51 protein-coding genes and 3 pseudogenes are annotated in these 57,671 nt (G+C 58.5%); 35 read left to right on the top strand and 19 right to left on the bottom strand.

Annotation, left to right across the window (positions count from 1 at the left end):
• The first annotated feature begins 120 nt into the window (after positions 1-120).
• Positions 121-1,539, top strand: a complete 1,419-nt coding sequence (locus AC07N8_RS24235) for a DUF1254 domain-containing protein (RefSeq protein WP_493146041.1) — start codon at positions 121-123, stop codon at positions 1,537-1,539.
• A 297-nt stretch (positions 1,540-1,836) separates the two neighbouring features.
• Here the strand turns inward: AC07N8_RS24235 and AC07N8_RS24230 are convergent, their stop codons facing one another.
• Positions 1,837-2,262, bottom strand: a complete 426-nt coding sequence (locus tag AC07N8_RS24230; RefSeq protein WP_493146039.1) for an ester cyclase — start codon at positions 2,260-2,262, stop codon at positions 1,837-1,839.
• A 237-nt stretch (positions 2,263-2,499) separates the two neighbouring features.
• Between AC07N8_RS24230 and AC07N8_RS24225 the strand changes: the two genes are divergently transcribed.
• Positions 2,500-3,441: a LysR family transcriptional regulator gene (locus AC07N8_RS24225; RefSeq protein WP_493146037.1), complete on the top strand. Its 942-nt coding sequence runs from the start codon at positions 2,500-2,502 to the stop codon at positions 3,439-3,441.
• A gap of 189 nt (positions 3,442-3,630) precedes the next feature.
• Here AC07N8_RS24225 and AC07N8_RS24220 read toward each other — a convergent pair whose 3' ends face one another.
• On the bottom strand, positions 3,631-4,734 hold the full coding sequence (locus tag AC07N8_RS24220; protein WP_493146035.1) for a tetratricopeptide repeat protein: 1,104 nt from the start codon (positions 4,732-4,734) through the stop codon (positions 3,631-3,633).
• 79 nt (positions 4,735-4,813) lie between these two features.
• On the opposite strand from AC07N8_RS24220, the gene alaE reads away from it, so the two are divergent.
• The gene (gene alaE / locus AC07N8_RS24215; RefSeq protein ID WP_493146033.1) at positions 4,814-5,275 is read left to right on the top strand and encodes an L-alanine exporter AlaE; all 462 of its coding nucleotides are present in this window, start codon (positions 4,814-4,816) and stop codon (positions 5,273-5,275) included.
• 22 nt (positions 5,276-5,297) lie between these two features.
• Here alaE and AC07N8_RS24210 read toward each other — a convergent pair whose 3' ends face one another.
• Entirely contained in the window at positions 5,298-6,116 is an 819-nt protein-coding gene (locus tag AC07N8_RS24210; RefSeq protein ID WP_493146031.1) for an alpha/beta fold hydrolase, read from the bottom strand.
• 220 nt (positions 6,117-6,336) lie between these two features.
• Here AC07N8_RS24210 and AC07N8_RS24205 point away from each other — a divergent pair, with 220 nt between their 5' ends.
• Positions 6,337-6,891: a YdeI/OmpD-associated family protein gene (locus tag AC07N8_RS24205; RefSeq protein WP_483843988.1), complete on the top strand. Its 555-nt coding sequence runs from the start codon at positions 6,337-6,339 to the stop codon at positions 6,889-6,891.
• 142 nt (positions 6,892-7,033) lie between these two features.
• Entirely contained in the window at positions 7,034-8,173 is a 1,140-nt protein-coding gene (locus AC07N8_RS24200) for an aminotransferase class V-fold PLP-dependent enzyme (RefSeq protein ID WP_493146029.1), read from the top strand.
• A gap of 53 nt (positions 8,174-8,226) precedes the next feature.
• Here AC07N8_RS24200 and AC07N8_RS24195 read toward each other — a convergent pair whose 3' ends face one another.
• On the bottom strand, positions 8,227-9,360 hold the full coding sequence (locus AC07N8_RS24195; RefSeq protein ID WP_493146098.1) for an MFS transporter: 1,134 nt from the start codon (positions 9,358-9,360) through the stop codon (positions 8,227-8,229).
• Positions 9,361-9,555: 195 nt separating this feature from the next.
• Between AC07N8_RS24195 and AC07N8_RS24190 the strand changes: the two genes are divergently transcribed.
• The 6 genes from AC07N8_RS24190 to exaC all read left to right on the top strand — a co-directional run bounded on the left by AC07N8_RS24190 (position 9,556) and on the right by exaC (position 16,594).
• Positions 9,556-10,449: a LysR family transcriptional regulator gene (locus AC07N8_RS24190; protein WP_493146027.1), complete on the top strand. Its 894-nt coding sequence runs from the start codon at positions 9,556-9,558 to the stop codon at positions 10,447-10,449.
• Positions 10,450-10,645: 196 nt separating this feature from the next.
• A complete protein-coding gene (gene psrA, locus AC07N8_RS24185; protein ID WP_483843985.1) occupies positions 10,646-11,737 on the top strand; it encodes an iron-containing alcohol dehydrogenase PsrA in 1,092 nt (363 codons plus the stop codon).
• Between the two features lie 126 nt (positions 11,738-11,863).
• Positions 11,864-13,159, top strand: a complete 1,296-nt coding sequence (locus tag AC07N8_RS24180; protein ID WP_493146024.1) for an MFS transporter — start codon at positions 11,864-11,866, stop codon at positions 13,157-13,159.
• 54 nt (positions 13,160-13,213) lie between these two features.
• Positions 13,214-14,086: a LysR substrate-binding domain-containing protein gene (locus AC07N8_RS24175; protein WP_483843983.1), complete on the top strand. Its 873-nt coding sequence runs from the start codon at positions 13,214-13,216 to the stop codon at positions 14,084-14,086.
• An 86-nt stretch (positions 14,087-14,172) separates the two neighbouring features.
• Complete coding sequence (gene phnX, locus AC07N8_RS24170) at positions 14,173-15,000, top strand: phosphonoacetaldehyde hydrolase (protein ID WP_483843982.1); 828 nt, start codon at positions 14,173-14,175, stop codon at positions 14,998-15,000.
• 73 nt (positions 15,001-15,073) lie between these two features.
• A complete protein-coding gene (gene exaC / locus AC07N8_RS24165; protein ID WP_493146022.1) occupies positions 15,074-16,594 on the top strand; it encodes an acetaldehyde dehydrogenase ExaC in 1,521 nt (506 codons plus the stop codon).
• 139 nt (positions 16,595-16,733) lie between these two features.
• On the opposite strand, the gene AC07N8_RS24160 is transcribed toward exaC, so the two are convergent.
• Positions 16,734-17,321 (bottom strand): TetR/AcrR family transcriptional regulator, encoded by a 588-nt coding sequence (locus AC07N8_RS24160; protein ID WP_493146020.1) that lies wholly within the window; start codon positions 17,319-17,321, stop codon positions 16,734-16,736.
• 149 nt (positions 17,322-17,470) lie between these two features.
• On the opposite strand from AC07N8_RS24160, the gene AC07N8_RS24155 reads away from it, so the two are divergent.
• The 4 genes from AC07N8_RS24155 (at position 17,471) to AC07N8_RS24140 (ending at position 21,432) form a co-directional block, all read left to right on the top strand.
• The gene (locus AC07N8_RS24155; RefSeq protein ID WP_483843743.1) at positions 17,471-18,571 is read left to right on the top strand and encodes an alkene reductase; all 1,101 of its coding nucleotides are present in this window, start codon (positions 17,471-17,473) and stop codon (positions 18,569-18,571) included.
• A gap of 54 nt (positions 18,572-18,625) precedes the next feature.
• Positions 18,626-19,414 (top strand): SDR family NAD(P)-dependent oxidoreductase, encoded by a 789-nt coding sequence (locus AC07N8_RS24150; RefSeq protein ID WP_483843742.1) that lies wholly within the window; start codon positions 18,626-18,628, stop codon positions 19,412-19,414.
• 84 nt (positions 19,415-19,498) lie between these two features.
• Entirely contained in the window at positions 19,499-20,368 is an 870-nt protein-coding gene (locus AC07N8_RS24145; RefSeq protein ID WP_493146017.1) for an alpha/beta fold hydrolase, read from the top strand.
• A 65-nt stretch (positions 20,369-20,433) separates the two neighbouring features.
• The gene (locus AC07N8_RS24140) at positions 20,434-21,432 is read left to right on the top strand and encodes an NADP-dependent oxidoreductase (protein ID WP_493146016.1); all 999 of its coding nucleotides are present in this window, start codon (positions 20,434-20,436) and stop codon (positions 21,430-21,432) included.
• Between the two features lie 92 nt (positions 21,433-21,524).
• Here AC07N8_RS24140 and AC07N8_RS24135 read toward each other — a convergent pair.
• A pseudogene (locus tag AC07N8_RS24135) lies at positions 21,525-21,725 on the bottom strand (hypothetical protein); the annotation flags it as partial.
• 16 nt (positions 21,726-21,741) lie between these two features.
• On the opposite strand from AC07N8_RS24135, the gene AC07N8_RS24130 reads away from it, so the two are divergent.
• On the top strand, positions 21,742-22,104 hold the full coding sequence (locus tag AC07N8_RS24130; protein WP_056744504.1) for a winged helix-turn-helix transcriptional regulator: 363 nt from the start codon (positions 21,742-21,744) through the stop codon (positions 22,102-22,104).
• Here the strand turns inward: AC07N8_RS24130 and AC07N8_RS24125 are convergent.
• The gene (locus tag AC07N8_RS24125) at positions 22,101-22,622 is read right to left on the bottom strand and encodes a hypothetical protein (RefSeq protein WP_493146015.1); all 522 of its coding nucleotides are present in this window, start codon (positions 22,620-22,622) and stop codon (positions 22,101-22,103) included. The two genes, AC07N8_RS24130 and AC07N8_RS24125, sit on opposite strands and share 4 nt — an antisense overlap.
• 124 nt (positions 22,623-22,746) lie before the next feature.
• Between AC07N8_RS24125 and AC07N8_RS24120 the strand changes: the two genes are divergently transcribed.
• Positions 22,747-23,649: an AraC family transcriptional regulator gene (locus AC07N8_RS24120; RefSeq protein ID WP_493146014.1), complete on the top strand. Its 903-nt coding sequence runs from the start codon at positions 22,747-22,749 to the stop codon at positions 23,647-23,649.
• 36 nt (positions 23,650-23,685) lie between these two features.
• Here the strand turns inward: AC07N8_RS24120 and AC07N8_RS24115 are convergent, their stop codons facing one another.
• The 5 genes from AC07N8_RS24115 to AC07N8_RS24095 form a co-directional block, all read right to left on the bottom strand.
• Complete coding sequence (locus AC07N8_RS24115) at positions 23,686-25,545, bottom strand: ABC transporter ATP-binding protein (RefSeq protein ID WP_483843737.1); 1,860 nt, start codon at positions 25,543-25,545, stop codon at positions 23,686-23,688.
• 120 nt (positions 25,546-25,665) lie between these two features.
• Entirely contained in the window at positions 25,666-26,907 is a 1,242-nt protein-coding gene (locus AC07N8_RS24110; RefSeq protein ID WP_483843736.1) for a thiolase family protein, read from the bottom strand.
• Positions 26,904-28,787, bottom strand: coding sequence for a feruloyl-CoA synthase (locus tag AC07N8_RS24105; protein WP_483843735.1), 1,884 nt, complete (start codon positions 28,785-28,787; stop codon positions 26,904-26,906). Before AC07N8_RS24105 ends, AC07N8_RS24110 begins: the two co-directional genes overlap by 4 nt.
• Positions 28,788-28,876: 89 nt before the next feature.
• On the bottom strand, positions 28,877-30,325 hold the full coding sequence (locus AC07N8_RS24100) for an aldehyde dehydrogenase (RefSeq protein WP_483843734.1): 1,449 nt from the start codon (positions 30,323-30,325) through the stop codon (positions 28,877-28,879).
• Between the two features lie 83 nt (positions 30,326-30,408).
• A complete protein-coding gene (locus AC07N8_RS24095; RefSeq protein WP_483843733.1) occupies positions 30,409-31,239 on the bottom strand; it encodes a p-hydroxycinnamoyl CoA hydratase/lyase in 831 nt (276 codons plus the stop codon).
• Positions 31,240-31,453: 214 nt separating this feature from the next.
• Between AC07N8_RS24095 and AC07N8_RS24090 the strand changes: the two genes are divergently transcribed.
• Entirely contained in the window at positions 31,454-31,942 is a 489-nt protein-coding gene (locus AC07N8_RS24090; RefSeq protein WP_483843732.1) for a MarR family transcriptional regulator, read from the top strand.
• A gap of 38 nt (positions 31,943-31,980) precedes the next feature.
• On the opposite strand, the gene AC07N8_RS24085 is transcribed toward AC07N8_RS24090, so the two are convergent.
• The gene (locus tag AC07N8_RS24085) at positions 31,981-33,288 is read right to left on the bottom strand and encodes an OprD family porin (protein ID WP_483843748.1); all 1,308 of its coding nucleotides are present in this window, start codon (positions 33,286-33,288) and stop codon (positions 31,981-31,983) included.
• Between the two features lie 344 nt (positions 33,289-33,632).
• On the opposite strand from AC07N8_RS24085, the gene mhpT reads away from it, so the two are divergent.
• Both mhpT and AC07N8_RS24075 read left to right on the top strand, forming a co-directional pair.
• Complete coding sequence (mhpT, locus tag AC07N8_RS24080; RefSeq protein ID WP_493146013.1) at positions 33,633-34,850, top strand: 3-(3-hydroxy-phenyl)propionate transporter MhpT; 1,218 nt, start codon at positions 33,633-33,635, stop codon at positions 34,848-34,850.
• 55 nt (positions 34,851-34,905) lie between these two features.
• Positions 34,906-35,004: pseudogene (locus AC07N8_RS24075) on the top strand (hypothetical protein); the annotation flags it as partial.
• Here the strand turns inward: AC07N8_RS24075 and AC07N8_RS24070 are convergent.
• Positions 34,987-36,378, bottom strand: a complete 1,392-nt coding sequence (locus tag AC07N8_RS24070; RefSeq protein WP_493146012.1) for an MFS transporter — start codon at positions 36,376-36,378, stop codon at positions 34,987-34,989. The pseudogene AC07N8_RS24075 and the gene AC07N8_RS24070 overlap by 18 nt on opposite strands.
• A gap of 3 nt (positions 36,379-36,381) precedes the next feature.
• A complete protein-coding gene (locus AC07N8_RS24065; protein WP_483843729.1) occupies positions 36,382-37,266 on the bottom strand; it encodes a LysR family transcriptional regulator in 885 nt (294 codons plus the stop codon).
• A gap of 163 nt (positions 37,267-37,429) precedes the next feature.
• Here AC07N8_RS24065 and AC07N8_RS24060 point away from each other — a divergent pair, with 163 nt between their 5' ends.
• From AC07N8_RS24060 to AC07N8_RS24030, 7 genes are all read left to right on the top strand, one after another.
• Complete coding sequence (locus AC07N8_RS24060; protein ID WP_493146011.1) at positions 37,430-38,785, top strand: MFS transporter; 1,356 nt, start codon at positions 37,430-37,432, stop codon at positions 38,783-38,785.
• A gap of 15 nt (positions 38,786-38,800) precedes the next feature.
• Positions 38,801-39,256 (top strand): type II 3-dehydroquinate dehydratase, encoded by a 456-nt coding sequence (locus AC07N8_RS24055; protein WP_483843727.1) that lies wholly within the window; start codon positions 38,801-38,803, stop codon positions 39,254-39,256.
• A 132-nt stretch (positions 39,257-39,388) separates the two neighbouring features.
• Positions 39,389-40,684, top strand: a complete 1,296-nt coding sequence (locus tag AC07N8_RS24050) for an OprD family porin (protein WP_483843726.1) — start codon at positions 39,389-39,391, stop codon at positions 40,682-40,684.
• A gap of 234 nt (positions 40,685-40,918) precedes the next feature.
• Positions 40,919-41,953, top strand: coding sequence for a sensor domain-containing diguanylate cyclase (locus AC07N8_RS24045; protein ID WP_493146010.1), 1,035 nt, complete (start codon positions 40,919-40,921; stop codon positions 41,951-41,953).
• A 369-nt stretch (positions 41,954-42,322) separates the two neighbouring features.
• A complete protein-coding gene (locus AC07N8_RS24040; RefSeq protein WP_493146096.1) occupies positions 42,323-43,195 on the top strand; it encodes a TauD/TfdA dioxygenase family protein in 873 nt (290 codons plus the stop codon).
• Positions 43,196-43,300: 105 nt separating this feature from the next.
• Positions 43,301-43,780 carry a 2,4'-dihydroxyacetophenone dioxygenase family protein gene (locus tag AC07N8_RS24035; RefSeq protein ID WP_483843724.1) on the top strand — a complete coding sequence of 160 codons (480 nt, stop codon included), beginning with the start codon at positions 43,301-43,303 and terminating at the stop codon, positions 43,778-43,780.
• A 99-nt stretch (positions 43,781-43,879) separates the two neighbouring features.
• Positions 43,880-44,233 carry an AMP-binding enzyme gene (locus AC07N8_RS24030; RefSeq protein WP_493146009.1) on the top strand — a complete coding sequence of 118 codons (354 nt, stop codon included), beginning with the start codon at positions 43,880-43,882 and terminating at the stop codon, positions 44,231-44,233.
• An 80-nt stretch (positions 44,234-44,313) separates the two neighbouring features.
• On the opposite strand, the gene AC07N8_RS24025 is transcribed toward AC07N8_RS24030, so the two are convergent.
• Complete coding sequence (locus AC07N8_RS24025; RefSeq protein ID WP_493146008.1) at positions 44,314-45,357, bottom strand: alpha/beta hydrolase; 1,044 nt, start codon at positions 45,355-45,357, stop codon at positions 44,314-44,316.
• A 361-nt stretch (positions 45,358-45,718) separates the two neighbouring features.
• Here AC07N8_RS24025 and AC07N8_RS24020 point away from each other — a divergent pair, with 361 nt between their 5' ends.
• From AC07N8_RS24020 to AC07N8_RS24010, 3 genes and pseudogenes are all read left to right on the top strand, one after another.
• Positions 45,719-46,729 carry an AraC family transcriptional regulator gene (locus tag AC07N8_RS24020; protein WP_483843721.1) on the top strand — a complete coding sequence of 337 codons (1,011 nt, stop codon included), beginning with the start codon at positions 45,719-45,721 and terminating at the stop codon, positions 46,727-46,729.
• Between the two features lie 150 nt (positions 46,730-46,879).
• Positions 46,880-47,923 carry an AraC family transcriptional regulator gene (locus AC07N8_RS24015; protein WP_493146007.1) on the top strand — a complete coding sequence of 348 codons (1,044 nt, stop codon included), beginning with the start codon at positions 46,880-46,882 and terminating at the stop codon, positions 47,921-47,923.
• Between the two features lie 61 nt (positions 47,924-47,984).
• Positions 47,985-48,626 (top strand): annotated as a pseudogene (locus tag AC07N8_RS24010) (TauD/TfdA dioxygenase family protein); the annotation flags it as partial.
• An 81-nt stretch (positions 48,627-48,707) separates the two neighbouring features.
• Here AC07N8_RS24010 and AC07N8_RS24005 read toward each other — a convergent pair.
• Both AC07N8_RS24005 and AC07N8_RS24000 read right to left on the bottom strand, forming a co-directional pair.
• The gene (locus AC07N8_RS24005) at positions 48,708-49,529 is read right to left on the bottom strand and encodes a transporter (protein WP_493146006.1); all 822 of its coding nucleotides are present in this window, start codon (positions 49,527-49,529) and stop codon (positions 48,708-48,710) included.
• Between the two features lie 83 nt (positions 49,530-49,612).
• Positions 49,613-50,524, bottom strand: a complete 912-nt coding sequence (locus AC07N8_RS24000; protein ID WP_493146005.1) for a LysR family transcriptional regulator — start codon at positions 50,522-50,524, stop codon at positions 49,613-49,615.
• A gap of 160 nt (positions 50,525-50,684) precedes the next feature.
• On the opposite strand from AC07N8_RS24000, the gene AC07N8_RS23995 reads away from it, so the two are divergent.
• Complete coding sequence (locus AC07N8_RS23995; RefSeq protein WP_493146004.1) at positions 50,685-51,089, top strand: (R)-mandelonitrile lyase; 405 nt, start codon at positions 50,685-50,687, stop codon at positions 51,087-51,089.
• 42 nt (positions 51,090-51,131) lie between these two features.
• Here AC07N8_RS23995 and AC07N8_RS23990 read toward each other — a convergent pair whose 3' ends face one another.
• Complete coding sequence (locus AC07N8_RS23990; protein ID WP_493146003.1) at positions 51,132-53,168, bottom strand: alkyl/aryl-sulfatase; 2,037 nt, start codon at positions 53,166-53,168, stop codon at positions 51,132-51,134.
• A gap of 167 nt (positions 53,169-53,335) precedes the next feature.
• Here AC07N8_RS23990 and AC07N8_RS23985 point away from each other — a divergent pair, with 167 nt between their 5' ends.
• The 4 genes from AC07N8_RS23985 to AC07N8_RS23970 all read left to right on the top strand — a co-directional run bounded on the left by AC07N8_RS23985 (position 53,336) and on the right by AC07N8_RS23970 (position 57,420).
• The gene (locus AC07N8_RS23985; RefSeq protein WP_493146002.1) at positions 53,336-54,313 is read left to right on the top strand and encodes a LysR family transcriptional regulator; all 978 of its coding nucleotides are present in this window, start codon (positions 53,336-53,338) and stop codon (positions 54,311-54,313) included.
• 126 nt (positions 54,314-54,439) lie between these two features.
• Positions 54,440-54,889, top strand: a complete 450-nt coding sequence (locus tag AC07N8_RS23980; protein ID WP_493146001.1) for a hypothetical protein — start codon at positions 54,440-54,442, stop codon at positions 54,887-54,889.
• Positions 54,890-55,196: 307 nt separating this feature from the next.
• Positions 55,197-56,855: an arylsulfatase gene (locus AC07N8_RS23975; protein WP_483843713.1), complete on the top strand. Its 1,659-nt coding sequence runs from the start codon at positions 55,197-55,199 to the stop codon at positions 56,853-56,855.
• 211 nt (positions 56,856-57,066) lie between these two features.
• A complete protein-coding gene (locus AC07N8_RS23970; protein ID WP_493146000.1) occupies positions 57,067-57,420 on the top strand; it encodes a hypothetical protein in 354 nt (117 codons plus the stop codon).
• The last annotated feature ends 251 nt before the right edge of the window (positions 57,421-57,671 follow it).

Genomic DNA, 57,671 nt, shown 5'->3' with positions numbered 1-57,671 from the left:
ACAGGAAGACAAGAAGCGCGGTGTGTCATCAGGTCGTGAACAGCGCGAACCTTCATATCGCCTTTTTAATGGTTAGTTGATCAATTCACTATCCGATTCAAGGAATGGAGAAGCAGGTTTATGAAAAACCCACTACCGAGAACCGTTGGCTGTGCGATGTTATTGCTCGCCTCCTTTACAGCCACCCTCACCCACGCCACGGACATCACTCCCGCCGAAACGAAAGCCATCGCCGAGGAAGGCTACATTTACGGTCTGCCCATCGTGATGAACTACGCGATCATGTACGACTACGCGGTGGACAAGAACTCCAGCCAGTTCAAGGCGCCGTTCAACCAGATCCATAGCCTGCATCACGTTGCGACCTACCAGGACACGGCCATCATCTCGCCGAACAGCGACACGCCCTATTCCATGATGTTCATGGACGTGCGTAGCGAGCCAGTTGTGCTCTCGGTGCCCGTAGTAGAGAAACCGCGGTATTACTCGGTGCAGCTCGTCGACGGCAATACTTACAACTTCGGTTACATCGGCAACCGTACCACCGGCAATGAAGCCGGCGATTACATGGTGGTCGGCCCCGACTGGAAAGGCGCGACTCCACCGGGCATCAAGAAGGTGTTTCATTCCCGCACGCAACTGCCCTTCGCGATTTATCGAACCCAGCTGTTCAACCCAGCTGATATGTCGAACGTCGAAAAGATTCAATCCGGCTACAAGGCACAACCACTTTCCACCTATCTCAAGCAACCCGCACCACCTGCCGCGCCGCCGATTGATTTCCCGAAGATCGACAAAGACCTGGTAAAGACTGACTTCTTCAAATACCTGGGCTTTGCCTTGCAGTTCGATCCCGCCGCGCCAGATGAAGTGGCGGTCCGCGAGAAACTTGCCCGAATCGGCGTAGGGAAGGATTTTAACTTCCAGGCGCTATCGACCGAGCAGAAGGCCGCCATCGCACAGGGCATGCAGGCCGGGCATGCAAAGGTCGAGGACGGGATCAAGAATCTCGGCACAAAAATCAACGGCTGGAACATTGCCGGTGCCGGTGGCAACAGTGCCTTTTACAACGGCGACTGGCTGAAGCGCGCTGCCGTCGCTCAAGCGGGCATCTACGCCAACGATGCCGATGAAGCCACCTATCCGATTACCAGTACCTTACCCAATGGCGAGCGACTCGACGGCAGCAAGCACAACTACACGATCACCTTTCCTGCCGGGCAACTCCCACCAGTCAATGCCTTCTGGTCGGTGACGATGTACGACGGCAAGTCGCAACTGCTGATCAAGAATCCGATCAATCGCTACCTCATCAACGCGCCGATGCTACCCGACATGAAGAAGAACGCTGATGGCTCGCTGACGTTGTACATCCAGAAGGATTCACCCGGCGCAGACAAGGAAAGCAACTGGCTGCCTGCACCGAATGGTCTGATCTACATGGTGATGCGCCTGTATTGGCCGAAGACGGAAACACCTTCCATCCTGCCTCCTGGCAAAGGGACGTGGAGTCCACCGAAGATCGTCAAAGTTACATGACCTGCTAACAACCGTATCCAGCGGGTGGCCTTGGTGAGCCGCCGCTGGTCGGGGCATCAGATTGTTACAGCCGATCAAAGAATGGCCAATAACCGCGCTAGAAATTAGTCATAGCTAAGCTTTAAATCGCGTCAACTTCGCCCAAGGTTTCTTAAGTCCGCAACCGTCTGTTTTGGGTCGTTTTCAGCCGGTCGCCACAGGCAGCAAACGGCGAGAAAGGGCGAGAAACGGCCTATGACCACCGTAGAGAATAATTTCACCACGGTGGATTTAGCTCCCTTGAGAATTAATTAAGTGTTACTCGTAACTGATGATTCCGAGTTGCTTTGCCATGAACAGTTCGTTCCTCTCAACAATCTCCTCGATCACTTTACCCTCTTTGTTGAAGCGGAAATACGTCAGGGCTGTCCAGGTCAAGTTCTTGCCTTCTACGTTAAAGCCGTGCCATGTATTCGAGCCAGTAGCACAGTGTGTCAACGCGACTACAACAACGTCACCCGTGACAACTTCCTTGCTGAACGTAGTTTCAATAGTCTTATATCGTTCGAGAACATTTTCGCTCAAGGCTCGCTTGAAGTTTTCCAAACCACCTATCGGAGCATCGCAGTCCGGCCGATGCACAACCACATTAGCATCGAAATACTCGGAAACTCGCTCTACATCCTTGCCATCCACACAATATTTAAAATAGTTTTTCACCGTATCCAGATTTTTTACGCCCATACGAAACTTACTCCTCTCACATTGATAACAAGCAACGAATTCAAAAGCTTTTATAAAAGGCCGCACCACTTAAAAAGTCGTATCCCAGAGGCGTTATATCAATTCGAACGAGATATCTTGCACACTGCTCAAGTGTTTAACCGGAACGACCCAGCGCGTAGGGAACATTCTAGGCGGGGTTATGGTATTCGTAAATCTAGAATATATTAGACGTGATATCGACTTTTGGAATACCACATGAGTTTGGAACGGTTGGAAAAATGGGCGACAGTCAGGCATTTCCGCTTGGCCATTGCATTGTTTGAATATGGCAGCGTTTTGCACGCTGCACGCTCGCTGAACCTCTCACAGCCCACGGCGAGCAAGCTACTACAAGATCTGGAAGAGGCTGTTGGAGCTCCGCTCTACACTCGGAATCGTAGGGGGGTTACGCCTACAGAGCTTGGTCGGGACTTTGTACAGCGCAGTCAGATGATCCTTGCCCAACTGGATCATGTATCCCAAGCAATCGACGCTCTTGGAAAAGGGCATGCCGGGCGTGTTGCCATAGGAAGCGTGTTAACAGGGTCAAGTTATCTTGTGCCGGCAGCCATCGCACGACTCTGGGCAAGCCGACCAAGCATCCGCATCAAAATCGTCGATGGTGTAAGCACAGAGCTGGTACCTCGGCTTATCTCAGGCGAATTGGACTTCTTGATTGGGAGACTTTCCGATGTCAGCTCAAGCGTCGTTGTCGCTCAGGAGGCACTCTTTAGCGAAAACGCCATCATCGTTGCGCGCCGTGACCACCCTCTTGCTCAGCAACCTGGTATTAAACTGGAAGAGCTCGCGCGCGAAGCATGGATTCTGCCGCCAATAGAAACTACTTTACGGAAGCAGTTCGATAATATCTTTCATCGAAAGGAGATTTGCCCACCACATGCAACTATAGAAACAGCATCATTTTTTAATATACTTTGGTTATTAAAACAGACTGATCTTCTTGGAATATTACCTCAATCAGTTATTTGTGACCCAGCACACAGCAAGGAGCTAGTTCGCCTCCCGGCGTTCGAACCTCTAATTCTGGAGCAAATCGGTGTTTCCCGATTAGCCGACGCTACGTTGTCACCTGCCGCTTCCGCTTTATTGGACGCACTAAGAGAGGTTATGCACAGCTCCCCAAAAACGGGGGAATAGCTTCTTTAAGGGAAGGAGCTCTATCTTTGCAATAGCCCATTGTATGGATAGATAGCCTTGAGAATAGGAAGCAATCGGCCGAAAGCAGATGCCTGTAACTCTTTCTCCACCGAAACACAGGCATTTGCGCGATCACTGTTTGTATATGTCCACCAGTAGGCTAGCGCTTGGCTGCGCGGCCGTCGCTTCTTACTGTTCGCTTACCAGATCACCTTGCAGTCCCCTGAGACCCGCCGGGCTTGAGTAGAGGCTTTCAAAAGCCAATGTCTCAGCCAGTTGCTGTGGCGAAAGCGTTTTCTCTTCCTTCTCAAGCTGAATGCGCATGGGGTCTGCAATATCGCTCGGCAGCGTCTGTTTGAGCGCCACACGCAATAATCCGCAAGCCTTGAGCTTGTTACGCTGGATGCCCTGCCCATTATCGAGATGAACGGCGAGGGAAATCAGCGCCACAGCGTTTCCTTGAGTGGCCGCCTGCAACAACCAGCGATTCGCCAATGGATAGTTCACTGGTACATCACCGCCACTGCTGTAGAGGTAGCCGAGGACGTACTGGGCGTTGACCCGGCCCTGATCGGCAGCGCGCGTATACCAATGCAATGCGGCGGGTAGATCTTTTGGGGTACCAGTGCCATGTAAAGTGGCCGCTCCCAACAGTTCGAATGCAAGGCTATCGCCGGCATTGGCCGCCTGGGTGAGCAATTTCACAGCGTGTTGAGGGTCTGCTGGGACCCCTTTACCAAAGAAATAGAGAGTACCGAGTAGCGTCAGAGCCTCGGCATCGCCTTGAGCGACTGCCTTGCTAGCCCAGTTGAAAGCCTGCTGGTCGTTTGCCTCAACGCCGTTACCTTGGTAATAAAGGGTAGCGAGCTGTCGTTGAGCTTTGGCATGACCTTGCTCTGCAGCCTTGCTGAACCATGTCGCAGCGTGGGCAAAGTCCCTCGGCATATCCAGGCCCGCAATACTTGCAACACCCATATAGTATTGGGCGTCTGCGTTCCCGTGATCGGCCGACTCAATTATCCACTGAAGACCCTTTGGTCGATCAACGTCGATACCTCGACCGTAGTATTGAATGATGCCGAGCTTGTACTGCGCGACACGGTCGCCTTTTTCTGCTGCGCGTAAGTACCAGTCTGCGGCTTTGCCGGAGTTGCGGCCAACTATCAGGCCCTCCTCATAGACTGAGGCGATCAAGACAGTGAGGCTATAAGGGCTTCGCCACAACGTGACAACGAAGGAAACAAGCAGAAATGCCACGAGGCTGAGGAATAGAGCAAACAAAGACCGGCGCAATTTCGAGTCCGTTCATGAAAGGAGAGCTGGAAGTGTATCGATGCCCGCTTTTTGTTCAAACCATGAAAGGAGATGTGATGTGCTTCAGCGCCTGCAACAGCCAATGCGTCGGACTGCGTTTTTTGCGGACACAACGGCGCTGATCCTGTTTTTCACGACCACCGGCATCATCAACGAACGTTTCATTGCCGGCATGACGTGGGATCAGGTTCTTCATGCTCGCCTTCTGGGAGCAGCCCTGATGATTCCAGTCGCGAGACCTTACGGCCTATGGCGGGATTGGTTAATGAGACGAGCCAGTGAGCGCCCGATTTCCAGGTTGCTATGGGACAGTATTGCCCTCGTCAGTTTCCAGGTGCCCATCTACGCAGCGATCATTGCCTTCAGTGGTGCATCGGGAGGCGGCCTGGTGCGCGGCACTCTCGGTGCGGCCTTGATAATGCTCTTTCTGGGACGACCTTATGGAGTGTTCCTTAACGGGGTAAGGAAGCTGTTTGGTTTGCCTCCGGGTGGCGATAAGCCAATGTCGCTGAACAGCTGAGTGATCGCAATCGGCTGTGGATTCAACCGGTCGATGCAACAGATTGGCTAAATCGTTCGGCGGGCTCTTCATCTCCATGTTGCTGACAGAGGAACTCGCGTATCGCTTCGGCGGTTCGCCTGGCGCTGGTCACCACGAAAAAATGCCCCTCGCCCGGCAGGACGTGAAGTTCGGCACGGCGAATGGTGCGGCGCAGGATATGCGCGTTGTACAGCCGCACCAGCGTGTCGCGTTCACCGGTGAGGATCAGCGTGCGCTGGCGTAGTCGTGACAGCCGCAGCAAGCTCGTCCAGCCGACCAGTGCGGTGAGCTGGTGGTAATAGGTTCGCGGGTTGGCCGTCAGCATGCCGTTTACCACACCGAAGCGCAGCAGCGTCTGTATCGAATTGCGCGAGCCTTCTTGCTTCCCCGGTTTGGCACTTTTGCGCCTGCCAAAAAAATCCAGGATGTCGCCGGGCTTCACCAGCATGGCCGGGCCGGCCGAGGTCGCCGCGAGGATCAGCCGGCGCACCATGCCCGGGTAACGCAGGACGAATTCTTGCGCCAATGCGCCGCCCCAACTCACGCCGAACACATCGACCTGCTCGATTCCCAATTGCTTGAGCATCTCGGCGATCAGGTCGGCATGGCGCGGCAGACGCATCGGCCAGCGGGGCATTTGCGATTTGCCGACCCCGGGCACGTCCAACGTAATGGTCTTGTAGCCCACCAGTTCATTGCGCAGGGGATCGAAGGTACGGATCAAACCACCCAGGCCGTTGAGTAATAGCAGCGGTGAGCCGTGGCCGCGGATTGAAACGTTCAGCTGCAAGTCTTTAATGGTTAATTTGCGCGTTGTCATGGTTTCCACCTTCGCCTACCCGCTGTTAAGACCGCGTCTGACGTTGGCGGTGCAAAAAAGCGTGACATCCGCAGCCGCTGGACAGACTAGTGGCTAATAGGTAGCGTCGACTTTCTTCACTGAACTGTTACCGCGGTTGGGCTCGGCGTCATCAATTGCGTTTAAAACCGGCAGTGATGTCGGCAGAGAATAGTCCGGCTTATTAGTTGGAGGAGTTGCAATGACAACAGTCGATGTGAAACCCCGATTCGAAGCAAAGCTTCTTCGTCCAGCAAAGCCTGGTGATGACACGTCGTGGGCGTTTGTAGTACTGCCAAGAGAAGCAAGTGAACAGCTTCCGAGGCGAGGAAGGACGACAGTTGAAGGCACCATCAATGGGCACCACTTCCAGGCAACCCTTGAGCCGGATGGTCAGCTGAGCCATTGGCTGCAGGTCAGTAGAGCGTTACTCGAAGCCGCAGGCGCAACCGCTGGGGACATCGTTACACTAGAGCTAGCCCCGGTGAAAAAGGAACCCGAGCCTGACATCCCCGCAGATTTTCAGGAGGCACTGGCAGCTACTCCTGAAGCTCGAAAAGTCTGGAACACTACGACGACCATCGCACGCGTGGACTGGATACACTGGATTACTTCAGCCAAGCAACTCAAGACGCGCGCAAAACGAATTGGTGATGCCTGCGATATGCTTGCGTCCGGCAAGAAGCACGTTTGCTGTTTCGACCCGTCCGGCTACTACAGTAAAGCGTTCCGTGCGCCCGAGGCGGATAGTTTTTAAATGGGGCATTACGTGGAATACGCGCCCCTGATGCTGCCGTCCGCTCGACAGAAGCCGCCATTCAATCCCGAGCAATCTTGTCATTTGCCAAGGCTTAAGGCAGGGTCGATACCACTGAGATTTCTGCCAAAGGAGTCACCTTATGTCAAAGCTATATCCCAGTATCGATCCTGAGGGGCTGGTCGAGTATTCAGTGGTCTACACCGACCGCTCGCTCAACCACATGTCGCAGTCATTTCAAGACGTGATGAAGAACATTTCCAGGACCCTGAAACAGGTCTACAACGCCCAGGCGGTTGCGGTGGTCCCGGGCAGCGGCACATTCGGCATGGAAGCGGTGGCGCGACAGTTTGCCACCGACCAGCAATGCCTGGTGATACGCAACGGCTGGTTCAGTTATCGCTGGAGCCAGATCCTTGAGATGGGCAACATCCCGGCGGCCACCACAGTGCTCAAAGCCCGACCGGTCGAAACGGGTCGCCAGGCGGCCTACGCCCCACCTCCTCTGGACGAAGTGCTGGCAGCCATTGCGGCGCAGAAGCCGCAGATTGTCTTCGCCCCCCACGTTGAAACCTCATCCGGGATTATCCTGCCCGACGACTACCTGCGGGCCGTCGGCGACGCCGTGCATGCGGTAGGTGGCCTGTTCGTGCTGGACTGCATCGCCTCAGGCACGCTGTGGGTTGATATGCACAAATGCGCTGTCGACCTGCTGATCAGCGCACCGCAGAAAGGCTGGAGCGCCTCCCCTTGCTGCGCCCTGGTGATGTTCAGTGCTTTGGCCCTCGAGCGCATCGAACAGACGCAGAGCAGCAGCTTCGCCTGCGACCTGAAAAAGTGGCTGCAGATCATGCAGGCCTACGAACAGGGCGGCCATGCCTACCATGCGACCATGCCCAGCGATTCCCTCGCGCGGTTCAACGAAGTGATGAAAGAGACGCAGGCCTACGGTTTCGACAAGGTCCGCTGGGAACAACAGGCGCTGGGCGATCGGGTGCGCGCAATGTTGACCGGCAAAGGCATCAAAAGCGTAGCCGCAGCCGGCTTTCAGGCCCCTGGCGTAGTGGTGAGCTACACCGATGATGCCGACATCAAGAGCGGCAAGAAATTTGCCAACCACGGCCTGCAGATCGCCGCCGGAGTGCCGTTGCAATGCGACGAGCCGGCCGACTTCCAGACCTTCCGCATCGGTCTGTTCGGACTCGAAAAGCTGCACAATATCGAGCGCACCGTCAGCACTCTGGAGCAGGCACTGGACGAGGTGATGCCCGAATCGCCGTGAGCATTCGTCAGCGTTGGGCGTTGTGGTGGGTGCGCTGCGCTATCAACGCTGAATTACCAGGCATCTTGACGCCGCAGCGATATTCGCGATGTGAAAAAGGCCGTCACTGCGGCGAGCACCAGCAAGATAGCGCTTGCGAGAAAGGTCATGCGATAGCCGCTCCCGTCGAACAACAGCCCGCCGAGGGTAGAGCCCAGCGCAATGGACAGCTGAATGACCGCCACCATCAGGCCGCCACCGGCTTCGGCATCCTTGGGTAACGCCCTGGCCAACCACGACCACCACCCCACAGGTGCAGCCGTCGCGATCAGGCCCCACAGCCCAAGTAATACAAAAGCAGCCACGACTCCACCGCCGAGGACAATCAAGGACAGCGCAATGGCGGCCATCAAGAGAGGAATGCTGACCAGGACGCGGTACATGCCGGTTTTCAGAAAAGTGCCGATCAGGAGGGTCCCTACAAAACCCGCCACGCCGATGACCAGCAGGATCATCGACAACAGGGAGACATCTACACCCGTGACGCTTTCCAGAAACGGGCGCAGATAGGTGAACAATACAAACTGCCCCATGAAGAAAATGCCCACACTCAACATGCCGAAACGGACCAATCGGCTCTTGAACAACCGAAAGACATTGCCCGCTCCCGCTTTGCGCGGCGCCGCCATGGCTGGCAGGCTGATCCACTGCCAGATCAACGCGATGATCGCTACCGGAATCAGGCAGAAAAAAGCCCCCCGCCAACCGATGACACTCCCCAGATAGCTTCCCAGTGGCGCGGCCACTACGGTTGCCAAAGCATTACCGCCGTTGAAGATTGCCAGAGCCTTGGGCACGCTACGGGACGGTACCAGGCGCATGGCCATTGCCGCCGACATCGACCAGAACCCACCGATCACCACGCCGATCAGCGCACGCCCCATCATGTACACCGTATAGTTTGGCGCCAGACCGACCACCAGCCCTGACACGCACATAATCCCGGTCAGTAGCAGCAACAGCGTCTTGCGGTCCATTGCGCCTGCAAGCCTGGAAATCGACAGGCTTGTCAGCACCGCGAAGGCGCCGGAGATGGCGATCCCATACCCGGCCAGTCCTTCACTGATGTTCAGATCCGATGCTATCGGCGTAAGCAAACTGACGGGCATGAACTCTGAGGCGATCAGCGCGAATACGCACAGCGTCATCGCAAAGATGCCACTCCAGTAAGCCGGGAGCTCCCCAGTCCCCGATGTGCCGAGGGCATCACCTGCCGGGATGTCGAATACAGGTGTCTCGCTCATCATCAGTACTCCGCTCCAGATAGGTGACAGAGCTTGACGGATTCGAGTTACCTTGATTAGTAGGTGTAATCTTCATGTAGTTTTGAGAAAAACTCAGCAATGGCCCATACCAAAGTCAACGATCTCCAGGCTTTTCTAGCAGTGGCGCGCGATCAAAGCTTTACCAAAGCCGCCGCCAAACTGGGCATTACGCCTTCTGCGCTGAGCCATACCATCCGCGCGCTTGAACAAAGACTGGGGATACGACTGCTGGCCCGCACGACACGCAATGTGTCGCCGACAGAGGCTGGAGAACGATTGATGCGCTCGATCGCCCCGCTTTTTGATCAGATCGCCGTCGAGATTGAAGCCTTGAGCGAATTACGAGACACGCCCAGTGGCACGATTCGTATTTCCTGCACTGACGATCAGATTGAATTGTGCATTCGGCCGATGCTTGCAGGCTTCTTGAAGAATTACCCGGATATCACCCTGGAGTTCTACGTCGACTATGGATTCACTAACGTGGTCGAGGAACGCTTCGATGCCGGCATTCGCCTGGGCGAATCGATCAGCAAGGACATGATCGCGGTTCGCATCGGACCGGACTGGCGGTTGGCGGTGGTGGGCTCTCCAGCCTATTTCGAACGCAACCCGGCACCCACAACCCCCTATGAGCTGACCGGGCATGACTGCGTGAATATCCGACACAGGCCATCAGGGGCGATTTACGCCTGGGAGTTTGAGCGAGATGGCCAGGCGTTTACGGTCAAGGCAGAGGGGCAACTTGTTTTCAACAGCATCATGCATGTGCTCAATGCTGCCGTTGATGGCATTGGTCTGGCCTACGTACCAGAGGAATTGGTCGCACCGTATCTGGCCGACGGCCGACTCCAAGAAGTCCTGGCCGACTGGTGCCCCAAGTTTCAGGGTTACCACTTGTATTACCCCAACAGACGCCAGACGTCTCCCGCCTTTTCTGCATTGGTGGAAGCGCTGAAATATAGAAGCTGACTCACTGCGCCTCCCCCTCTTTCGCATTCGCTTGCCCTGATCGTTCCTCCAGTCTCACCGAACCCCGTCCAGCAAAAAGCCGATGTTGAGTCAGTATCGGTTCAGCCGATTGAAGCCTGCGAATTATCGATTTGAGCTGTTATTGAAGGCGCCTGAGTATGGGGTCACTTCCAACAACAAAAACAAAGGACCCGCCATGATTGCCCGATTCCACAATCCAGTTGATACACGTTTCGGCTGGGGCAGCCTGCATGAGCTCGCCAACATTACTGAAAACCAGAAAGTCGCCCTTGTGACCTTTCCCGAGGCGCGTGGGCTGGGCTTGGTTGATCGCATTCAAGACCTGCTGGGCGACCGTCTGGTGTATGTGATCGAGGATGTTCAGCCTAATCCCGATGTGGCCCAGCTACGTGATACCTATGAGCGATTCTGGCAGCAGGCCGGCGAATGTCACGCGGTCATTGCAGTCGGTGGCGGCAGTGCCATCGATACCGCCAAGGCGCTGATTGTGGGTACTGAATCGGGGCACTTTGATGAATTGCTCGCGCTGCTGGCAACCGCAAAGCCCTTCGTCCCGGCGCGCAGCAAAATACTGATCGCGGCGCCCACCACGGCGGGCACCGGGAGCGAGGTGACGCCTTGGGCGACGATCTGGGATTCGGCCAGCCACAAAAAGTATTCGCTGCACCTGGAATGCACCTGGCCCAAGGTTGCCATTGTCGATCCAGAGTTGATGCTGACGGTTCCGGGAAGCGTCACGGTCTCTACGGGCCTGGACGCTCTGTCGCATGCATTGGAATCGGTCTGGAACATCAACGCCAACCCGGTTTCGGACACCTTCGCCATCTCCGCCATTGCCGACATCCTGGAATGCCTGCCGCTACTGCGTCGGGATCTCTCCAACAAGGAACTGCGTTCGCGCATGGCGTTGGCCGCGCTCAAGGCCGGGTTGGCGTTTTCCAACACCAAAACCGCCCTCGCCCATTCCATCTCCTACGAAATGACCCTGCGCTACGGCCTGCCGCACGGGATTGCCTGCTCCTTTACGTTGCCGCTGGTACTGGGCCTTGCCTGGGGCCACGACGCAGCGCGTGACCGAACCCTTCAACGAATATTCGGCAACGACCTGGACAAAGCCCAAAGTCAACTGCGTGAATTCCTGCATAGCCTGGACGTGAAAACAGAGTTTTCCGACTACGGTGTAACGGCGTCACAAGCCGAGCAAATGATCAGTTTCGCCATGCAGGGCGCGCGGGGCAAAAACTTCATCGGCTCTCAAGCTGCCTAGAGCCTGCCAGCCCAACCAAGCACTGTCAGCGGCATGACGAGCCGCGACGATTTCCTGCTGCACCCATAAAAGAGTGCACCCGCCGACACACCATCGGTGGGACCGAACAATAATAAGGAAAAGATCATGAATCGTGCCCAAACCATGCCTGCTCTGGCCGTCCACACCGCGTCGTTTCGAGTCGCTCAATGGCGCATGCTGCTGGCGGCGATGTTCTGTTATCTGTTTTTCTACACCGGCCGACAGACGTTCGGTTTCGCCATTCCGGGGATCCAGGCCGAGTTCGGCTTTACCAAGGAACACCTTGGATGGGCATCGGCCGCAATGCTCTGGGCTTATGCCATCGGCCAGGCAATCAACGGTAATCTCGCCGATAAATTTGGTGGCCGCCGCATCATGACCGCCGGTGCCGTATTGTCCTGCGCCGCCAACTGGGTGACCAGTTTCGCAGGCAATTTTGCCGCGCTGATCCTGCCTTGGGGCATCAACGGTTATTTCCAGGCCTTGGGCTGGGCGCCGGGCAGTCGGCTGATCTCCAATTGGTGGAGTGCCGGCGAGCGCGGCAAGGTCTATGGCTTGTACGTGTTCGCCGCCGGTTGCGCCTCCGTACTGTCTTACGTGACCTCGATCGTTGTGCTTGAGGTGATGCATCTGGAGTGGCGCTGGATCTTCAGGTTACCCGTGTTGTTGATGCTGGCAGGCGGCATCATCTTCTACCTGGTGGCGCGCGAACGTCCACAGGACCTGGGCTTCGAGCCACTCGCCGATACCGGGGTCGCCAACGCCGATGACAAAAATCACGAAGTGGCCCATGGCGAAGTCGAAACCTCTGCACAACGCTACAAAGCCGTCCTGAAAAACTTTCGTTTGATCATCGCCGCGGTGTCCCTGGGTTTCCAGAACGCTGCTCGCTATGGCCTGATCGTCTGGGTACCGGTGCACTTTCTGGGGGCCAACTGGAAGAGCGGCGACAGTATGGTCGATCCGAAGTGGATCACCGTTGCCCTGCCAGTGGGCATGGCCATTGGCGCGCTCAGTAATGGCTGGATTTCGGACAAATTGTTCGGGTCCAAACGCTACCTGGCGATCATGCTCTACATGTTCCTCGGTGCAGGCACCAGCTTGTGGATGTGGACCCTTGCACCTCACAGCGCGACCGGTCTCGTGGCGTTGTTCCTTTGCGGGTTCTTCGTGTACGGCCCTGCTTCCAGCTTTTGGGCGCTGTGCCCGGACCTGGTCGGAGCAAAGCGTGCTGGCACGGCAACCGGTGTGATGAACTTCTCGTCCTATTTGTTTGCGGGCCTGGCGGAACCCTTGATCGGCAGTATGCTCGACAGTACCGGCAATACGTCGTTGATCTTCATCGTGGTCACTGCCGCGTGCCTTTGCAGCGCTGTGGTTGCGCTGTTCATCAGGCGTTGAATACAAGGTTCAGAGACTTGAATCAAAGGTTACGGCTCAGGAACAGGATCTTTTATGTACCAGTACCACAAGTGGTTACGTTCTTTTCATGCGGTAGCGAAGACCGGCAGTTTCACCCTTGCTGCCGAGTACCTGAGCGTCGGCCAACCGACGGTCAGCGAGCAGGTCAACGCGCTGGAAAAGAAGTTTTCCGTGGAACTGTTCCACCGTCGTGGCCGCTATATCGAAATGAGTTCGGCGGGACACAAGCTCTATGCGATCACCCAGGGCCTGTTCGGCCAAGAGGATGAAGCCGTGCAACTTTTACAAAGTTTCAAGCAACGCAAGTCCGGTATGTTGCGCCTGGGTGCAGTTTCTCCGCCCATCGCAATGAACCTGACGTACGAATTGATGCAACAACATCCGGACATCGAACTGGAGACCTCGTTTTCTCCTGAAAAGGAAACGCTGGACCGGCTCTTCAACTTCGACATCGACGTGGCAATTCTGGCGTTGTCCGAATTCGACCAGCGTTTTGATACGCAGCTTTACCGGCGCTATCCGATCATTGCCGTCGTGCGTGACGACCATCCCTGGGCCAGTCAGGAAGAAGTGCACGTTGAGCAGATCAGCAGTGAACGGTGGGTGCTTCGGGAAAAAAGCTCACGCACTCGTCAGTTGGTGGAAGAAAGCTGCAAGCGCCTCGACGTCTCGCTGAACTGTGTCATGCAGTTGAACAGTCGCGAAGCCATCGTCCACGCCATCGCCAAAGGCATCGGCATTGGTTTTGTGTCTGCCGTCGAGTACACCGAAACCCCAGGTACAAAACCGATCACGTTTGTTAATCACCCGTTTTCCATCGACTACCACCTGTGCTGCCTCGGTATTCGCAGAAACCGGCCGATGATCGCGGAGTTGTTCGACTCAAGCCCGACACCCGCTATTTAACTCTGTAACGCACTTCAACAATCGATAAGCCTACTTCTCACTGATGAGAGGGACGGCCTCCCCCTACCCAAAAGTGGAGATTCACCATGCATTACAAACAACCTGCTCAACTGCAAGCCGTGGTCCTGGACTGGGCCGGCACCGTCGTTGATTTTGGCTCATTCGCCCCTACACAAATTTTCGTCGAGGCTTTCGCCGAGTTTGGCGTGGCGGTCTCTCTGGAGGAAGCGCGCGGTCCCATGGGCATGGGTAAGTGGGACCACATCCGCACATTATGCAACCAGCCACAGATCGCAGAGCGTTACCGAGCGGTGTTTGATCGCTTGCCGACCGATGAGGACGTCACAGCGCTTTATGAGCGTTTCATGCCGCTACAAATCGAGAAGATCGCTCTGCATTCGGCGCTGATTCCTGGCGCCTTGAACGCCATCGATGCGCTGCGCGGCCAGGGTTTGAAAATTGGGTCCTGCTCAGGCTACCCGGCCATAGTCATGGCAAAAGTGATGGAGCTGGCGCGCAACAATGGCTACGTTGCCGACCACGTGGTAGCGACCGACGAAGTGCCCAATGGCCGCCCACATCCAGCCCAGGCTTTGGCTAACGTGATCGCGTTGGGGATCAGCGATGTAGCCGCTTGCGTGAAGGTCGATGACACCTGGCCGGGCATCCTCGAAGGCCGTAGTGCCGGCATGTGGACAGTCGCGTTGACGTGCTCCGGCAACGCCCTGGGCTTGACCTACGATCAGTACAAAGCGTTGCCCTCCGACAAACTGGCAGAAGAACGCACCCGCATCATCAAGATGTTTGAAGGCTCTCGCCCGCACTACCTGATCGACACCATCGTCGAGTTGCCGGCCGTCATCGAAGACATCAATGCCCGCCTGGCACGCGGTGAAACACCTCAAGGTTGCTGACTCCACCCGGCGACTGAAGTGACCGTGGTTGCCCCCGGACGGCCCCCACCCAAAACAACAAGAGAGACTCGTCATGATCTACACCCCTCCTGGCACCCCCGGTGCCCTCGTATCCTTCAAGCACCGCTACGGTAACTACATCGGCGGCGAGTTCGTCGCGCCTGTCAAAGGCCAGTACTTCACCACGACTTCGCCCGTGAATGGCCAACCGATTGCCGAATTCCCGCGCTCCACTGCCGAAGACATCGACAAGGCCCTGGACGCTGCCCACGCCGCCGCCGATGCCTGGGGCGCCACGTCCGCCCAAGCTCGTTCGCTGGTGCTGCTGAAAATTGCCGACCGCATCGAGCAGAACCTGGAACTGCTGGCAATCACCGAATCCTGGGACAACGGCAAAGCCGTTCGCGAAACCCTCAACGCCGACATCCCGCTGGCTGCCGACCACTTCCGCTACTTCGCCGGTTGCATCCGGGCGCAGGAAGGCAGCGCCGCCGAGATCGACGGCAATACCGTGGCGTATCACATCCACGAACCACTGGGCGTGGTCGGGCAGATCATCCCGTGGAACTTCCCGATCCTGATGGCCGCCTGGAAACTCGCCCCGGCATTGGCCGCCGGCAACTGTGTGGTGCTCAAGCCTGCCGAGCAGACCCCGCTGGGCATTACCGTGCTGATGGAGCTGATCGGCGACCTGCTGCCACCGGGCGTATTGAACATCGTGCAAGGCTTCGGCAAAGAAGCCGGCGAAGCGCTGGCCACCAGCAAACGCATCGCCAAAATCGCTTTCACCGGCTCGACCCCGGTCGGCTCGCACATCATGAAATGTGCCGCCGAAAACATCATTCCGTCCACCGTGGAGCTGGGTGGCAAGTCGCCGAACATCTTCTTCGAAGACATCATGCAAGCCGAACCGTCCTTCATCGAGAAAGCCGCCGAAGGCTTGGTGCTGGCGTTCTTCAACCAGGGCGAAGTCTGCACCTGCCCGTCCCGCGCCCTGGTGCAAGAGTCGATCTACGACGACTTCATGAAAGTCGTGATGAAAAAAGTCCTGTCGATCAAACGTGGCGACCCGCTGGACACCGACACCATGGTCGGCGCCCAGGCGTCCGAGCAGCAATTCGACAAAATTCTTTCGTACCTGGAAATCGCCAAAGGCGAAGGCGCCGAGCTGCTGACTGGCGGCAAGATAGAAAAACTCGAGGGCAACCTGGCGACCGGGTATTACATCCAGCCGACCCTGCTCAAGGGCACCAATAAAATGCGCGTGTTCCAGGAAGAAATCTTTGGCCCGGTGGTGAGCATCACCACCTTCAAGGACGAAGCCGAAGCCCTGGCCATCGCCAACGACACCGAGTTCGGCCTCGGCGCCGGCCTCTGGACCCGCGACATCAACCGCGCCTATCGCATGGGCCGCGCCATCAAGGCCGGTCGTGTATGGACCAACTGCTACCACTTGTACCCGGCGCATGCCGCGTTCGGTGGTTACAAAAAGTCCGGCGTCGGCCGTGAAACCCACAAGATGATGCTTGATCACTATCAGCAGACCAAAAACCTGCTGGTGAGCTACGACATCAATCCGTTGGGCTTCTTCTAATGCTCGGGTAGTGAGCGACTAGTCAGAAACCAAGACGTGCCCTGTTGGATGAAAACACAGGGCACGTCAATGGATTCAAGCACTGAGGGGCAGTCGCTGCGATATTTTTCAGGGCTATTACTGTTGAGTGCCTGCCGGTCTACCCCGCGTCCACTTCATTGACCGGCAACGAAGCAAACATTTCAACGCGGCACACCTCAAGGATTTCATCCGCCAGTGCCGAATCATCCGGACAGGCACGCGACAAAATTATCGCACCGACCGCACGAGACAGGAGGTCGATCATTTTCTTTCTCCCCTCACCCGAAGCGGCATCCGGCTTCGTCGGGTATTTATTCCCCAGTGTTTGCAGGGTGTGCTCGATCCCTTCGGCAAACGTCGCTTTCACATCAACCGATTGACGCGCCGCGTCGCCACATAACGCGGCCATGGTGCAACCGTTGCCGCGTCCATCGCGATGTTCCCTGGTCACATAGACGTCGATAAAGCCCGGAACATCGAGCGATTCAGCCCCTTCCAGCGATTTGGAAAGGCTGCTGGCCGAGGCTTCGGCCATCAGGTCGGCCTTCGAACCGAAATGCTTGTAGAAACCTCCGTGGGTGAAACCGGCAGCCGCCATGAGGTCCGATATTCCAACGCCGTCGAAGCCGCGCTCACGGAACACCTCAGAGGCCGTCTCAACGATGTGCTCCCGATTGGCCTGCGCCTGGGCCTTGGTCACTCTCACGTGCAATACCTCATGTCGACTGGGAAATCATGCGCCCAATGATACATAGATGTTGATCACAATCAAAACCGTTGACAGTTTAGATTTCGATCATCATCCTAATTGCACGCACCACCGACCTCCATCAACAGGCACGGAAGACATACCAGATGACCGACCAGAATCTGTTCACCCCTTACACGCTTGGCGCTCTCACGCTGTCGAACCGTGTCGTCCTCGCGCCACTGACGCGCAACCGCGCAGGCGAAGGCTTTGTGCCAAGCGAGTTCGCAGCCACCTATTACAGCCAACGCGCCAGCGCAGGCTTGCTGATCAGCGAGGCCACGCAGATTTCCCGACAGGGCCAGGGCTATCAGGACACCCCCGGGATCTACACCCAGACGCAGATAGATGGCTGGCGCACAGTGACCGATGCCGTCCACGCCGAGGGCGGAAAAATCTTCCTGCAACTGTGGCATGTCGGTCGGGTGTCGCACGTTGATCTGCAAGAAAACGGCGCCGCTCCCGTGGCCCCTTCTGCGCTGCGCGCCGCCACCAAAGTATTCGTCAACAACCGCTTTGAAGACGTCTGCGAGCCACGCGCGCTGGAGATCAGTGAACTGCCGGGAATCGTCGCCGATTTCCGCCAGGCCGCGGCAAACGCTGTCGCCGCCGGGTTCGACGGTGTGGAGATTCACGGTGCGAATGGCTATTTGCTGGATCAATTCCTCAAGGACAGCGCCAACGTGCGCACTGATGCTTACGGCGGCTCGATTGAAAACCGTGCGCGTCTGTTGCTCGAGGTGACGGCAGCCGTCGTCAATGAAATCGGTGCGGATCGCACCGGTGTGCGCCTGTCGCCTGTGTCACCGGCCAATGGCGTTTCCAGCAGTGATCCGCAGGCGCAATTCGATTACGTCGTCGATCAACTCAACGCCCTCGGCGTCGTTTATCTGCACGTGGTGGAAGGTGCAACCGGTGGCCCGCGCGACGTGGCGCCATTCGATTTCGGCGCGCTGCGCCAGCGCTTCAAGAACACCTACATCGCCAACAATGGCTACGACCTGGACCTGGCGACTTCGCGGCTCGCCGAAGACCAGGCCGATCTGATTGCGTTCGGTCGCCCGTTCATTGGCAACCCGGATCTGGTGGAGCGCCTCCAGAGCGGTGCGCCGTTGTCCGCCTTCAATCCCGCCACCCTCTATGGCGGCGGCTCGGCAGGCTACATCGACTACCCGACGTTGGCTGAATCGAGCGCCACAGCACGCTGAGCAATCAATGAACGCGCTTTCTGTTTCCACACATCCTGAAAGAGAGATGAACCCATGAGCACTCGCCCTACCGTTCTCATCACCGGCGCCTCCACTGGCATCGGCGCCGTCTACGCCGAACGCTTCGCGCAACGCGGCCACGATCTCGTCTTGGTTGCCCGAGACCAGGCACGCCTGGACGCACTTGCAGCCCGGTTGCGCAGTGAACACGACGTCGCCGTCGAGGTGATTCCGGCGGACCTGACCCAACTCAGCGATCTGACAACGGTTGAAGCACGCCTGCGCGACGACGCCCGTATCGGCATCCTCGTCAATAACGCTGGCGCTGCGCTGTCCGGCAACTTCATCGACCAAAGCACCGACCGTGTTGCGCAATTGGTCGCCCTCAACACCACGGCGCTGGTGCGGCTCGCCAGCGCCATCGCCCCACGCCTGGCCAAAGCAGGCGACGGTGCGATCATCAACATCGGTTCGGTGGTGGGTCTGGCGCCGGAGTTCGGCATGTCGGTCTACGGTGCGACCAAGGCGTTTGTGCTGTTCCTTTCCCAAGGCCTGAGCCTGGAACTTTCGCCTCAGGGCGTCTACGTGCAGGCCGTGCTGCCGGCGGCAACCCGCACAGAGATCTGGGATCGCTCCGGCATCGACATCAACACCCTGAACGAAATCATGGAAGTGGGCGATCTGGTGGATGCCGCACTGGTCGGTTTTGATCGGCGTGAGCCTGTGACGATCCCGCCGCTGCACGAAGCTGAACGCTGGGATGACCTTCAGACCGCACGTCAGGGCCTGCTGGGACAGATCCGCCAGTCGGCGGTTGCCCAGCGCTACCAAATCCCGCAGTGATCTTTTTGTAGCGAACACCCAGGCAGGATTCGATGCAGGCGCCCAAGGCACTGCATCGAAAGCGGCCCTCTGTTCGGAGTAGACATGGCTCCCACGAATACAAATGACCCCACTGGCTCGCAGGCATCGTTCGTCAATGCGGCGAACCAGTCGATCACGGTCAACGGCATTCCCTTCGCCTATCGCGACGTTGGACCCAAGACCGACGTGCCCCTCGTGCTGTTCAACCATTGGGGGGCGGTGCTGGACAACTTCGACCCCGGGATCATCGATGGCCTGGCGCAAACAAGGCGCATCATTGCCACCGACTATCGCGGCATCGGCAGCTCTGGTGGAACCGCGCCTCTGACGGTCGGCGAGATGGCTGACGATGCCATTCAACTGATCCATGCGCTGGGGTTCGAAACTGTTGATGTGCTTGGTTTTTCACTCGGCGGTTTCGTCGCTCAAGACATCGCCCTGAAGGCGCCCGAATTGGTGCGCCGCTTGATTCTGACCGGCACTGGGCCGGCCGGCGGCACCGGTATCGACAAGGTTGGCACGGTGTCGTGGCCATTGATGCTCAAAGGCTTGCTGACCCTGCGCGATCCCAAGTTCTACCTGTTCTTTACGTCGACGCCCAATGGCCGTCGATCCGCCTCGCAGTATTTGCAACGCCTGAAAGTGCGCAAAAAAAATCGCGATAAAAAACCGACGCCCAGCGCCTTTCTCCGGCAGTTGAAAGCCATCATTGCGTGGGGCAGACAGGCCCCTCAAGACCTCGGGCGCTTGCGGACGCCGACGCTGATCGTCAACGGCGATAACGACATTATGGTGCCCAGCGTTAACTCGATTGCGCTGGCTGACCGCATCCCCAACACACAACTGGTGATTTATGAGGATGCCGGCCACGGCGGCATTTTCCAGCACTACGCTGACTTTGTAGCCAAGGCACTGGCGTTCCTTGATGCCTGACAACACCGCATGTTGACGCCGAAAACGCTCCGCCCTCCTTCCAACCTGACAAGAGCCGTACAACGATGAAGGCATTTTTAATTGATCGCTATGGCAAGAACACCGGGCGCATTGGCGAAGTCCCCGTCCCCGCGGTGGGCGCCCACGACGTCTTGATCGAGGTACACGCCAGCAGTGTCAACGTGCTGGATTCGAAGATCCGCAAAGGCGAATTCAAACTGATCCTGCCCTATTCATTTCCGCTGGTACTGGGCAATGACCTGGCGGGCGTGGTGGTTGAGGTTGGCGCGCAAGTGAACCGGTTCAAACCGGGAGACGAAATCTACGCTCGCCCGCCCGAAACGCGGATCGGCACGTTCGCCCAATTGATCGCCGTGAACGAAAACGCAATCGCCCTGAAACCCGCCAATATCACCATGACACAAGCTGCGTCCATCCCCTTGGTCGCACTGACCGCCTGGCAAGTGCTGGTCGAAACGGCCCGACTGGAAAAGGGCCAGAAAGTGCTGATCCATGCCGGTTCCGGCGGCGTCGGCACCCTTGCCATCCAGCTGGCTAAACACCTTGGTGCCTTTGTCGCGACCACCACCAGCACCGCAAATGTCGAATGGGTGAAAGCGCTGGGGGCCGATCTGGTGATCGACTACACACAGCAGGACTTCGAGAACGTCTTGCATGACTACGACGTGGTGTTGAACAGCCTCGGCGCGGATGTACTGGAGAAATCACTCAAGGTCCTCAAGCCTGGCGGCCAACTCATTTCCATCTCAGGACCACCCACTGCGCAGTTCGCGCAGGAGCAAGGGTTGTCCTGGCCATTGAAGCAAGTCATGCGCCTGCTGAGCCTCGGTATTCGGCGCAAGGCACGCCAGCGGGACGCCAGCTACGCGTTCGTGTTCATGCGGGCCAATGGCGCCCAACTGCAACAAATCACCGCGCTCATTGAGGCCGGAATCATCAAACCTGTGGTTGACCGCTCCTTCACCTTTGAATCAACGGCAGAGGCATTGAAGTACGTCGAGCAGGGACGCGCCAAGGGCAAGGTTGTTGTTACGATCAAATGAATACCTTCGAAGGAGCCTGGAACCCCGGGGGACAATTCAGTTGTCAGGTGGACGGCGAGAGGACGGGGCGTCCTCTTCTCTGAATTCGCGTGCTAAATGAGTTTCGCTGTTTCCGTTGACCCTTTATTGACAGGACGGATCTTGAACCAGATGGAGTACATCGCTGGCAGGAACACCAGCGTCATGATGGTGCCGACGAAGGTGCCTCCGATCAGGGTGTAGGCCAGCGTCCCCCAGAAGACGGAGTGTGTCAGGGGAATGAACGCCAGGATGGCGGCGAGTGCAGTCAGCAGTGGTAAGTATCAAAAAATGACGACGACATCTGAAATCTGCGACACCGGTTGCGGGCTCAACGCCACGCTGCGCATCATCTCGGGCAAGTGGAAACCGCTGGTCTTGTTTTTCCTGCGCGACGGCCCGAAACGCTATGGCGAGCTCAAGCGTTTGATCCCGGGCGTCAGCGACAAAGTCCTGATCCAGCAGTTGAAGGATCTGGAAGCCGATCAGGTGCTGGCACGGACCGACTACAAGGAAGTGCCCCCGCGCGTGGACTACACGCTAACCCCGCTCGGCCGTAGCCTGGCTGATGCGATCATCCCGCTGTGCACCTGGGGAACCGAGAATGCGGCGCAAATGGCAAGCATCTTCGCCAAGCGCGACGCTTTGGCCTAGCGCGATGCTGACGAACCGCTGAGGGGGACGATTTTGCGCAGGCGTGCGCCGTCTTTTCGCAAAGCGAACACCTGAGCCGCCACGCCAACAACCAGCGCAAGGGCTATAAAACCCAGCGCACCTTTGAGCAGTGGCGAATTCGGGTCAGTGACGATGGGGTGGCCATCGGGGACTCGACGCAACGTCTCCGAGACGGTAGGGACCATCAGGAGGAACGCCGTCAAGCTCAGAAGGATGGTTTCAAGGTACACCCCTGCCCGACCCAGCCACGTAACGAAGCCGACCCCGTAGCCGACGAGCAATAGCACGATCGTGGCCGCCCCGATCACAGGGCTGATCGGTTGATGGGCCACCAGAAACACAGTAAAGCCGCCGATCAGCATCGAGACGAGGTAGGCAAGGCCGGCCCGCGACCGTGGCACGATGCGCCCGTGCCTGATGAACATATAGGCCGCCAAGGGAATGGCTGGCAGGCTCCCGAGGGTGTGTACCCAGCCAAGGGCAGAGATCCCGAACATTCGATTGTTCCTTTTTTGATTGGATGATGTACATGACGCAGCGAACGCCGTTGCGTTGCCGATCAACCGCGTGAAAGCGTTATGATTCCGGGGTTCAGACTATTGAAGGCGTGGCCGGACTGATATGACGGATCTACTCGAAGACTTGACCATTCGTCCAGAGCTGCAGTTAGAGGGGCTGGCCACAGGGGATCTGCTCTCCCAGGTATTAGCGCAGATTCGTCTGACCGGGGACCGCGTCTACTCCACCACACAGGGTTTGGGTCAACGCCTGACGCTGGACGAAAAAAGCTCGCACATCTGCGTCCTGCAAAAGGGACAGCTCCACATCGAAAGCGCCGACGGGCAGGTCCAGACGATCGAACAGGGCGACATCCTGCTGCTGCCCCACGACCCGTCATCGTTGAGCATCACCGCCTCCAAGGGACCTGCGTCGCTCGTCATTTGTCGATTCTGGTTCGATGCCAGCAGCTTCCAGGCCATGCTGTTCGCCTTGCCGTGGCTGATCCATATCAAGCACGCCGAAGCTGCAGCGTGGTCGGAAGGTATCCTGCATTTCATGCTCATCGAGGCCAATGACACGCAGCCTGGAGGCGCGTTGATGATTTCGCGCCTCATTGATCTCACCGTCATTCGCATCCTGCGAACCTGGGTTCAGCACGGCATGGCGTCAGGCTGGTTAGGCGGCTTGTCCGACGAGCGCATCGCCCGAACCCTCAGAGCCATCCATGAAAAGCCCGGGCAACAATGGCGCATCGATGCACTCGCCACGATCGCCGGCATGTCACGCTCAAGCTTCTGCGATCGGTTCAGCGCCCTGGTGGGGCGCTCACCGTTGCGTTACCAGAATGAATGGCGACTGACCCTGGCAAAAACGATGCTGGCCAGGCACAACAGCCGCATCGGCGAGGTGGGATTCGCGATTGGCTACGAGTCCGAGGCTTCTTTCAGCCGCGCCTACAAGGCGTATTTCGGACGCTCGCCACGGGACGACAACAGCCAGAGCGCGGTTGAAGAGCACGTTTGAATCAGACTCGTCGCCGCCTGGAAAACCCCTTCACGCTCACACCTGATCCATCGCCTCGACCAACCCCATATCCTCACCCAAAAACCCGCCGCTCTGATGCTGCCAAAGCCGCGCATAGAGGCCGTTCTTCCCCAGCAATTCGGTGTGAGTGCCCTGCTCTACAATGCGTCCGTCATCCATGACGATGAGCCGGTCCATGGCCGCAATCGTGGACAGCCGATGGGCGATGGCGATTACGGTCTTGCCCTGCATCATTTCATCGAGGCTTTCCTGAATCGCCACTTCGACTTCCGAGTCCAGCGCGCTGGTGGCCTCGTCCAGCAGCAGGATCGGCGCGTTCTTGAGCATCACCCGGGCAATCGCGACACGTTGGCGCTGGCCGCCCGACAGCTTGATGCCGCGCTCACCCACGAGGGTGTCGTAGCCAGTGTGGCCTTGCCGGTCGCTCAGTTGGCTGATGAACTCATGGGCCTGGGCATTGGCCGCGGCGCTGCGGATTTGTGCGTCGGTCGCATCGGGACGGCCATAGGCGATGTTGTCGCGGATGGAACGGTGCAGCAGCGAGGTGTCCTGCGTGACCATGCCGATGGCGCTGCGCAAGCTGTCTTGGGTCACGTGTGCGATGTTTTGGCCGTCGATGCGAATCTCCCCGCTGTCGACGTCATAGAAGCGCAGCAGCAGGTTGATCAGCGTGGATTTGCCGGCGCCGGAGCGGCCAACCAGACCGATTTTTTCGCCTGGGCGGATGCTCAGGCTCAGGCCATCGAGCACCTGGCGTTCGCCGTTGTAGTTGAAGCTCACGTTATCGAAGGTGACCGCGCCACCGGAAGTCGCCAGCACACTCGCGTCCGGCGCATCCTTCACCTTGGGGCCACGGGTAAAGGTGGCCATGCCATCCTGCACGGTGCCGATGCTCTCGAACAGCGAGGTCATCTGCCACATGATCCAGTGCGACATGCCATTGATACGCAACGCCATGGCGGTGATTGCCGCCACGGCACCCGCGCCGACTTCACCCTGGTGCCATAGCCACAGCGCATAGCCACCGGCGGCCATGATCAACGCCACCACCAACGCCTGGTTGACGATCTCGAACTGGCTGACCAGGCGCATCTGACGAAAGCCGGTTTGCTTGAAGTCCTCCATCGCGGCACGCGCGAAATGCGCTTCACGATTGGAGTGTGAAAACAGCTTCACCGTCGTGATGTTGGTGTAGGCATCCGAGATACGCCCGGTCATCATCGACCGCGCATTGGCCTGTTCCTGCCCGACTTTCCCAAGGCGAGGCACGAAATACAGCATGGCCAGTCCGAACAACGCGACCCAGGCAAGGAACGGCAGCATCAGTTTCAGGGCGAAGCCACCGGCCAGGGCGATGATCGCGATGAAATACACCCCGATCCCGGGGGCGATCTCGATCAGGGTGAACAGCACGTCGCGCACGGCCAGCGCCGTCTGCATCACCTTGGTCGTCACCCGTCCGGAAAACTCATCGGAAAAAAACGAAAGGCTTTGCCGCAGCATCAGGCGATGGAAGTCCCAGCGCAGCCGCAACGGCAAGTTAATCGCCAAGATCTGGTGCTGCACCATGGTGCGTAGCGCAACCAGCCCGACACTGCCCACCATGACGATGCCCATGCCCCACAGCACGCGACTTTCCTGCGCCGCCGCTTCACCGCCGGCCTGCCAGGTCGAGAGCAGGTCCACGACCTGTCCGAGGAAGGAAAACAGCCAGGCTTCGTAAATCGACACCGCGGCACTGAGCAGCGCCAGCGCAAGGATGTAACCGCGGGCGCCCCGCGTACAGGCCCACAGGAAGCGAGCCAGGCCAGCGGGCGGCGGAGGTACCTCGTCAGGAGGAAAAGGGTCGAGCCTTCGTTCAAACGCACGAAGCATGGTGTTCTCCAAAACGGTCAAGTTGAGGGGATTCTGCCATTGAACGGTTGCTTTGAGGGTTTTGCGACGTTGAGGCAGGGCGCTGTTGGCAGCTTGCTTGGCCAATAGCGGACGTTCATCTCAGGCACGCCACGCCGGGTTCTCAATCAAAAGCGCCATACCCTGCCCGCCGCCAACACAGGCCGCGGCGACCCCGTAACGCAGATTGTGCTCACGCAGTTGTCGCGCCAGGGTCAACACCAGACGCAGGCCACTGGCGGCCAAGGGATGTCCGAGCGCCAGTGAACCACCCTGAACGTTCAGGCGCGAACAGTCCAGTTCCAGCTCCCGTGCCACCGCCAGGACTTGGGCAGCCTGGGCTTCATTGATTTCAAAGCGGTCGATCTGCTCCAGGTTCAAGCCACTGCGCTGCAACAACAGGTGAATTGCCGGTGCGGGCCCGATACCCATGAATTCCGGCGCCACGCCCACCACCGCGCTGGCGCGCAGCAACGCCAACGGTGTATCCCGACAGGCCGAAGCACGCCCGACCAGGGCGGCTGCCGCGCCATCGACCACCGCACAACTGTTGCCGGCGGTTTGCACCCCGCCTTCGTGCACGGTGCGCAATCGGGCCAACGCCGCGATTTCTCCGGGCCGTGGGTGACTGTCTTCACTCACCATGTCGACACCGCGTGACAGGCGAATGCCGCGTGGCTGATAACCTTCCTGCTCAAACACCTGATGCCCCACGGCAACGATCTCGGGTGCCAGCCAGCCCGATTGTTGTGCCGCAAACGCCCGCTGATGACTAGCGCAGGCGTAGGCGTCCACCGCTTCGCGACTGAGCCCATAACGCCGCGCCAGGTTGTCGGCGGTGGTGATCATGTCCACCCCGGGAGCCGGGTCGTACAACGCCTCCCAGAGAAAATCCTTGAATTGCACTTGTGCACCAAGGCGGAAGCCACCTCGATGGGTGTAGGCCGCAATCGGATTGCGCGACATCGATTCGGCGGCCACGCACAGCGCCAATTGCACACCGTCACCCAGTTGCCCGGCGGCCTGGCGCAGCAGTTCGAAACCGGTGGCGCAGATGCGCTGTACCCCCAGTGCCGGTACCGATTGCGCCACGCCGCTGTAGAGGCCGATGTGCCGTGGCAGCATGTAGGCATCGAAACTGGCCTGGGCCATGGAACCCGCCAGCACGCTGTCTACCGCCAGCGGATCGACTCCCGAGCGAGCCAGTACTTCGCGCCCGACCTTGATGCCCAGGTCGATCGGCGAAACCTCGGCCAGTGCACCACCCAGATCCACCCACGGCGTGCGCACCGCATCGAAAATCGCCGCATCGGCAAAGACCGAGTATTGCCCGCCTGCGCTCACAACTTCGCTCCAGCGCGCAAGATGGCCGGATCGAGCCCGCGATACAGCGCCTCGACCTGCTCCGCACGCCACTGCAAGACTGCACGCTGATTGATCGAGCCCTTGTCGGTGATTTCCCCCCGGTCGATGGACGCCGGCTCATCGAGCAAGGCGATCCACTCCAGGCGACTGGCATTGCCCGTAGCCTCACGATTGAGTCGCTGCAACCAGCCGGCGAACCACTCACGCACCGGCGCGCTGGCCAACACCTCGGTGTCGCTGGCACTGGCCGCCAACCCAGACAGCCGTCGGCATTCAAACATCCGCGCAAAGACCAACGCGCCCAGGCATTCACGATCCGGCGCGGTCACCACCAGGTCCTGGACATAGGGCGAACCTTCGAGCACCGCACGACTGCGCAAAGGCCCGACGCTGACGAACACCCCGGACGACAACTTGAAATCTTCGGCGATGCGCCCGTCGAACATCAGCCCCAATTGCGGATCACGCGGGTCGGCGAGCTTGAGCGCATCGCCGGAACAGTAGAAACCCTGCGGGTCGAACGCTTCGAGGGTCTGCTGCGGCGACCGCCAGTAGCCGGGCATGATGTGCGGCCCACGAAAGCGCCCTTCCAGCTTGCCGTCTACCGGCACCAGACGCACCTCACAACCTGGCGCTGGAAGGCCGACATAACCGGCCATGGACAACGGCCCGGTGGTGAAGGTGCAAGACGGCGAAGCCTCGGTCATGCCGAGCCCGGCCATCATCCGGATACGCTCACCGCAGTGCTGTTCGGCGACACGTTCGAGACGGTCCCAGACACTTTGCGACAGACCGGCTGCGGCAAAAAAGAACAGGCTGATGCGCTTGAAAAAGACCTCCCGCAGCTCCGCGTCCTGCTCCAGTGCCGAGGCCAACTCTTCCCAACCCTTGGGCACGGTCAGATAAGCCGTGGGCGACACGTCCTTGAGGTTGCGCAGGGTCTGCGCGAAACCCTGCGCCGTGGGCTTGCCGTCGTCCAGATAGAAGCTGCCACCGTTGTAAAGCACGATGCCGACGTTATGGCTGCCGCCGAAAGTGTGGTTCCACGGCAGCCAGTCCACCAGTACCGGCGGCTCTTCGCCGAACACCGGAAACGTCTGCAACAGCATCTGTTGGTTAGCGCACAGCATGCGTTGGGTGGTGATCACCGCCTTGGGCAGTTTGGTCGAGCCGGAGGTGAACAGGAACTTGGCGATGCTGTCCGGTCCCGTGCGGGCAAACGCGGCTTCGGCCTCGGCACCGCCCGGCTGCTCAAGCAGGCTGGCGAAGCTGACCTGCCGGCGTCCGGCGATTTCCCCCCGAACGGTAATCATGGGCGTTTCAGCCGGCAGCACCGCCTCGATGGCTCGCTGGTAGGGCGCGGCATCACTGACAAACACCAGGCCGGGCTGCAGCAGGTCGCAGACATGACGCAGCTTGGCGAAATCCTGGGACAACAGCGAATAGGCCGGCGACACCGGGCAGTAAGGAATGCCCGCGTATAGGGCGCCGAAGGCGAGTTGCAAATGCTCGATGTCATTGCCCGAGAGCAATACCAGCGGTTTGTCCGCCGACAGGCCATAGCTCAACAGGCTTTGAGCGATGGCCCGGACACTGTCGAGCATCTGGGCGTAACTGATCCGGCGCCACTCGCCGTCGGCCTGGCGTGCGGCGATGAAAGTCTGCTCGGGACGCACCCGGGCCCACTGCACCAGACGGTCAAGCAGCCGAGGCGGATAGTCGGCCAATGGCTCCAGGGAGCGCATGTGCAAGGCGCCCTGTTGCTCGGTCACCTCAACCGCTGCGCGACCGATGGACACGTGACGGTAGCGCGGCGCACTGGCCTCGATATGGGGTTGCGATCTGAATTCGGAACTCACGTGCTTGTTCTCCATCAAGGCACGCCACCTCCCAGCCGCACGAATGGGCAGGGTGGTGGCTGCAGCCTTTTTATTGTTATGGGTGCTGTTCAGATCGGGTAATGCCGTGGTCCATGCTGCAAGGTGACCCAGCGTAACTGGGTGAAATGCTCGATGGACGCCTTGCCACCAAAGCTGCCGTAACCGCTGGACTTGACCCCGCCAAAAGGCATTTGCGCTTCGTCGTGTACGGTCGGGCCATTGATATGGCAGATGCCCGACTCGACCCGCTGGGCCAGTGCCAGGGCACGCCCGGTATCGCGACTGAAAATCGCTGCCGACAAACCGAACTCAGAATCGTTGGCCAGACGCAGCAATGCTTCATCGCCCTCCCCGCGCAACACCACCGCCACCGGGCCGAAGGATTCTTCACGGTACAGACGCATGGTCTCGTTGACGCCATCGAGCAGGGTCGGCTGCAAAATGCTGCCGTCCAGTTGTCCACCGACCACCAGCCGCGCGCCCTTGGCCAGGGCATCGTCGATCAGCCCCTTGATGCGTGTTCCGGCACTGGCATCCACCAGCGATCCGAGCACCGAGTCCGTCAGCGCAGGATCACCGGCGCGCAGGGTCGAGACCTTGGCCGCCAGTTTGGCGACGAAGGCATCGGCGACTTTCGCATCGACGATCAGCCGCTCGGTGGACATGCAAATCTGTCCCTGATTGAAGTACGCACCAAAAGCCGCCGCTTCTACCGCCGCCTCCAGGTCGGCATCATCGAGCACCAGCAACGGCGCCTTGCCGCCCAACTCCAGCAAGGCCGGTTTGAGATGGCGCGCCGAGAGTTCGCCGACAATGCGCCCGACGTGAGTCGAACCGGTGAAATTGACCCGGCGCACCGCCGGGTTGGCGATCAGCCGCTCGACAATCGCCGCGGCATCCGCCGGGGCATTGCTGATGACGTTGACCACGCCATCGCCCAAACCTGCATCCTGCAAGACCTGGCCGATCAGACGGTGCACCGCCGGGCTCAACTCGGAAGCCTTGAGCACCACGGTATTGCCGCACGCCAGCGGCATGGCGATGGCGCGGGTGGCAAGAATCACCGGGGCGTTCCACGGGGCAATGCCCAGCACTACACCGCAGGGTTGACGCAGGGCCATGGCAAAACTGCCCGGCACATCCGAGGGGATAACTTCGCCATTGATCTGCGTGGTCATCGACGCCGCTTCACGCAGCATGTTGGCCGCCAGCTTCACGTTGAAACCGTACCAGTTGGCCATGGCCCCGGTTTCACCGGCGACCGCGATGAATTCGTCGCTGCGCACCTGCAACTGCTCGGCCGCCTTGAGTAAACGGGTGCGGCGTTCATTGGGCGCCAGGGCGGCCCAGACGGGAAACGCTGCCTGGGCCGCAGCCACCGCGGCATCGGCATCTTCCAGGGTGGCCGCGGCAACCCGCGATACCACTTCACCGGTCACCGGGTTGCGGCGTTCGAAGGTTCGACCGTCGCGGGCAGGCAGCGACTGGCCGCCAATCAGCAGGGGCACGTCCAGCATGGTGATTCCTCTTTATTGTCTTTATCGGGAATACAGTCGAGCGATGCAGAGCGCCGGGGCAGACGTGCACCCGGCGATCAGTCTCAGCGCTTGTAGGCCTGCAAGCCGGGCTTGATGCTCTTGTCGTCGAGGAACTGCTTCATGCCCTGCTCGCGGCCACCTTCAGTGTCGAGCAGGCGCGACTGGTCAAGCTTGGCGTACAGGTAGTCTTCGTTCTGCTCCCAGGTCAGCTCGCGGCAGCGCTTGAAGCCATGCTTGGCCGCACGCAGCACCACCGGGTTTTTCTCCAGCAGGTTGCGCGCCAGATCCACGGTGACTTCACGCAGTTTCGCTAGGGGAACGCTTTCGTTGACCAGTCCCATTTCGGCGGCTTTCTGCCCACCGAACGTCTTGCCGGTCATGATGTAGTAGAGCGATTGGCGATGGCCCACGGTGTCGGCCATGGCCTTGCTCACCAGGTTGCCCGGCGGAATGCCCCAGTTGATTTCCGAGAGGCCGAAGGTCGCTTCGTCGGCGCAGATTGCCAGGTCACAGGCTACCAGTGGGCTGAAGCCGCCACCGAAACACCAGCCGTTAACCATGGCGATGGTCGGCTTGGCATACATGCGCAGCAGCTTCCATTGCCATTGCGAGGCTTCGCGGCGGATTTTTTCCTGAAGGATCTCCGGGCCCGCGTCCACCTCGCGAAAGTACTCCTTGAGGTCCATGCCCGCGGTCCAGGCGTCACCGGCACCGGTCAGCACCAGCACGCCGGCCGCGGGATCCTGTTCCAGGGTTTCCAGCACATCGATCATTTCCCGGTTGAGTGTCGGGCTCATGGCGTTGCGTTTTTCCGGGCGATTGAGAATGACCCAGGCGATGCCTTCTTCGATTTCTACCTTAACGGTTGTCCAGCGACCTTCGTAGTTGCTCATGGCGTTGCTCTCTTGTTCTTGGCTTGAAGATGACTGGAAATTAAAGGACCTAATTAGTTATGTCAATTAACTATTATTCGAATTAACCATTTTTTTGTTCACCCGAAAATATCCTCCGAACCCATCGCCATGAACAACGGGCATAGCTATCAGCCGCCAACCCCGGCAAACTAGATACGCTTGTTAACCTCCACCTCTCCAGGATTCACCCGCAATGGCCAAGCCTTCCCCCCTCGCCGATCAAAGCGAATCCCCATCCGCCACCGCCCAGATGCAGGCACCGCTGGATTCGGCACTGGACGACCTGATCGGCTACGCGATGCGGCGCGCCCAACTCAAACTGTTCCAGAACCTGATCGGTCGCCTGTCAGCCCACGACCTGCGCCCCGCGCAGTTCTCGGCCCTGGCAATCATCGAGCAGAATCCAGGGCTGATGCAGGCCGACCTGGCCCGGGCCCTGGCCATCGAGCCGCCGCAGGTGGTGCCACTACTCAATAAACTGGAAAGCCGCGCGCTGGCGGTGCGGGTGCGCTGCAAGCCGGACAAACGCTCCTACGGAATCTTCCTGAGCAAGACCGGCGAAGCCTTGCTCAAGGAGCTCAAGAAAATCGCCGCGCAAAGCGATTTCGACTCCACTTCATCGCTGACTGGCGAAGAGCGCGAGGAGCTGCTGCGCTTGCTGAGAAAGGTTTATCAGGACTGAACACACGCGCCCGGCGAGGAACACCGCAGGACCCGGGATTACCAGATCGGCAAGGTATAGAGCACCAGGAAACGGGTCTGGTTTTCATCGCGGAATGCTGCGCCGGCCGGGAAGTCATTGCGGTAGATCGCCTTGCGCGCCAACAGCCCTACGTTTTTCAGCGGGCCGCTCTGAATCACATAACCCAGCTCCATCTGGAATTCGCGCTCCTTGCGGTCCTCGGCGTTGTAGGCGGCCAACTCGATATTGTCGCCGCGCACGTAACGCAACCTTCCCTTCAAACCGGGCACCCCGGACGCGACGAAGTCGTAGTCATAGATCGCTTGCCAGGTGCGCTCCTTGGCGTTGAGAAAATCCGAAGCCATGGTCAGTTCGCTCATGCCCATTAGCTCGGTGCCGGAGATGTACGGCGTTGCCGTGTCGCCACTGGCGTGCATGTAGCCGAGGCTCACCCGGTGCCCGCCGAAGCGGTAGCCGAACAATGCCGAGAGGTTGCGGTTGTCCACTCTGCCCGCCTTGGCGCTACCATCCTCGCGACTGAAAAAGCTGCGCAAGTCGCTGGTGAACACACCTTCGCCGAGCGGCAGGTTATGCAGCAATGCCAGGGTGTCCTGCTGGTACAGGTCGGCCACCTCGGCATGGTAGGCGCGCAGGCTCAGGTCCTTGTTGACCTGGTAATCACCCCCCAGATAAGCCAGGTGCGAGGTGGTTGCCGCGCCGTTGAATCGCCGGTTTGGCGTGGCGATGCTCATGGCCTGATAGTCCGTGGAGTCACGCTTGTTGATGCGATCGATGTAACCGGTGTTGAGGGTCAGGCCATCGATATCCCTGGAACTGAGCGTGGTGCCGCGAAAGGTCTGTGGCAGCAGTCGCGAAGGGCTGGCAAAGGCAAACGGAAGGAAGATCGAGACATCACCGCTCTTGATCGTCGTCTGGGCAAACCGCAATTTGGCCGTCGGAGCCAGCCGCGAATAGTCATCCGCCGCGCGCTTGTCACTGGCTGACACCGGCAACAGTTCAGTACCGCTGCGATCCGGAGCGGAGTCGAGCTTGACCCCCAGCAGCCCCCGCACATCCAGACCAAAGCCTACAGTCCCTTCGGTAAACCCCGACTCCATGCCCATGATGAAACCCTGGGCCCATTCCCGCGCGGCCGTCTTGGCGCCGCCGTCCTGATATTCACGGTCCATGTAGTAATTGCGCAGGATCAAGTTTGCGTGACTGTCCTCGATAAACCCTTCGGCCCTCAGTTGAGAAGGCAGAACGCTGGCGCCAAGCAACGCCACCACCCACCCTGGAGTGGCACGGGAGACGCAGGCGAGCGATGTGACTGAACCGGTGTTCATGCGGCGATTTGGCATGTTCGATGTCCACTTCTTATTGTTGTTTTTGGGTGCCGTTCCCGCAGGGGCTTGCCGGCTTCACGAACACAGAATGGAAACAGCCAAGGGGCGTCGTCAATCGCAGATGACCGATAATCGAACATTAATATTATTATCTATTTTTAATTTAAACCGAGCGTCAACACTTAATAGGCTGTTTTTTATGTCTTTATTTTCTGTTTTCGTGGCTTTTACAACATCATTCTTTTTTTAGTTATCTTTGTTATCTTAATCACCAGCAGTCACTCACGGCGCCCCTTCGCACGGACGGCTCGACTGCATAACAAAAACAACAATGAGGTTCACCCATGGACAGTCCATCGCGTCGCTCGACGCTGACAATCGCTTTGTGCTTTATCGTTGCGCTGATCGAGGGGTTCGATCTGCAGGCTGCCGGTACCGCTGCCGCAGGATTGCGGCAGAGTTTTGCCCTGGACCCGAAGATGATGGGCTGGGTGTTCAGCGCCGGGATCATTGGCTTGCTGCCGGGTGCGTTTTTTGGCGGCTGGGTGGCCGATCGTATCGGCCGAAAGAAAATCCTCGTCGGCGCCGTACTGCTGTTCGGTGTCTTCTCCCTCTGCACCGCCTATGTCGAGAGCTATTCCAGCCTGCTGCTGGTGCGCTTCATGACCGGCCTGGGCCTGGGTGCCGCCCTGCCTAACCTGATTGCCCTGTGTGCCGAGGCCGTGAGCGAGCGCCATCGCGGCACCGCCATCAGCGTCATGTACTGCGGCGTGCCCCTGGGTGGCGCGCTGGCGGCTGTGGTGGCGATGTTTTCCAGTGAACACTGGCAAACCACCTTCATCATCGGCGGTCTGACGCCCTTGCTCGTGGTGCCGCTGATGGCCCTGCTGCTGCCCGAATCCACTGCGTTTCGCCAGCAACACGTCACGACCAGCAACCCACGCTCGTCTACCGCCCAGGCGCTGTTCGGCGAAGGACGCGCACGCTGCACGCTGGCCTTGTGGTTGAGCTACTTCTTCACCCTGACCGTGATGTACATGCTGCTCAACTGGCTGCCCTCGCTGTTGCTGGAACAGGGTTTCAGCAAGCCCCAGGCAGGCATGGTGCAGATGCTGTTCAACATCGGCGGCGCCATTGGTTCGCTGCTCGGCGGGGTGATGCTGGACCGCTGCAACGGCCTGAAAGTGGTGCTGTTCGTGTACGCCGGGGTGTTGGCGGCGCTGGCCGGGGTCGGCCTGTCAGTGGGTATCGTGCCGATGGCCATCGCCGGGTTTGCCGTCGGGCTGTTCGTCATGGCCGCACAGCTGGTGCTGTATGCACTGGCGCCCCCGTCCTACCCGACGTCGGTGCGCGCCACCGGTGTCGGCGCGGCCGTGGCCATCGGCCGACTCGGTTCGGTGGCAGGTCCCTTGGCCGCCGGCCAGATCCTCGCCGCCGGTGCCGGCACCACTGGTGTGCTGCTAGCAACTTCACCTGGATTGGTCATCGCCGCGCTGTCGATCCTGACGGTGATCGCCCGCCATGGTGCGATCACCGAGCCGCAACCAGAGGCGGCAAACTGAGCCCCATTACCAATGGTTTCAATAATGAAAATGCCCGGCAATTGGCCGGGCATTTTTGAGGGATAGCAAGCCAACTGTCCGGTTATCGTTTGATCGCATCGACATTCTGGCGAACAACGCTTGGGCGCTCCCCCTTCTACGTCCGCTGCAACACCGACTCACCCGCCTTCGCCGGCAATCGCAGGTTGTCCAGCAACGCCACGGCCGCCACCACGGCGACACACAGGAACGTCAGCTGAAAGTCGACCGTCTCTGCGGTCCCGGTATTGCCATGGATGCTCATTGAGAGTCGCAGCAGCAACGCGCCCGTGGCCACCCCCATCGCCATGCTCAGCTGGAAGAACATACTGAACAAGGTCGAGGCGTCGCTCATCTGCTCCTTGGGGACATCGGCAAAGCCCAAGGTGTTGAACGCGGTGAACTGTATGGATCGCGACAAACCGCCGACAAACAGAATGCACATGACCAGTGCCCAACTCATCTGCGGGTCCAGCCAGGCACACGCCGCTATCGCCAGTACACCAAGGACACCGTTGATCATCAGCACCGGGCGAAAGCCCCAACGTTGCATCACCCTGGTCGTGAACGGCTTCATGGCCAGGTTGCCGGCAAAGACGGCCAGCACCAGAAGCCCTGAATCCAGCGCAGAAAGCCCGAAGGCCAGTTGAAACATCAGCGGCAGGAGAAACGGCAAGGTGCTGATGGCGATGCGAAAGATCGACCCACCACACAGACAGACGCTGAAGGTACGGACAGCCAATACGTCCAGCGCCAGCAACGGTTGCCCATGCCGACGCATATGGCGCCAGGCCAGAACACCGAGCATCCCCCCTGCACTACTGAGCGCCAATGCCGACAGCCCGTTGGCCGGACTTTGCCCGAGCAGCTCCATACCGAACAGCAGCGCCGCGCTGGCGCCGCCCGCGAGCACGAAACCCATGAAATCGAAGGACCGCGCAATGACCTGCTCTTGCCTGGGAATCAGCACGAGCGCAGCGATCATGGCCAACACGCCCAATGGCAGATTGAGGTAGAAAATCCACGGCCAGGCCGCGTGGGTGACGATGAACCCGCCCAAGGGTGGGCCGAGTATCGGGGCGACCAGACCGGGCCAGGTGATAAAGGAGATGGCCCGCACCAGGTCTTTCTTCTCGGTCGAGCGAAGTACCGCCAGACGCCCGACCGGCACCATCATCGCGCCGCTGATGCCCTGCAGCACGCGCGCGGCGACAAAGGCCGGCAGGCTGTCACTCAAGCCACAGAGCAACGAAGACAGGCTGAACAGTACGATCGCCGAACTGAATATCAGGCGTGAGCCGAAGCGGTCGGCCAACCAGCCGCTGATCGGAATGAACACCGCCACCGCGAGCATGTACACGCTCATGCCGATGTTCACATCCACCGCCGGCACGCCGAAGGTTCTGGCCATGTCCGGCAGCGCGGTGGCGATGACCGTGGCGTCGAGGTTCTCCATGAAGAACGTGACCGCGACCAAAAGGGCAATCAATGTTGAGCGACGTTGCGACATCAGTTATCCCCACCCATGAGCCTCTTCGATAAAGTGCAGCACTGCACTCGAACGCTCGTCAATCCGTGAAATCAGCGACAGCTCACTGACCATTTCCGCTTGATCCAGCGGCACAATGCGTATGCCCGGCATCGTCAGGCGGGTCATGGTTTCAGGCACGATGCTCAGGCCGATGCCGGCGGCCACCAGCCCGGGAATGCTCATCAGCGACGGCACGTACATGATGTTCTGCGGGTGCAACTGGTTTTGCCGGCAGGCCTGGAGCGTGTGGGAAGTCAGGCCGATGCCGGCGCTGTCCTGCAGGAACACGAACTTTTCATGCCGTAGCGTGGCCAGGTCTCCGCTGAAGCTGTCGACCAGTTCATGGTTGTCCGGGATCAGCAGGACGAGTCTGGACTGGCTGAAATGATGGGTACGCAGCCGGTCCGGCAGGTGATCCTTGAACACCCGGGCAAAGGCCAGGTCGAGCTTGTGGTCGAGCAACATGTCGAACTGCGCGCGAATACCCGCGTCCACCAGTGACACCTTGACCTCGGGAAACGTGCTGAAGTAATGCCGGAGCAATTGCGGCAAGTTGGCCTCAAACAAGGCGGAGTGGTAGCCGATGTTGATCTCGCCCACCTCCCCCCGCCTCGCACGCCGGGCAGCGGCGATTGCCAGTTCGCTGGACTCGATGGACTGCCGCGCGTGGGGCAGAAACGCCTCGCCAGCAGCGGTCAACGCCACCCCGCGGTTCTCCCGGCGGAACAATACCAGCCCCAGCTCGGACTCGAGCGTGCGCATCAATTGACTCAGCGCCGGTTGCGCAATGCCCAGTTGCTCGGCCGCACGACTAAAATGTTGCAGGTCGGCCGCAATCACAAAGGCTTTCAGGTGACGCAGTTCCATAATCCTTACCCATAAGGCCAGCTTATCTATTTATCGGGATTTCGATAATTATTCTGCAGACAGTATGGGTTAACGTCTACTCACTTCGACGTTTCTGCTGGCGCCCTCGCCCGGGCTGGATCGTAGAGGTACCCCATAACCATAAAAAATGACGAGCACCTCAATGAGCACAACCAGTCACGAGACTCATGATTTGCGCATGCCTCGCAAAGCGGTGACCGCCGCGACCATCGGCACCGCCCTGGAGTGGTTTGACTTCACGCTTTACGGCGCCGTATCGGCGACCATTCTGCCCAAGCTGTTCTTCCCGGCGATGGAGCCGACTGCCGGCCTGCTCGCTTCGCTGGCGACCTTCGGCGTGGGCCTGGCCGCACGGCCATTGGGCGCGATTACGTGTGGCTACCTCGGCGACAAACTCGGCCGCCGCAACCTGATGTTGGCCACCGTGACCATGATGGGCCTGGCATCGGTCTTGATGGGCATGTTGCCCACCTACGGCCAGGTAGGGATTTGGGCGCCGATCCTGCTGGTGCTGCTGCGGATCGTTCAAGGTTTCGCGTTGGGCGGTGAGTCCACCGGGGCACAACTGATGGCGCTGGAGCACGCGGCCCCCGATCGCCGCGGACGTTATTCGGGCATGCTCGGGTTGTGCTCACCGCTGAGCCAGATAATGGCCAATGGTGTGTTGATGGGCCTGGCAGCGACACTTTCAAGTGAGCAATTCGAAAGCTTCGGCTGGCGAATTCCCTTCCTCATGAGCTTCGTACTGGTGGTGGTCGCGATCTTCATCCGCCTGAAAGTCGATGAAACCCCAGCCTTCGTCGCCTTGAAAAAGACCCCGGTCAAACAGGAAAAAAGCCCGCTCAAATCGGCCGTCGGCGGCCATTACAAGACCATCCTGCGCCTGATGCTGTTCTTCTGCTCGCCGGCTGCCCTGTTCTACCTGATCGTGATTTTTTCCCTCAGCTACCTGACCAAGCACCTGGGCTTTAGCCAGCAGACGGGCTTCATGTCGCTGATGGTGGCGAACGTCTGCGCGATTTTCGGTGCGCTGGCCGGTGGTTATCTGGCAGATCGCTGGGGCCGTAAAAAGGCGCTGGCCCTGGGTTCATGCATGACCTTGCTGATCCTGTTCGTCTACTTCCCGATCCTCAACACGCTCAACGTCCCCGCCATCATGGCAATCATGGGGCTGTTCCTGGGCTTCACCCAGTTCCAGAGCGGCATCCAGCCGGTGGCCTTCGCCGAAGCGTTCCCGACCCAGGTTCGTTACTCCGGCTCGGCACTGGCCTACACCGGCGCCAACCTGGTGATTGGCGGCCCTATGCCGATGATCGCCGTATGGATGATGAGCCAGTCGAACAACTCGCCGTGGCCTCTGGTGACGCTGTGCGCGGTGATCAACCTGATCTCGCTGGCAATGATCGTCATCGGCCCGGAAACCCGCGGCATCGACCTTAACGCCGTCGCCAAAGACGACGCCGTCGATACTCGCGCTTCAGCCATTCTTTCCAAATAACGCAGCAGGACGACCATGAACCGCACCGTCTTCATCCTCAACGGCCCTAATTTGAACTTGCTGGGTCGTCGCGAGCCGCACATTTACGGCCATACCACGCTCGATCAGATTCGCCAGACCAGTGAAAGGCTGGCCGAGGACCTTGACCTGGTCTGCGACTTTCGCCAGACCAACCACGAAGGCGTGATGGTCGACTGGATTCAGGAAGCGTTCGAACAAGGCGCGGCACTGATCATCAACCCGGCCGGTTTTTCGTTTCACTCGATTCCGGTCCTCGATGCCCTGAAGCTGCTCGACACGCCACTGATCGAACTGCACCTGTCGAACATCCATGCCCGCGATGAATTGCATCGCCACTCGATCATGTCCGGCGTGGTCAATGCGGTGATCTGCGGCATGGGCGCGGACGGTTATCCGCTGGCCATCAGGGCCATTGACGACCTGCTGCGTCGTCGGGTTGCCAACCACTAATACGCCTCTTCTCCAGACGCTTGCACGGCGGTCCCTTGGCAAATTATTGCCAGGGCCGCCTGCACCTGAAATTCAGTCGCCGGCCGCAAAAACGTGCCGAAAAAAATAATAATTCATCGCGAGACAACCACCATGCGCCACACTTATTTTCGCCGTAACGTGCCCGCCCACTACTCATTGATCGGTCTGACCCTGGCACTCGGTGCCGGTTCGGCAACGCTCGTTCAGGCCGATGAAAATAGCGGTTTTATCGAAGGCGCTACGGCCACCCTCAATCTGCGCAACGCCTACATCAATCGCAACTTCGTCAATCCCGCCTACCCGAATGCCGCCGCACCGCAAAACAAAGCGGAGGAATGGACGCAAAACTTTATCCTCGATGCCCGCTCCGGCTACACCCAAGGGCCGATAGGTTTCGGTGTTGATGTGTTGGGTCTTTACTCGCAGAAACTCGATGGCGGCAAAGGCACTGCCGGCACGCAACTGTTGCCTGTCCATGGTGATGGAGAGCCTGCCGACAACTTTGGCCGCCTGGGCGTTGCCGCCAAGGCCAAGGTTTCAAAAACGGTCGTTAAGGTAGGCGAATGGGTGAGTACCCTGCCGATCCTGCGTTCGGACGACGGCCGCTCGTTGCCGCAGACCTTTCGTGGTGCTCAGGTCACCTCCCAGGAAGTCGGTGGGTTGACGTTGTATGGCGGCCAGTTCCAGCAGAACAGCCCGCGCAATGACGCCAGCATGGAAGACATGTCCATGAACGGGAAACCCGCATTCACCTCCGACCGATTCAACTTCGGTGGCGGTGAATACACCTTCAACGAGAAGCGCACCACGGTTGGGCTGTGGTACGACGAACTTAAAGACATCTATCAGCAGCAATACTTCAGCCTCAACCACACACAACCCGTGGGTGACTGGACATTGGGCGCCAACATGGGGTTTTTCTCGGGTAAGGAAAACGGCGCCAGCCTGGCCGGCGACCTGGACAACAAGACCGCCTTCGGCCTGTTCTCCGCCAAAGTGGGAGGCAACACCTTCTACGTGGGTCTGCAAAAGCTCACCGGCGATAACGCCTGGATGCGGGTCAACGGTGCCAGCGGCGGCACATTGGCGAACGACAGCTACAACTCCAGCTACGACAATGCGCAAGAAAAGTCCTGGCAGGTTCGCCATGACTATAACTTCGTCGCACTGGGCGTCCCGGGCCTGACCATGATGAACCGCTACATCAGTGGCGATAATGTGCACACCGGTGCGATCACCGATGGCAAGGAATGGGGCCGCGAATCGGAACTGGCCTATGTGGTGCAGTCTGGCGCGCTGAAAAACCTCAGCGTCAAATGGAGAAATTCCAGTATCCGGAAGAACTTCAGCACCAACGAGTTTGACGAAAACCGGCTCTTCATCAGCTACCCGATTTCGTTGTTGTAAGGCGATCCACGTAAGCACGCGGCCTTATCCAATTGGATAGGGCCGCGTTATCTGAAAGCGGGGAAGTAGGCGAATATCTTCGTCGACATTCCCGTCACCCCCGCCCCGCTTTCGTCGTGCCTGGCGTGTTTTCACACAACCTGGGTCGAGAGCAACCCTTGAACGCCCTGCACTATTCAGTAATCCGCCGATTAGTCGATAATCGAAATACCCCTTCGCTATCGGCGCGCTCAAATGGATCAGGTTCTTTCGCTTCTCTCCGATACCCTTCCAAAAGCCAAAACCCTGGAGCAGCTGACGCGGCCCTTGCTGTCCCTGCTCAGCCGGATAACCGGTATGGAGTCGACCTACCTGACGACCATCGATACCAACGAAGGTGTCCAGCGTGTCGAGTTCGCACGCAACGTCGGTGACATGGTGATTCCTGAAGGGCTGGTCGTGCCTTGGACAGATACGCTGTGCAAGCGGGCGCTGGACGAGAATCGCATGTACTCGGATAACGTTGCCGAAGTCTGGGGGGACTCGGAGGCCGCCGCGGCCTTGGGTATCAGAACCTACGTGAGCGCACCCATCAGGTCCCAGGACGGGCAACTGCTGGGGACGGTCTGTGCCGCCAGCTCGAATCAAGTGGCCCGCTCGCCTGAAGTGGAACCCTTGCTGATGCTGCTGTCAGGGTTGCTGGGATATTCGCTTGAACGTGGGCTGCTGGTTGAGCGACTCCAGACTGCCAACGCCGAGTTGACCAAACTGGCCCTGACAGACCCACTCACCGGCTTGTCCAACCGGCGAGCCATTCTTAACGATGCCGCACGCCTGTTCGCCCTGGCCCAGCGGGAGCACAAGTACATACTCATCGGTGTCATCGATCTGGATGGGTTCAAGCTCATCAACGATACCCACGGTCACCTGGCGGGTGACCAGTTACTGCGCGGTGTCGCCGCCCAATTGCAGCATGGCCTCAGAGCCAGCGACATCATCGGCCGTACCGGCGGTGATGAATTCATCGTGATCGCCCTGGGCACACCCTCCGAACACTCGGACCTGGAAAAAGACAGGCGAAGTGCCGCCGAACTGCTTCAGGATCGCCTGTCCAAAGCGACGATTGGGCGATATGAGCTGGGCCACGGTCTTGGTGATATTCAATACACCGGCGCGAGTGTTGGAGTAGTGGCTGTAATACCGGGCAGCATGACGGTGGACGAGGCCACGAAACTGGCAGACCGCGAGATGTATAAGGTGAAACAGCAGCGCAACCGTCAACGGTTGTAGGGAAGCCCTCTTACGGCTCCTGATGATAGGCATACCGTCAACCTCCAGTCTTGCCGACCCGGCAGGCAAGACTGCGCCGGAGCATCGACATCATTCAGCTTGGTCCTGATCGGCCGCTCGATGTCCCAACATGCCAAGAAACTGTCCCGCCGTGCCCATAGCCTCGTGCCCGAGATACCTACTATAGGACCAGCGCCCTCTGCTCAATCAGCGAGAGTCAGTTACCTATACGGGTGCACATAGTGCGCACCGCCGTACAAGCACGGACTGGAGACAACAATGACAAAAATCGCCGAAATCCAAGACACTCCTTCACCAGCCTCGCCCTCGGCACCGGCCACTATTCGGTCGTCGGTGCGCCAGCATTCGATCAAGGTAGAGCTTTGCACGCCCGCCATCGGCGCAGAGCTCAGCAACATCAGCCTTGTCGACGCGACTCAGGATCCAGAATTGATCGCGCAAATCAGGGCCTTGTGGATCAAGCACAAAGTGCTGTTCTTCCGCGACCAGAACATCACTCCAATGGAGCAACAGCACTTCGCCGCGCAATTCAGCGAACTCGAAGCCCATCCCCTGGCGCCCAGCCATCCGGAGGCGGACAAACTGCTGACGCTGTACCGCAATCTCGATCCGAGCAAGCCCAAGAGCTATGTGGAAAAGGCTAGTCGCGAAAACCTCTGGCATGCCGATGTCACCTACAAGCAGGCGCCGCCCCGCGGCGCGGTATTGCGCTGCGAACTGGGTCCGGAGACCGGCGGCGATACGCTATTTTCCAACATGGTGATGGCCTACGAAAAACTGCCCGAAAGCATCAAGCAACGAATCGATGGCTTGTATGCCAAGCATGGTGCCGAGCAGACCTTTGGCGCCCAGTTGCCACGCGAAGAACGTCACGCGATGGCCCTGAAGACCCCCTGTGCCGAGCATCCGGTAGTGCTTGTGCATCCCGAGACCGGCGAAAAGGTGTTGTTCGTCAACTCGGCGTTCACCACCCATTTCTCGAACTTCTTCAACTTCGAGGACATCCGCTACGGCCAGGACTTCATGCCCGAGGCTCATCACCTGATGAACTACCTGATCTCCCAGGCAGCCATCCCGGAGTACCAGGTTCGCCTGAAGTGGCGCACCAACACCGTGGCCATGTGGGACAACCTGCAAGTCCAACATTACGCGGTGGCTGACTACGGCAATGCGCCAAGAAAGATGCTGCGCGCCACCCTGGCGGGCACCTCGCTGACCTGACCCTGACTGCCTGACAGACAGCCTGGGCACCCGACCATCAATGAGGGTCGGGCGATCCCGGCTGCCGAAAAATCCCGTTCACAACAACAATCAACGGAGATACCTATGCTCTACGAACACGTCGACACCGCCGTCATCGATGGCGAATCCCTGCCCTGGATTCCGTTTACCCCTTATGCGGAAAACGTGCTGCTCAAGTACTTCAAGCTCGACCCGATTCGCGGCGAATGGATCGTCATGATGAAGGCGCCGATCGACATGCAACTGCCCAAGCACCACCACACGGGTACGGTGATGGTCTACACCTTCGAAGGTCAGTGGAAGTACAAGGAACATGACTGGGTCGCCGGCCCGGGCAGTATCGTCTACGAGACGGCCGGGTCGACTCACACTCCGGAAGTCGTCAGCACCGGCAATGGCGACGGCTATGTGCTCACGCTGGTCCAGGTCAATGGCGATCTGGCGTTTCTCGACGACAACGACAACATCGTCGCGCTCGAAAACTGGAAGTCCGGGCTCAAGCGTTATCTCGCCTATTGCGAGGCGCATGACATCACGCCGAAAGACCTCACGGCCTTCAATTGATCTGAGTTCCAGGAGAACTCCCGGCATCCCCCGATTCAAGGGGGAGCCGGAAAAGTAACCTGATCGTAAAAAATCCAGTTGTACTACGGCGTTTCCGGTATGGGCGCCATCGTGCATACCATCAACCCGCGCCTGCATGAAGATCAGGTGGCCTACATCGCCAATCATGCCGAAGACCAGTACATCTTCTTCGACCTGACCTTTCTGCCATTGATCAAACTCATCGCTGGCCGCTGCACGACGGTCAAGGCGTTCATTGCCATGACCGATCAGGCGCACATGCCGACAGGGGAAGAACTGCTGGCGTTTTATGAAGGCAAGATTGCCAAGTGGTGGACGCCGGAAGATGTGGTCTTCGTCGACACGATTCCACTGGGTGCTACCGGCAAGGTCCTGAAGAACCGTCTGCGCGAGCAGTTCGGTGATCATCTGCTGGTCAAGGCTGTCGGCTAAGCGCAGCAGGGAAAAAGTCCAGCCCCGTTCATGTGTGGCCTCGAGTGATCGCGGCCACACACCGTGCAAAATCCTCGCGCCTAGCGCTCCAACTGCTCAAGAAACTCCAGAAGCAATTCGTTGACCTGAGCGGGGCTTTCTTCTGCGGCGCTATGCCCCACACCCGGTAGCAGAACCTTTTTGCGCAATGCGGGCAGATAGGCGTCCATCTGGTCGTAGAGACCACGGATTTCGACCGGCTCCAGGGAAGGGTCGGCAGCACCCCCGATGAACAGGCTCGGCTGGCTTACCTTCGCGCCGTCGAGAAACGCGGTGATTTCCCAATTTCGGTCGCGACAGCGGTAATAGTTCAGGGCACCGGTAAACCCCGTGCGCGTGTACTCGGCGACGTAGAAGTCGAGCGACTGCGGGCTCAACCAGGACGGAAAATCCCCCTTTGGCTCGGTGAAGGCATTGAGAATGGGTTCGCCGGCCTCGACGAACAGACGCCAGCGTTCGGCACCGACGGCGCTGCCGGAGATCGAGTAAAAGACGCTGCTCAAGGTCTTGCGCGGATCATGGGCCAGTTCGCGATCCGGCTTGTCGAGCTGCTGGAAATACAGGTGGTGGTAGACCCTTCCTTTCGCCATGGCCTGCAAACTTACGGTCGGTTTGACCTTGCCGCGCGGCGGTATCGGTGTATTGAGCATCACCAGGCCACGGATCAGATCCGGTCGCAACAGGGCCGCCGCCTGGGCCACCCAGGCACCCAAGTCATGGCCGATGATGACCGCGGACGTTTCGCCCAAAGCCGCCATCAAACCCACCATGTCGCCGACGGCCTGGCTCATGTCATAGGCTTCGATGGCATCGGGTCGGTCCGATTGCCCGAACCCTCTTTGATCCGGCACGACCACTCGATAGCCGGCCTCGGCCAATGCCACGATCTGGCGCCGCCACTTGTACCAAAGGTAAGGGAAACCATGCAGCAGGATGACGAGCGGGCCCTGCCCCTCGTCGATGTAATGCATGTGGATGCCGTTTACCTCGGCAAAGCAGTGGTTGAATGCATCGGGGTCATCGGCATTCACCTGCGCCATTGCGGCGAGCCGCTGACCAATACGCGTTGCAGTGCGCGTCTCCATTATCTACCTCCATCTTATTAGTTGTAGGCCTGAAGGTAGCGCCGAGAGAGGGTCGCGCACTGAGCTTTGCAGGACACAGTATTGTGAAATTGGGACAGCGCGAACGCCTACGGATCTGCGCCAGTCGCCGCCAGCCTTGGTCCGTCAGCAGTGTCCCAATACGCGAAAAAACTGTCCCACCCTGCCCATGAGGTCGCGTTCGTGCTCCCTATAATGTGACCGCGCTCCCTGGTCTGCCCTGCGCCAGACCAGGGTTGAAGATCGCTAGCGCAATCAGTACGTCCACACGCGCCGTCTTCTCGTTCATCACCTCTTCGATGAAAAAGAAACGCCGCCATCGGCCGAGGGAGGTCTCCTACTCATGCCCAAGCTTGTTCGCGCCGCCGTCTTGACCAAATACCTGGAAGTCACCCAGGACCTGGGATTCAACCCGCGTGACGTGTTGGCCGTTGCCGGCCTGAACAAGGCTCAGCTGCAAGCCCCCGAATACCGTATTCCGATTGATGCCGTCGTGCGCCTGCTGGAGGATTCGGCCGCCGCCAGCGGTTGCCAGACCTTCGGCCTGAGCATGGCCGAGTCGCGTCAGCTTTCGGATTTCGGCGTGGTCAGCCTGCTGCTCAGCCATCAACGCACCCTGCGCGATGCCTTGCAGGTGATGGAGCGCTACCGTCACCTGATGAACTATTCGCTGGCAATCCACGTAGAAGAGGCCGGCAGGATGGTGATCATTCGTGCAGAGATGGTCAGCGAATCCCTGCTGCCCAATCGCCAGGCCACGGAGTTGGTCATCGGCGTGCTGTTCCGTATGTGCTCGACGCTGCTCGGTTCGCAGTGGCGCCCCTACAGCGTCAACTTCATGCACCCGCCGCCGGTCAGCCTGCACCGGCATCGGCGGCTGTTCGGGTGCAATCTGGAGTTCGGCAGCGAGTTCAACGGCATTGTTTGCTCCGACGCCAGTCTCGACATGATCAACCCGCATGCCGACCCGGCCATGGCCCGTTATGCCCAAGACTACGTCGATTCGCTGCCGGGCAATGAAAGCACCTCGATGTTGTTCGAGGTGCGCAAGGCCATCTACCTGTTGTTGCCCATGGGGCGCGCCACCCTCGAGCAGATTGCCCAGTCACAGGGCATGAGCGTGCGCACCTTTCAACGCCGTCTGCAGGACGACGGCTGTGTCTTCAACGACCTGATCAACGACGTGCGCCGCGACCTGGCGCTGCGTTATCTGGAGAACCCGAACAACTCGATGAGCAGCATCGCCGACATGTTCGGCTTTTCGATGGCCAGCTCCTTTACCCGCTGGTTCGTCAACCAGTTCGGCATGCCACCGGCGGCATGGCGTAGTGCGCAGAAACCCGACCATTCGTGATGAACCAAAAAAACGGCGACTGCTGGTACAGTCGCCGAAAAAAACACCCGTAGTGACCTCCATTTCAGAAGCCTGAAGGTAGCTCTCACAGGCATCCTGCACTAAGCTCCGCAGGACACAATCTGGTGAAATTGGGACACGAGGGACAGCATGTATACCCTGACGCGAAGTGCCAGCCTCACCAACTATGAGCAGATTGCCCGTTCAGTGGGGCTCGATCCTTTTCGCATGCTACGCATGGCCAAGCTGCCGGCCAGTGCCCTCGACGATCCGAATATCATGATCAGTAGCGATTCGGTCGGATGGCTGCTGGAGGAGTCAGCCCGCTTGTCCGGCCAGGAGTCCTTCGGCTTGTTGCTAGCGGAAAAAAGGCACCTTTCCAACTTTGGCATGCTGGCGCTGCTTATCCGCGAAGAGCCAACACTTCGCGCCGCCCTGCAATCCTGCTTTCGCTATACGCGACTGCAGAATGCCGGCGTGCATTTGTGGCTTGAGGATGTAGGCGATCTGACCCTGCTGCATGTGGGTGTGAACATGCAGGGCCATCATGGCGTCTGGCGCCAGGCGATTGAACAGGCAACCGGGATTATCCTGCGCACGTTGTGCATTCTGAGCAACTACACCTTCCGACCGGTAAGGGTCTGCTTCACTCACGAAAACCCTGCCAGTCTGGAAGTACACCACCGTGTGTTGGGAACGGCGATCGAGTTCTCGCAGGAATTCAATGCCATCGTTTGTCGCGGACGCGATCTGGACATGGCCATCCCCGAAGCGGATCCAGCGCTGCATCGCGAGGTCAAGCGAGCGCTGGACATGCAGTTGGCTAACCTGCGTGACGAGCCGGCGCAGCGGGTCCGTCAGATCGTCAAGATGCTGCTGCCAAGCGGGCTGTGTTCTGTCGATGCGATCGCCCAGCATCTTGGCATGCATCGACGCACCCTTAACCGACACCTGGCGGTAGAGGGTGAGAGTGTCACCACGATCATCAATGCTGTGCGCGCCGAACTCGCCGAAGAGTATCTGGCCAACAGTAAACGCCGATTGTATGAGGTTGCCGAACTGCTCGGATTTTCCTCTGCCGGTGACTTTTCACGCTGGTTCCGCAGCCACTTTGGCAAGACACCTTCGGGTTGGGCGGTGTCCTATCAAGAGAGCAAGGCGACACCCGAGCCCCATCGCCTGAGTAAACCGTAAGAGCACCTCATCGACTTGCCTGACGTCACCCACCCCATGCTCCCCAGCCACCCAGCCACCCAGCCACCCAGAGGCTCCTGGTCTTGTACAGATCTACAAGACCCCGGAAAATCCAGCGGATCGCTACGAGAATGCGTGGCACTGCGATGCCACCTGGCGTGAGTCGCCTCCTATGGGTGCCGTGCTGCGCTGCATCGAATGCCCACCGACAGGGGGTGACACCATGTGGGCCAACATGGTGCTGGCTTATGACAAGCTGCCCGCGGATGTGAAGCAGGAAATCGATAGTTTGATCGCCAATCACAGCTTCAATTCTTCCTTCGCTGCGGCCATGCCAAAGGAAAAACGCCTGGCCATGAAGGCGCAGTACCCGGATGCCGAGCATCCGGTGGTTCGTACCCATCCCGAAACTGGCGAGAAGGTGCTATTCGTCGCTGCCTACGCTACGCATTTCGTCAATTACCACGCCCAAGGACGTGTCCGTGTCGGCCAGGACTACAACCAAAAAGGCGTCGACCTGCTGCAGTATCTGATTAGCCAGGCGTACAACCCCGAGTACCAAGTGCGCTGGCGCTGGAAGAAAAACAGCGTGGCAATTTGGGATAACCGCTGCACCCAGCACTATGCGGTCATGGATTATCCACCCTGCCATCGCAAGATGGAGCGCGCGGCCATCATCGGCGACAAACCCTACTACACGTAAAACGATCCGCAGACGAGAGACGCTTGCGAGCGTCTCCTTTGGGTCGTTTGCAATCCTTCACCTCTTGCAGTCGCATTTGCCTCAGCGAGGGAACAACAACGTCACGGCGAAACGAAACCCCCACCCCTGCGCCCCGTCATCCGGGCTGTCGAGCCAGTAGCGTGGCCCGGCTTGCACCGTCAGTGGCTGCCCGCCGATTTTCAACAGTTGTGTGACCGTCAGATTGACCGGCACGGACCATTCGCGTGACTGCCAGTTATAGGTGGATTCGGTGTTCACCCCGTAAGTCGTGAAGGTGCTGGTTGTATAGGACAGGAAAGGTTGCAGGAAGGTCTGGTTGACCTTTTCCTTGCCGTCCGGCGGGCTGCCGTCCAGGCCCCAGATATGGTTGGCGAGTATCCCGTGAGTCCAGCCATTGGCCTGTTTCAACGCAACGGCCGTCGGGCCGATCCCCCACTGCTCGCTACCGAGCAATTCATCACTGCCGGTGGGGATCAATATGGCCGGGCCGACGCCGAGTATCCAGCCACTGTCCGTGGGCTTTTTCGGCGAAAAGAAAAAGCTCTGGGTGATATCGCCGACCCCGGACTTGTCCGCCGCACCATCGGGTGCCAGACCGTGTTGATCGATGACCGGCAGGATGGTGCGCGAAATCAGGTTCCAGTCATCGTTGAGGGTAAACGGCAGCACCGGCTGGATATTGGTCACGCTGTGCATGCCCTCCCCGGTCGGCCCCATTTTCTGGTCCCAGTTGTACTGCACCGGCAGGCTGTACATGGCGGCCACCGGGTTGAGGGCTTGTTTGGCCAGTTCCGCCGAATCCTCAGCCTGGGCCAAGGGCACGAAGCACAACGAAGCGAACACTGCCGACGAGGTGTAACCCCAACGCTGTATTAAATCCATTGCTCATCACCCGGAATCGACAACGCAAGGACTAAGCGTAGGCAACAGTGATCAATGTGCAATTTTCCTGGGTCGTGTGGCACTCAGGACGTTGACGAGGATGGGTTCTTGTAACGCAACGCCTCCACCAACAACGCAAACGCAGGCGACGCCTGACGACGACTCGGGTAGTAGAGATGAAAGCCGGCAAACCACGGCGACCAGTCTTCCAGCACTTGAATCAGGCGTCCGGCCTTGAGATGAGGCATCACCAGGTCATGGGGAACATAGCTCAATCCGAAACCATCGAGTGCCGCGTCCAACAGCTGATAAACACCGTTGTAGGTCACTTGGCCTGACACGCGAACCTTGAGGCGTTCGCCCTCTTTGGCGAACTCCCAGGCATACAGACCGCCGTTCGTGGGTAGCCGCAGGTTGTTGCACAAATGATCCGTGAGCGCCCGAGGCGTCGTGGGTAATTCACGGTTGGCAAAGTAGCCGGGAGACCCCACCACCGCCATGCGCATGTCCGGCCCGATACGCGTGGCAATCATGCCTTCGGCCACGTCCTCGCCCAGCCTGACCCCGGCATCAAAGCCCTGTGCGGCAATGTCGACGAAGCTGTAATCGCAACAGACTTCCACCGAGATGTCCGGGTACTTGGGGAGGAAGTCTTTCAGCACAGGCCGAATGATCTGATCCAGCACATGGTCCATCGCGTTGATACGGATATTGCCCGCGGGGGTATCGCGCAGATCACTCAGGCCCGCCAGTTCTATTTCGATTTCCTCGAAGTGGGGCCCCACCCTCCTCATCAGACGTTCGCCTGCCTCGGTGGGTGAAACGCTGCGCGTGGTTCGCGTCAACAAACGCAGCCCAAGTCGCGCTTCCAGGCCACGAATCGTGTGGCTCAACGCAGATTGGGAGACCCCGAGCCTGGCAGCGGCTTTGGTGAAACTGCGCTCCCTGGCAACGGCGAGGAAGGCAAGCAGATCACTGGCGTTTTCCCTGAGCATTGATGAGAGCTCCACATAAGTATTTTCGGATTCTAGCGACTAATCCTCTTAATGAGGAGCTGATAGATTTTAGACTTCGCTCCAATCATGAAAAATCTCGCGGCCATGGCGTTATCGCTGTCGTGGCTCGCTTTAGATGCACCCACAGAGGGGGAAATCCATGCTCGTCATTAACCCGAACGGCTCGCAGCCATCTGCCAAGGGACCCGCCGATTACTTTACGGGCACTGTCCGTGTCGACGCGCCGTTCAAGGGGACAGAACAGGCTCGGGTCAGCGGCGCCACCGTGACCTTCGAACCGGGCGCTCGCACTGCCTGGCACACTCACCCGCTAGGCCAGACTTTGATCGTCACCGCAGGGGCCGGCCTGGTGCAGGCGCTGGGGCAACCGGTTCGCTCAATCAAACCGGGTGACACCGTGTGGATTCCACCTGATGTCAAACACTGGCATGGGGCGAGCGACACCACTGCAATGACTCACATCGCCATTGCCGAAGTGCTGGACGGCAAAGTGGTCGACTGGATGGAACAGGTCAGCGACGAACACTACGCCCAAGGGCTTTGATCGCGCACCCGGTGTCATCAGGTGCGCAAGGTAGCTTCATGATTACTGCTGGGTACCGGGCAGCAGCTCAAAGGTGGGGGTAAACGGAGTGATGGCGGCCATCAACTGCTCGAAGGGTTTGTGATTGCCTGTGAAGGTGGCTTTGCCGGCCGCAACGAGTTGAGCGAAGCTGGTTTTCCGTGCCATTACACCTTCAAGATCAGAACGATCAAGGGTGATCGACAGGTCGGCATTTTTCGCTTGCTGCCCCTTGATATTGGTCAGGGTTGAATTGCTTAACTCAACCACAAACTGCTCACCGTTGTCGGGTGTCTTGAGATTCAAGACGAAGTGTTGATCCGCAACTTTGCTGCCATCCAGCGCGATGCCGAGGTACTCCAGCCACAACTCGGTACTCATGGCGCCAATCATGTCGGGCCCGGTGGTTTTGGGCGGTAAACCCTTGGGCATGCTGTGGCGTAATTCATACGCCGCCGCAAGGAAGCTGTTACGCACCCCGGCACTTTCCTTCTGATAGCCGACCTGTTCATAGACGTCCGCGAGCAAGTCCTTGGCCTCGGTGTTTTGGGGTTCGGCATACACCAGCTTATTCAGGATTTCATAGGCTTCGCGGTATTTGCCCTGATCGAACAAGGATTTGCCCTTGGTCATGATCTTCTCCGAGCCCCCCATCATTTCCACGTACAGCGGTGCCGAATCCTTCGGTGACAGCGGCATCAGCGTCGCCGGGTTGGCATCCCAGTAACCCAGGTAGCGGTTGATCACGGCGCGGCTGTTGTGCTCCTCGGAGCCGTGATAGCTGTGAGTCGCCCAGTTGTTTTTCAGGCTGTCCGGCAACTTGTAGACGTTGTGAATCTCGTTGATGGTGACGCCCTGGTTAGCCGCATGCAGCACCGCATTATTCAGGTTGGCATAGGCGTCGCGTTGCGCGCGCATGACGTCCTGAATCCGCTCATTGCCCCAACGTGGCCAACTGTGCGCGGCGAACATGACGTCGGCTTGTTGTCCGTAGCGATACAAAGCGTTGTTGATGTTCTTCGACCAGACCAGTGGATCACGGACCAGAGCACCGCGCAGGGTGTAAATGTTATGGATGGTGCCGACGATGTTTTCCGCGGCCCAGAATGCCTTGAACTGCGGGAACCAGGTATTCATCTCCGCTGGCGCTTCGGTGCCCGGCGTACTTTGAAACTCCATTTCCACGCCGTCGATCGTCAGGGTCTCGAAATCTTTCGAGATATAGCGATTGGGTTCGATCAGGCCCATGTTGCCAATCGACGCATTCTTTCCGATGGCCATGTCGACGTGGCCATAAGGACTGTGCGGCAACAACACGCCATATTGGAAAAATGCACGCCGGGTCATTGCGTTACCGGCGTAGACGTTTTCGGCCACCGCATGTTCCATGAAGCCAGTGGGTGCTATCAGCGGGATTTTGCCGCTGCGCACATCGGCCTCATCGACCACCCCGCGCACGCCACCAAAATGGTCGGCATGGGAGTGAGAGATCACCACCGCTACGACCGGGCGCTTGCCGAGTTTTTCATTGATAAAGTCCAACGCAGCCTTGGCGGTTTCCTTCGACATCAGCGTGTCGAACACAATCCAGCCCGTATCGCCCTTGATGAACGTGATGTTGGCCAGGTCAAACCCGCGCACTTGGTAAATCTTTTCCGGAACCACCTCGTACAGACCGAAGGCCATATTGAGGATCGCCTGACGCTGCAAGGACGGATTGATACTGTCGTAGTCCTTGCCGTCGAGCAGGAAGTCATAGCTCCCCATGTTCCAGGCGACATTACCGGCTTCAGCCATGATTTTGTTGTAGGTCGGTGCCGCAATAAAGCCTCTTTTGGCCTCTTCAAAATCTCGTTTATCACCGAACGGAAGTGTCTTGCGTACACCGTTTTGCAGTTCGATCGTGTAGGCCGAAGGCGGCTTGCCTTTGCTATCGAAGTGCGCACTTTTTGTTGAGGAAGGATCAGAACTTGCGCCGTTTGCATCGGCAGCAAAAATCGCAGGGCTAATGCCACAGCCCAGCGTAATTGCCAGTGCCAGATGAAGGGTCTTGTTGTGCATGAGGGGGTTCCTGTACCAAGGGCTGCCAAGAGCGTCAATGCGGAAAATTGCGCCCGATTTTATTTATTGGGTACGCGTCAACTTGACCCGCCAGGCCATGAATAGCATATTCATTTCATTACGAAAAATTCCGTTTCAGTGGCTTTCGATAACATAAAGGTTATGAGATGACGCCCCGTCGCTTACGTCAGTTTTTGGCATTGGTTGAACATGCGCACTTTGGTCGAGCGGCCAAAGCGTTAGGGGTATCCCAGCCAGCGCTGAGCAAAAGCATCCAGTTGCTGGAGAGTGAACTTGGCGTCACGTTGTTCGACCGACGCCCTGAAGGCGTTGCGCTGACGGCGTTTGGCCATTTGCTGCGTGAAAAAAGTCGGCGCTTGTTAGTGGCCGAGGAAGATCTGCGGCGCGACATTGCCTTGCTGGCGGGAGGCGATATCGGCGCACTGAAAGTGGCCTTGGGGCCCTATCCAAGTGTCACCAGCGGATACACCAGCATCGCGCGGCTGCATGCTCGGCATCCGCACATCAAAGTCACGGCCCATGTGGCCGGATGGCGAGACGTGGCTCATCAGGTCGCGACCGGAGTGGTGGATTTGGGGATCGCCGAAATCAGTACCCTGGAAGGCCGGGAAGAATTCACCTGTGAGCTGTTGGGTGAGCACCAGGGACGCTTGTTTTGTCGGCCCGGCCATCCTCTACTCTCGCAAAAGCGTGCATTGACGTTGGCACAAACACTCGATTTTCCCTGGGTGGCTTCGCGTATTCCGTTGCGACTGGCCACCCATCTGCTCCCGGCAACGCTAGGCTGTGCCGGTGCATACGATGCGGTGAACGGTGATTTTGTACCGGCGATTGAAATAGACGTGCCCATGCAAATCGTTAAATTCGTCGAGCACAGCAACGCCTTGGCGGTAGGGAATTTATCGACGTTTGAGCGAGAGTTCCTCGCCGGCGAGGTCGTACCGCTACCCCTTCATGACCTCGCCCTGCGCACCCGCTATGGCTTTATCTACCTGAAAGAGCGCTCACTGCCGCCCGCCGTAGAGGCTTACATGAACGAAGTACGGATTGTGGAAGCCGAAATTTGTCAGCGTGAAAGTCTTCTGGCCCAAATGACAAGCGCAGCGAAAAAAGATCAAGGTTAGTGGTTCGCCTGCCGAAATATCATGCACTTTGGCGACTGCGCGGGATATTCAAGAACGCAACGCCGCATGAATGAGCTATACCCAAGAGTCCCCCCACCGCACTTCTTCCACTTTTGGAGGTTGGCAATGAAACTCTATCCCCCCCTGTCAGTACTATTGATTAGCGCAAGTCTCTTCGGCTGCACCCACTCCTCAAACCAGTCAATGAATCTTCCATTGGCGGCGACCTCGAGAAACCCCGGTCATTCCGCCACAACCACATTGACTGGCGAAGGCAATCAAACCAACTTTGATTTCTACATCACGGGCGTTCCAAGCGGAACGATTCTGCCGCCGCGCATCTACACGTTCATCAACAAAGGCAGTTGCCAGCAACCCGGGCCTGCCGCGTTCGCCATGAACGATAAGGTCAACACCGAACCCAATGCGGGTACCGGCGGATGGACCTTTTACAGAAGCGCGCCGATAAAAATGCCAGACCTGTTGTCTGGCAAGTACTCCATTGTCGTGCGCACTTCGCCAGAGGATGGCAACGCCGATATTTTCTGCGGCGATGTTGCGCACGCGACTCGATGAAACACCCTAGTCCTTATTGAGTCGAGTCGCGCTTTATGTGGCGATTGTGTTCAGGGTGGGTATTTATCCCGTGTGTAATCCTGGCGTTACATACACCACCCCAACACTGCAATCGCCCCGTCTATTTGAAAAAAACGCACTAGACTTTTCCTGCGCCTTTAACTGTGGAGGGTCATTTCATAAAGGGGGAAATGATTCTGTACGCAGTACCTAGGCAAATTGCTCGGTGGTCAATGCACCAAGGGTCAATGTTGTTGTGCACTCATCGCCCGGTTGCCAGCACCATGAAACAACGAGGAAACCTGGTATGGAACAGCTATCGGATCGTTTCAAGCTATCAATAGTGTTTGCTGCACTTTTGTCATTTAACGGACTTGCCCACGCGGCTCAAACGGAAAAGACCAACATTCTGTTTATCGTCTCCGACGATACCGGGTATGGCGACCTCGGCCCCTATGGAGGTGGTGTCGGGCGCGGCATGCCCACGCCGAGCATCGATCAACTGGCGGCAGAAGGGGTCACTTTTTATTCTTTTTACGCCCAGCCAAGCTGCACGCCTGGCCGCGCGGCCATGCAAACCGGTCGAATCCCCAACCGTAGCGGCATGACGACCGTGGCCTTCCAGGGCCAGGGTGGTGGTTTGCCAGCCGCCGAGTGGACGTTGGCATCGGTATTGAAAACCGGTGGCTATGACACCTATTTCACCGGCAAATGGCATTTGGGCGAAGCCGACTATGCGCTGCCCAACGCGCAAGGTTATGACGTGATGAAGTACGTCGGCCTGTACCACCTCAATGCCTACACCTACGCTGACCCGACGTGGTTCCCCGACATGGACCCGGAAACCCGAGCGATGTTTCAACGGGTGACCAAGGGCGCGTTGTCCGGCAAGGCGGGTGAAAAACCGGTCGAAGAATTCAAGATCAACGGCCAGTACGTCGACACGCCTGTCGTCGATGGCAAGCCCGGTGTGGTCGGCATTCCGTTCTTTGATAACTACGTCGAAAAAGCCGCTCTGGAGTTTCTCGACACAGCGGCCAAATCGGACAAACCCTTTTTCATCAACATCAATTTCATGAAAGTGCACCAGCCCAACATGCCGGCACCGGAGTTCATTCATAAGTCCATGTCCAAGTCCAAGTACGCCGACTCGGTCGTCGAACTCGACACCCACATCGGTCGGATCATGGACAAGCTCAAGGCGCTCGGCCTGGATAAGAACACGTTGGTGGTGTACACCACGGACAACGGCGCCTGGCAGGATGTTTATCCGGATGCCGGCTACACCCCGTTCCGCGGAACCAAGGGCACGGTGCGTGAGGGCGGTAACCGGGTACCCGCCATTGCCGTCTGGCCAGACAAAATCAAGCCGGACACCAAAAACCACGAGATACTCGGAGGCCTGGATTTGATGGCGACCTTCGCCTCGGTTGCCGGCGTGAAGCTGCCCGAAAAAGATCGCGAAGGTCAGCCGATCATATTCGACAGCTACGACATGACACCCGTCCTCACCGCCAGTGGCCCTTCTCCGCGCAAGGAGTGGTTCTACTTCACCGAGAACGAATTGTCGCCGGGCGCGGCCCGTGTCGGGAACTACAAGGCCGTGTTCAACCTGCGCGGCGATGATGGTGCACAAACCGGTGGTCTGGCGGTGGACTCGAACCTTGGGTGGAAAGGCGCCGAAAAATATGTCGCCACCGTGCCGCAGGTTTTCGACTTGTGGCAAGACCCGCAAGAGCGCTATGACCTGTTCATGAACAACTTTACCGAGCGTACCTGGACAATGGTGCCGATCACGGCGGCGATCATGAAGCTGATGAAAACCTACGTCGATTACCCGCCACGCAAACTGCAAAGCATGGGTTATGACGGGCCGATCGAGCTGTCGAAGTACCAGCAATTCCAATACGTACGGGATGCCCTGAAAAAAGAAGGCATCAACTTGTCGATGCCAAACGGCAACTGATCAAACAGGCGAAACAGGGCGGCCTCATTAGAGGTCGCCACTTCGTAGCGTCAATGCTCCCATTCGCCAACTCTTTCGCCTTGAGCAGTGGAAAGGCGGCGCGCTAGCGCCGTCATGGGCTCTGTCACTGGACTTCGTTCCCCATCTTTCCGGCAATGAAATCAAATGGCACAGGACGTCAAAATCAGCACGACCTGATCTGACTTTCGATGTGCGAAATCGAGCGTTTGATATCTCATACAGCTACGGACCTGATGTCATAGCAACCAGCGCACCCAATATCCTCCGGGCTGCCATTCCAAAAGCTGAATCGTTTTGGAACGAGGCTCGTTCGATAGCCGACCTGCCTGGTGCTTTCGAGCGGGTCAAAAAGCATTTGTCGACTGGTGGCCTGGGTTTCTACAACTACATACAACATCCTCTTGCATACGCGTTTGTATTGGCCATGAACGGCAAGCCCGACTCAGCCGAAGAAGAGTTTCAACGCTATTCACAGCGCCTTTCAGAGGCGGCTCGAAAAAAACTCCGCAAGCTATTCATTGATGCAGGCGGTCACCTTGGCTAAGCGAGTACGACTTGTTCAACAGAATCGGCCAAGACCAGACGTTCGAAAGCGATGAAGAGAAAAACAAGAATGACTGCACTTTTGACCAGTAACGCAGCCTGGGTCTGGCTGGACGTTTGATCCTGATCGCATGATCCGAATAGCCTGTCCGCACTGTTAGGGAAGTATCCACAGTGTTCCGTCATCGACTGGTCGCCCGGACGCTTGGCCTGCATCGAAGCTCAGGGGGTGGATGTTGAGACGCTCGCTGA

This window comes from Pseudomonas sp. GW821-FHT10C09 (assembly GCF_059415465.1).
The sequence above is the reverse complement of the archived record's forward strand: the minus strand, read 5'-3'. Positions and strand labels throughout refer to the sequence as shown.

Excerpts from the sequence above, each read along its gene's own strand:
- AC07N8_RS24235 (WP_493146041.1), top strand. The coding sequence starts at position 121 with ATGAAAAACCCACTACCGAGAACCGTTGGCTGTGCGATGTTATTGCTC.
- AC07N8_RS24230 (WP_493146039.1), bottom strand. The coding sequence starts at position 2,262 with ATGGGCGTAAAAAATCTGGATACGGTGAAAAACTATTTTAAATATTGT.
- AC07N8_RS24225 (WP_493146037.1), top strand. The coding sequence starts at position 2,500 with ATGAGTTTGGAACGGTTGGAAAAATGGGCGACAGTCAGGCATTTCCGC.
- AC07N8_RS24210 (WP_493146031.1), bottom strand. The coding sequence starts at position 6,116 with ATGACAACGCGCAAATTAACCATTAAAGACTTGCAGCTGAACGTTTCA.
- AC07N8_RS24205 (WP_483843988.1), top strand. The coding sequence starts at position 6,337 with ATGACAACAGTCGATGTGAAACCCCGATTCGAAGCAAAGCTTCTTCGT.
- AC07N8_RS24200 (WP_493146029.1), top strand. The coding sequence starts at position 7,034 with ATGTCAAAGCTATATCCCAGTATCGATCCTGAGGGGCTGGTCGAGTAT.
- AC07N8_RS24195 (WP_493146098.1), bottom strand. The coding sequence starts at position 9,360 with ATGACGCTGTGCGTATTCGCGCTGATCGCCTCAGAGTTCATGCCCGTC.
- AC07N8_RS24190 (WP_493146027.1), top strand. The coding sequence starts at position 9,556 with ATGGCCCATACCAAAGTCAACGATCTCCAGGCTTTTCTAGCAGTGGCG.
- psrA (WP_483843985.1), top strand. The coding sequence starts at position 10,646 with ATGATTGCCCGATTCCACAATCCAGTTGATACACGTTTCGGCTGGGGC.
- AC07N8_RS24180 (WP_493146024.1), top strand. The coding sequence starts at position 11,864 with ATGAATCGTGCCCAAACCATGCCTGCTCTGGCCGTCCACACCGCGTCG.
- AC07N8_RS24175 (WP_483843983.1), top strand. The coding sequence starts at position 13,214 with ATGTACCAGTACCACAAGTGGTTACGTTCTTTTCATGCGGTAGCGAAG.
- phnX (WP_483843982.1), top strand. The coding sequence starts at position 14,173 with ATGCATTACAAACAACCTGCTCAACTGCAAGCCGTGGTCCTGGACTGG.
- exaC (WP_493146022.1), top strand. The coding sequence starts at position 15,074 with ATGATCTACACCCCTCCTGGCACCCCCGGTGCCCTCGTATCCTTCAAG.
- AC07N8_RS24155 (WP_483843743.1), top strand. The coding sequence starts at position 17,471 with ATGACCGACCAGAATCTGTTCACCCCTTACACGCTTGGCGCTCTCACG.
- AC07N8_RS24150 (WP_483843742.1), top strand. The coding sequence starts at position 18,626 with ATGAGCACTCGCCCTACCGTTCTCATCACCGGCGCCTCCACTGGCATC.
- AC07N8_RS24145 (WP_493146017.1), top strand. The coding sequence starts at position 19,499 with ATGGCTCCCACGAATACAAATGACCCCACTGGCTCGCAGGCATCGTTC.
- AC07N8_RS24140 (WP_493146016.1), top strand. The coding sequence starts at position 20,434 with ATGAAGGCATTTTTAATTGATCGCTATGGCAAGAACACCGGGCGCATT.
- AC07N8_RS24130 (WP_056744504.1), top strand. The coding sequence starts at position 21,742 with ATGACGACGACATCTGAAATCTGCGACACCGGTTGCGGGCTCAACGCC.
- AC07N8_RS24125 (WP_493146015.1), bottom strand. The coding sequence starts at position 22,622 with ATGTTCGGGATCTCTGCCCTTGGCTGGGTACACACCCTCGGGAGCCTG.
- AC07N8_RS24120 (WP_493146014.1), top strand. The coding sequence starts at position 22,747 with ATGACGGATCTACTCGAAGACTTGACCATTCGTCCAGAGCTGCAGTTA.
- AC07N8_RS24115 (WP_483843737.1), bottom strand. The coding sequence starts at position 25,545 with ATGCTTCGTGCGTTTGAACGAAGGCTCGACCCTTTTCCTCCTGACGAG.
- AC07N8_RS24100 (WP_483843734.1), bottom strand. The coding sequence starts at position 30,325 with ATGCTGGACGTGCCCCTGCTGATTGGCGGCCAGTCGCTGCCTGCCCGC.
- AC07N8_RS24095 (WP_483843733.1), bottom strand. The coding sequence starts at position 31,239 with ATGAGCAACTACGAAGGTCGCTGGACAACCGTTAAGGTAGAAATCGAA.
- AC07N8_RS24090 (WP_483843732.1), top strand. The coding sequence starts at position 31,454 with ATGGCCAAGCCTTCCCCCCTCGCCGATCAAAGCGAATCCCCATCCGCC.
- AC07N8_RS24085 (WP_483843748.1), bottom strand. The coding sequence starts at position 33,288 with ATGAACACCGGTTCAGTCACATCGCTCGCCTGCGTCTCCCGTGCCACT.
- mhpT (WP_493146013.1), top strand. The coding sequence starts at position 33,633 with ATGGACAGTCCATCGCGTCGCTCGACGCTGACAATCGCTTTGTGCTTT.
- AC07N8_RS24070 (WP_493146012.1), bottom strand. The coding sequence starts at position 36,378 with ATGTCGCAACGTCGCTCAACATTGATTGCCCTTTTGGTCGCGGTCACG.
- AC07N8_RS24065 (WP_483843729.1), bottom strand. The coding sequence starts at position 37,266 with ATGGAACTGCGTCACCTGAAAGCCTTTGTGATTGCGGCCGACCTGCAA.
- AC07N8_RS24060 (WP_493146011.1), top strand. The coding sequence starts at position 37,430 with ATGAGCACAACCAGTCACGAGACTCATGATTTGCGCATGCCTCGCAAA.
- AC07N8_RS24055 (WP_483843727.1), top strand. The coding sequence starts at position 38,801 with ATGAACCGCACCGTCTTCATCCTCAACGGCCCTAATTTGAACTTGCTG.
- AC07N8_RS24050 (WP_483843726.1), top strand. The coding sequence starts at position 39,389 with ATGCGCCACACTTATTTTCGCCGTAACGTGCCCGCCCACTACTCATTG.
- AC07N8_RS24045 (WP_493146010.1), top strand. The coding sequence starts at position 40,919 with ATGGATCAGGTTCTTTCGCTTCTCTCCGATACCCTTCCAAAAGCCAAA.
- AC07N8_RS24035 (WP_483843724.1), top strand. The coding sequence starts at position 43,301 with ATGCTCTACGAACACGTCGACACCGCCGTCATCGATGGCGAATCCCTG.
- AC07N8_RS24030 (WP_493146009.1), top strand. The coding sequence starts at position 43,880 with ATGGGCGCCATCGTGCATACCATCAACCCGCGCCTGCATGAAGATCAG.
- AC07N8_RS24025 (WP_493146008.1), bottom strand. The coding sequence starts at position 45,357 with ATGGAGACGCGCACTGCAACGCGTATTGGTCAGCGGCTCGCCGCAATG.
- AC07N8_RS24020 (WP_483843721.1), top strand. The coding sequence starts at position 45,719 with ATGCCCAAGCTTGTTCGCGCCGCCGTCTTGACCAAATACCTGGAAGTC.
- AC07N8_RS24015 (WP_493146007.1), top strand. The coding sequence starts at position 46,880 with ATGTATACCCTGACGCGAAGTGCCAGCCTCACCAACTATGAGCAGATT.
- AC07N8_RS24005 (WP_493146006.1), bottom strand. The coding sequence starts at position 49,529 with ATGGATTTAATACAGCGTTGGGGTTACACCTCGTCGGCAGTGTTCGCT.
- AC07N8_RS24000 (WP_493146005.1), bottom strand. The coding sequence starts at position 50,524 with ATGCTCAGGGAAAACGCCAGTGATCTGCTTGCCTTCCTCGCCGTTGCC.
- AC07N8_RS23995 (WP_493146004.1), top strand. The coding sequence starts at position 50,685 with ATGCTCGTCATTAACCCGAACGGCTCGCAGCCATCTGCCAAGGGACCC.
- AC07N8_RS23990 (WP_493146003.1), bottom strand. The coding sequence starts at position 53,168 with ATGCACAACAAGACCCTTCATCTGGCACTGGCAATTACGCTGGGCTGT.
- AC07N8_RS23985 (WP_493146002.1), top strand. The coding sequence starts at position 53,336 with ATGACGCCCCGTCGCTTACGTCAGTTTTTGGCATTGGTTGAACATGCG.
- AC07N8_RS23980 (WP_493146001.1), top strand. The coding sequence starts at position 54,440 with ATGAAACTCTATCCCCCCCTGTCAGTACTATTGATTAGCGCAAGTCTC.
- AC07N8_RS23975 (WP_483843713.1), top strand. The coding sequence starts at position 55,197 with ATGGAACAGCTATCGGATCGTTTCAAGCTATCAATAGTGTTTGCTGCA.